Below are 56,489 nucleotides of genomic sequence, written 5' to 3'. Positions count from 1 at the left end.
TTGAAGCCCTCGCAGTCCTCGTTCATGGCAAGCGTGGCCAGCCGCGTGGCCGAGCGCCAGTGACCGCCGACGATGGCCCGGGTCATGCCGGCATTGCCGAAGTGATTCACCCCGCGCGCGCCGCGGTCGCCCTGGCCGGCCGAATAGACCAGCGTCAGGTCTCGCGGCAGGCCGTCCTGCAGGAAGCGCGACTCCAGCGCCTCGGTCACGCCCTCGGCATGCCCAGCGCCCACGAAGCCTGCGCTGGCCACGGTCCAGCCGCTCTGGACAAGCTCGGCCGCCTGCCGGGTGGTGATCACCTTCATTGCTGTCTCCTGGTTCTTCTTGTGTCGTGGTTTCTACTGACCCACGATTCCCGAACAAATGTTCGCAAAACGCCTATCATACGGATCGGACGCCCGGACGCAAGTGTGCGCCGCATCCCGACAAACCCTGACTTTCCCCTTCATCTGGCCCTTTATCGGCCCTTCCCGACCCTCGCATGACGCGCTCCGACGCCACCGCTGCCAACGACGTTCCCCACGACGCCCCGAAAAAGGACGAGCTGCTCGATTCGCTCACCAAGGGGCTGGCGCTGCTGCGCCTGTACGCGAGCGGCGTGGAACGGCTGACCATGCAGGAAGTGGCCGAGCAACTTGACGTGACCCGCGCCGCCGCGCGCCGGCTGCTGCTGACGCTCGAGCACAACGGCTACCTGGCGCAGGACGGCCGTTACTTTGCGCTGACGCCCAAGGTGATGGACCTCGGCTATGCCTATTTTGCCTCGATGAACCTGCCGCAACTGGCCCGGCCCTATTTGCAGGCGCTCTGTGCCGAGGCGGGCGAAAGCTGCTCGATCGGCATGTTCGACCGCGACTCGGTGGTGCTGGTGGCGCGCGAGGAGCCGAGCCAGATGCTGCGCGTGGACATGGCCATCGGCCGCCGCATGCCCGCCTACGCCCACTCGCTGGGCCGCGTGCTGCTGGCGGGGCTGGACGACGCGGCGCTGGTGACCTATCTGGAATCCGCCGAACTGCGCAAGCTGACGCCGTTCACGATCGACTCGCGGGCGGCGCTGGCGCGCAAGCTCGAACAAGTTCGAGCGGATGGCTTCTGCACGCTGATCAGTGAACTGGTCGATGGCTTCGCCGGGATCTCCGTGCCGCTACGCGACCAGACCGGCAAGACCGTGGCCGGCCTGGGGCTCAGCATGGTGCTGGGCAGCCGCAACCAGGCCTATCTGGAATCGCACTACTTGCCCCCACTGCGCGCGGCGGCGGAGAAGATCGAGGCGATCCTGCGCGCCCGATAGGAAGCATCCGAAACCGGACCCCGGAATGAAAGAGCCCCGCAGGCCGGGGAGGTCGCGGGGCTGAAGTGGTAGCGGGGCAAGGATCCTGTTGCCCCGGGACTATCTTGCGCGAAGGTCCCTCCGCCGACATCACCCATTTGTGGGGAAATTGGTGGGGTATCGCACCTCCGAACGGGCGCACCTTCAGGCGTGTGGCCAATTGCGGAAAACGTCGAATTGCTCTAAGGCGGCGGTGAATGCCGCGAGCGACGGATGTTGCGCCGGCGTCACCCTTCCCGGCAGCAGCGTCTGGGTGAAGGTCCAGACCACAGCGGTGGTCACGTCCGCCTGGGTCAGCGTGCTGGCATCGGCCGGCACGGCGCAGGTTGAAATTTCCTGTTCCAGCAGCGCATAGGCGCGAGCGAGCTGCCCGTCCACGCGGTCCAGCCAGGGCTGGTGCTGCTTCTCGGCCGGGCGCAGGTTGTGCTCGTAGACATCCTGCACGGCCTTTTCGCACGCGGCCAGCGCCAGGCCGATGATGCGCAGCGCCCGCTGGCGCGCGCCCAGCTCAGACGGCATGAGACTGCGCCGTGCCACCGCTTCCGCGTAGTCGATGATCAGCGTGGAATCCATCAGCACGGTGCCGTCGTCGCAGACCAGCGAAGGCGCCTTGACCACCGGATTGATCGCCCGGAACTGCTCGAAGGTGCTGAACACCGATACTGATTCATGCCGGAACGGCACGTCGAGCAAGGCCAGCGAGATGGCCGCGCGCCGCACGTACGGGGAATCGAGCATACCGATCAGTCTCATGTTTCTGCGCTCCGTGGAAGGACAGTCATAGGGAAATTCCGATCCCCATATGATGCGTTGGGCACGTACGGATGCCAACGGTTTTGTGGGGCGCTGCTGAATTCCTGTCGACCTTTGTCGACATTGTCAATCGGGGCTTCAGCGGATCAGGTTGGCGACCGTTAAAGGCGTCATCGTCATCAACCTGGCCGTGCCATGTTCAACAAGCTCTCCATCCGCCTACGTCTCAACGCCGCGCTTGCCCTGCTTGGGACCCTGCTCACAGTCATCGGCATCATCGGCGCGGTGGGCATGCGCGATTCCCGCGCCGATATCCACGAGATCTACACCAACCAGCTGGCCTCCACGGCGCTGGTGGCCAAGTCCCAGCTCAACGCCGCCGTGATCCGCACCACACTGGATCGCGCCGTGTTCCACCCGGATGCCGCCGACGTGCCGGTCACCATCGAGAAGGCGCTGACCTATCGGCAGAAGTCCGAGGCCGCGTGGAGCAAATATCAGGCACTTCCGAAAACGGAAGAGGAAAAGCGCCTGACCGCCGAGGTGGAAGGCAAGCGGGCGACCTTCCTGCGCGATGGCGTGGAGCCCCTGATCGCCGCGCTGCGCGCCAACGACGCCGCCGGCGCCGACAAGGCGGTGATGGTGACGATTCCGCCGCTGTTCGTCGCACTGACCGCCGCCGTGGACGCCCTCGAGCGCAACCAGAGCGACCAGGCCAAGGCGATGTACGAGCACGCCACGGCCCGCGCGCAGCGCTTCCAATGGATGGTGGCCGGTGCCATCGGCCTGGGCATCATCGCCGCACTGGGTTGTGCGGTCGGCCTGCAACGCGCGATCTCGGCGCCGCTGGGCCGCATGCTTGAGAACTTCAGCGAAATTTCTCGGGGCAACCTGACCCAGACCATCCGCGTAACCAGCGAGGACGAGATGGGCGCCCTGACGCGCGGCCTGCAGGAGATGCAGCGCGGCCTGGTAAGCGCCATCCAGACCATGCGTGGCGGCAGCGATGCCATCGCCAGCGCCACGCAGCAGATTGCCGCCGGCAACCTCGACCTCTCGCAACGGACCGAGGAACAGGCGAGCGCGCTCGAGCAGACCGCCGCCAGCATGGAAGAACTGACGTCCATCGTGAAGCAGAACGCGGACAACGCGCGACAGGCCAATGCGCTGGCCACGCAGGCGTCCGACACCGCCTCGCGCGGCGGCGAGGACGTGCGCCGGGTGGTGGACACCATGCGCGATATCCAGCTCGCCTCGCGCAAAATTGGCGATATTACCGGAGTGATCGAAGGCATCGCCTTCCAGACCAACATCCTGGCGCTCAACGCCGCCGTGGAAGCGGCGCGCGCCGGTGAACAGGGCCGCGGCTTCGCCGTCGTGGCGGGCGAGGTGCGCGCGCTGGCGCAGCGCTCGGCTACCGCCGCCAAGGAAATCGTGCAGCTGATTAATGAAACGGTGAGCGAGGTCGAAGCCGGCACACGCCAGGTCGACCAGGCCGGCGCGACGATGAGCGACGTGGTCCAGGCCGTGCGCCGCGTGACGGACATCATGGGCGAGATCAGCGCGGCATCGACCGAACAGAGCGCCGGCATCGAGCAAGTCAGTCTGGCCGTGACCCAGATGGACCAGGTCACGCAGCAAAACGCCGCACTGGTGGAAGAAGCCGCCTCGGCGGCGCAGGCGCTGGAGGAACAGGCCGGGGTGCTGCGCACGACGGTGGCATCGTTCCGGCTGCCGGCCGCGGCGGGTTAAGGGTGGTTTGGCGGCTCGGCGGCGCGCTTTCGTAGATGTGCGATAGGCGCCGCATTTACGGCGTGATAGCGTCCGCGTTCTTTCCATTCACACCCAGAGCGCGATGACACTTTCCAGGCCGTTTAGCAATGTGAAGACGCTTCTCCTGATTGCCGCCGCCATGGCGCCAGCCGTGAGTTTTGGCTGCGGGGAGCAGGAGTTTCCGCCGTATGTTTATCCGTCGGTTGTGCCGGGCGGGAAAACGGCGGCCGATTTTGTACCGAAGGGATGGAAGGTGCTCGGCACTGCCGAAGGTGACCTCAATCACGACGGGAAGCCTGATTTGGCCATCGTCCTCCAAGGTACCGACAAGGCTTACCAATGGAAGAACGAGGGACTGGGCGAGCCAGAGGTAGACCAAAATCCGCGCATGCTGGTCATCGCCTTGGCGAACCCCGCTGGCGGTTTCCGAAAACTCACGCAGAACAACAACTTCATTCCCGTCCACGATAATCCAATGGCGGACGATCCGTTCGACAGCATCGATATTCAGCGCGGCCTGCTCAATGTCCAGTTCAGGATGTGGATGAGTGCGGGCAGCTGGAGCATGAGCACCACCCAATACAAGTTCCGCTACGAAGACGCGGCCATGCGCCTGATCGGCTATGAGTACTATCACCGCCACCGCGCCTCGGGGGCGGAAGACATCGTTAGCACGAATCTGCTGACAGGCATGCAGCGCGCAATCCGCAGCGATGGGGAATCCCAAAAGCCGAAGGAAACCTGGCAAAAGCTGAAAATCGGCAAAAAATGGACGCTGGATACGCTCCGCAGCGGGCCAACATTTGACGAGACGCCGGTGCCCTCGAACCCATAGCGCGCTGCATCCGCAATAAAAAAGGGGTTACGGCATCAACCGTAACCCCTTTTTTACTACCACGTAAGTTGGTGGGCCTCCCGTGAGTCGAACACGGCACCAACGGATTATGAGTCCGCTGCTCTAACCAGGCATGAGCTAGAGGCCCTTGGAGGGCTTAGTTGCCTTCCAGGAAGCTCTTCAGCTTGTCGGAGCGGCTCGGGTGGCGCAGCTTGCGCAGTGCCTTGGCCTCGATCTGGCGAATCCGTTCACGCGTCACGTCGAACTGCTTGCCCACTTCTTCCAGCGTGTGGTCCGTGCTCATTTCGATGCCGAAACGCATCCGCAGCACCTTGGCCTCGCGCGGCGTCAGGCTGTCCAGCACGTCCTTCACCACGTCGCGCATCGAACCATGCAGCGCGGCCTCGGCCGGCGCCAGCGTGTTCGTGTCTTCGATGAAGTCGCCCAGATGCGAGTCGTCGTCGTCACCGATCGGCGTTTCCATGGAGATCGGCTCCTTCGCGATCTTCATGATCTTGCGGATCTTGTCCTCCGGCATCTCCATCTTTTCGGCCAGCGTTGCCGGATCGGGCTCGTTGCCCGTTTCCTGCAGGATCTGACGCGAAATCCGGTTCATCTTGTTGATCGTTTCGATCATGTGCACCGGAATCCGGATCGTGCGTGCCTGATCCGCGATCGAACGCGTAATGGCCTGGCGGATCCACCACGTGGCGTACGTGGAGAACTTGTAGCCGCGACGGTATTCGAACTTGTCCACCGCCTTCATCAGGCCGATGTTGCCTTCCTGGATCAGATCCAGGAACTGCAGGCCACGGTTCGTGTACTTCTTGGCGATCGAGATCACCAGACGCAGGTTGGCCTCGGTCATCTCGCGCTTGGCCTCGCGGGCGCGCTTCTCGCCCTCGGACATCTTGCGGTTGACGTCCTTCAGCTCCTTCAGCGGCAGCACCACGCGCGCCTGCAGGTCGATCAGCTTCTGCTGCAGTTCGTGCACGGCCGGCACGTTACGCTCGACGATCGTGCTGTAGCCCTTGTGGTCGGCCACCACGGTCTCGATCCAGTCCAGGTTCGTCTCGTTGCCCGGGAAGCGGGCGACGAAGTCCGAGCGCGGCATGCCGCACTTGTCCACGACGATGTTCAGGATCGCGCGTTCGAGCTTGCGCACCTCATCCACCTGGCCACGCAGCGTGTCGCACAGGCGCTCCACGTTACGCGCGGTGAAGCGGATGCCCATCAGTTCGGCCTGGATCGCTTCCTGCGCCTTCACGTACGGTTTGGACTTGTAGCCTTCCTTCTCGAAGGCACGGCGCATCTTGTCGAACTGCTCGGCGATCACGCGGAATTTCTCCAGCGCGTTCTGCTTCAGTTCTTCCAGTTGACGTGCGGAAGCCGCGCCGCCAGCAGCGCTGTCGTCCTCGTCTTCCTCGTCGCCGTCGCTTTCCTCGTCGGACTCGACATCTTCCTCCTCGGCTGCCGCTGCGGCCGCAGCCGGGGCTGCTACCGCCACGTCGTCGGCGTTCGGGTCGATCAGGCCATCGACGAACTCGTCGATCTTGATCTCGTCGTTCGCCACGCGCTCGGCGTGCGCCAGGATCTCGGAAATCGTGACCGGGCAGGCCGAGATGGCCATGACCATGTCCTTCAGGCCCGCTTCGATCCGCTTGGCGATCTCGATTTCGCCCTCGCGCGTCAGCAGCTCCACCGTGCCCATTTCGCGCATGTACATGCGGACCGGGTCGGTGGTGCGGCCGAATTCGGAATCGACGGTCGAAAGTGCGGCTTCCGCCTCTTCCTCAGCCTCTTCCTCGCTCGTGGCGGACGGCGCGTTGTCGTTGAGCAGCAGCGTTTCTGCGTCCGGCGCCTGCTCGTAGACGGCGATGCCGATGTCGTTCAGCGTGGCGACCAGCGTGTCGATCGTTTCCGAATCGACCATGTCGTCCGGCAGGTGATCGTTGATTTCCGCGTAGGTCAGGTAGCCGCGCGACTTACCGAGCTTGATCAGCGCCTTGAGCTTCTGGCGGCGGACCTCGAGTTCCTCCTCGGTGCCCTGCTGGGTCGAGGCGAACTCCTTGAGCAGCGCCTTTTCCTTGGCCTTGCGGTCCTTGGCCTTCTGCTTCTCGGTCTTGGGCGCAGCGGTGGCGGCGGGTGCGGCGGCCGCTGGCGCGTCGTTTTCGTAAAACTCTTCAGTCACGTCTTCAGGGGTGCTGTCGTCTTGCTGCATCTCGGCCTTGGGCTTGCGGCCACGCTTCTTGGGCTCCGGCTTGACGGCCGGGGCAGCGGGAGGCTCGGATGCAACGGGTGCGGGAGTCGCGGCACGGGCCTTTGGCGCCACGGCGGCAGCGCCAGTCTTGGCGGCTCCGTTCCGGGTGCTGGCCGTCGTTGCCGCACGCTTGCTCTCGACTTCGGTATTCTGCTGTTTCGCCACGGTGATACTCTTGCCTTTCACGGGTGCAGAAGCGGCATGCATGCCGCTCGTATTGGCGCTATCGCCGCTCTCGCGTGCCGAAGTCGAGGGCTTTGTCTTTTCGGATATGCGATTCCTGGCGGAAGTGGTCCCTGCCGGTGCAGTTGCACCGTGCGCGGGCTTTGCTGGCGCAGACCGGGCTGTTGTCGTCCTGACTGTCGCGGTCGAAGTCTTCGCCGCCGTTGTATTCACGGACGCCTTGCCGCTCCCTGATTGGGGAGCTTTGGAGGGCGCCTTATCGGCTACCCTTTCGGTTGCTTTGGCCTTTGCCATTGGCACGCTCACTTTCGCCAGTACTGGAGAGAGATTTCGCAATCCAAACCGGGCATTGTAGCACGTCACCAACACCCGGCTTCCACTCAGGTAAGGTTTTCACCTGAAAAATCAAGGCTTAAGCACCGGACAAGCGCCAGATATCCCCGTCTGGACACCTACCGTTGTGCACTCAAGCCCCCATTTCACCTTTCCACTGCATCCTGTTCAACACCCTGCCAGCTCAGGCTCCATCGGCCGTGGCGGGCCGCAAGCCAAGCTGGCGGCGCCGCTGCACCTCGGCCACCAGCCAGACCATGCGGGTTTTTTCCGCGTCGCTGGCCCCACCGGCCGAAACTGCCTTTTGGAGCGCTTCCAACTCGCGCTGCAGGGGTTCCGCCAATAATTTGTGGATGGCGCCGTCGAATTCCATCGTCGCCGGCTCTTCCTCGATTTCTTCCTTGAGCACCGCCGTCCGGGCTCCCGCGTAGACCTCGGCATAGGGCGTTTGCGCCAGATGCTCGCTGAATGCCGCGAAGTTCACCGCCCCCTGGAGGCCATCACAGGCATCCACCAAGTGAGCGAGTACTTCGGCCTCCGGCCTTGTACTGTCTAGCAGCAGCGCCCGCGTATCGGCATCGAGACGCCCAGCGAGCGACGGATAGCTCATCAGCAACTGAATCACGCGCTGCTCCAGCCCGGTCGGCGCCTGACGGCGCGCGCGCGGCCTGGGCTGGGCGAAACGCCCCACCCGCGACGAATCGCTGCCCAATCCGCACACGGCCTCGATCTCGGCAGGTGTCGTACCGGTAGCATCGGCAAGTTCGCGCACGATCTGTAGGCGCAATCCGCCGGCCGGCATCGACTGGAGCAGCGGCTTGGCCTCGTACTGGGCACGGGCGCGGCCCTCGGGCTGGCGCAGGTCCTGTTCCTCGGTGACCACCTGGAGCAGGAAGCGCGACAGCGGCATCGCGGTCTGCACTTGCCGGGCGAAGGCATCGGTGCCCTCTTCCCGTACATAGCTGTCAGGATCGTGTTCTGACGGTAAAAACAGGAAACGGATCGTCTTGTTGTCGGCAACGTGCGGCAAACACGCTTCCAACGCCCGCCTCGCCGCGCGCCGGCCCGCAGAGTCGCCATCGAACGAGAACACCACTGCGTCGGTCTGGCGCAACAGCTTCTGCACGTGCACGGTCGTGCACGCGGTGCCAAGCGTGGCCACGGCATTGGCGAAGCCCAACTGGGCCAACGCCACCACATCCATATAGCCTTCCACCACCAACACGTAGCCATTTTCGCGGATGGCGTGCCGGGCCTCGAACAAGCCGTACAGCTCCGTTCCCTTGCTGAAGAGCGGCGTTTCCGGGGAGTTCAGGTATTTTGGCTCACCCTGACCCATCACCCGGCCCCCAAAGCCGATCACATTCCCCTTGGTGTTGCGGATGGGGAACATGATGCGGTCGCGGAAGCGGTCATAGCGGCGCGGCTTGCCGTCGGCATCGCGCTTCTCGCTCGACTCGATCAGCAACCCGCCCTCGACCAACGGGGCAGCCACATTGTCGTCCCGGTAGCTGCCGAAGACGGCTTCCAGGCCCTGCCAGTCGTCCGGCGCGTAGCCCAGGCCAAAATTCGCCGCGATCTCGCCGGTCAGGCCCCGCCCCTTGAGGTACTGGATGGCCTGCGGCGCCCCGCGCAGTTGCTTGCGATAGAACTCGGTGGCGCGCGTCATGGCATCGGACAACGCCACGGTCTTGGCCTGCTGCTCGGCACGCTGGGCCGGCGGCAGGCGGTCGCGCTCCTCGGGCACCGTCACCCCCACGGACTGCGCCAGCTCGCGCACCGCATCGGGATAGGACTGGCCCGAATACTCCATCAGGAAGCCGATGGCCGAGCCATGTGCGCCGCAGCCAAAGCAGTGATAGAACTGCTTCGTCGGCGACACCGTGAACGACGGGGATTTCTCGTTATGGAACGGGCAGAGGCCCATGAAATTGGCGCCGCCCTTCTTCAGCTGCACATACTTGCCCACCACATCGACAATGTCGACACGGTTGAGCAGGTCCTGAATAAAGGATTGCGGAATCACCCGACTGACCGTCCTGATGGAGGGCGGCCTGCCGCGTTGGCGACCGCTTTTCTGTGAATGCGTGACCGGAACGTCGCCCGGTGGCTATCGAATCATTGTAGTGCAGATGCAACGTGGCGCCCGAAAAACCGGGCTTTCATCGCCAAGCCCCGTCAACCTGACGGCTTCTTCGCCCAACGCCACACCAACATCCAAAATTTGCCGATTGCCAGTCGATCACTTGCCCGTCAGCGCCGCCTTGACCAGCGCCGAGACGGCCGTCATGTCGGCGCGGCCTGCCAGGCGCGCCTTGACCAAGCCCATGACCTTGCCCATGTCCTGCGGACCGGCCGCGCCGGACTCGGTCACGGCCTTCTGGACTTCGGCAGCCACTTCGGCCTCGGACAGCTGGGCCGGCATATAGGCGGTCAGCACTTCCACCTCGGCCTTCTCCTTGTCGGCGAGGTCGGTACGGCCGGCCTGCTCGAACTGCGAGATGGAGTCCTTGCGCTGCTTGAGCATCTTGTCCACGACGGCGGTGATGCCGGCGTCATCCAGCTCCACACGATCATCTACCTCGCGCTGCTTGATAGCGGCCATGAGCAGGCGGATGGTGCCGAGCCGCTCGGATTCACGGGCGCGCATGGCGGCCTTCATGTCGTCGTTGATGCGGGCTTTGAGGGACATGGCAGATTTCCGAAAGAATGGATGGACAGCAACCAGGCGCGCGCCAGCGCGGCGTCGCCCGGACCGATAATTGGACCTTAACGCAAAAACCCGCCGGAGCCATGCCCGCAGCGGGTTCGGAGCTGACGCAAGGCGCGATCAGTAGAGCTTCTTGGGCAGCGTCTGGCTGCGGATGCGCTTGTAATGGCGCTTCACCGCGGCGTCCCGCTTACGCTTGCGCTCGGCGGTCGGCTTCTCGTAAAACTCTCGCGCGCGCAGTTCGGTAATCAGCCCGTTCTTCTCGATGGTGCGCTTGAAGCGGCGCATCGCGACTTCGAACGGTTCATTTTCTTTGAGGCGAATCGTCGTCATTTGGCCAAAAAGGAAAGAAGAGACTGCCGGCTGCCAGCCCTTGCCAGCGTGATGAGAGCGCCGATTGTAGCGCAAGGCCTGTGACGCTGCACGCGCATCGGCCCCGCCTGGACGGACCGTGCCGGCTACGCCACAGCGCTCGCGCCACGTGATGCTTCCGCCACTGCTTCGCCGGCCGCGACGGCCGATGCCCAGGCCCACTGGAAGTTGTAGCCGCCCAGCCAGCCGGTCACGTCGACCACCTCGCCGATGAAGTAGAGCCCGTCCACCTCGCGCGCCATCATCGTGGCGGAGGACAGCCCGCGCGTGTCCACGCCGCCGATCGTCACTTCGGCCTTCTTGTAGCCCTCGGTGCCCGAGGGCACCAGTTGCCAGCGGTTCAGCGCGTCGCCAAGCTGGCGCAGCGCCTTGTCCGGCAGGTCCGCCACCGGCTGGGCGCCCGGCAGGCCGGCCGCCGCGCACCATGCGTCGGCCAGCCGCGACGGCAGGCGTTCGCCGAGCAGGTTCGCCAGATGCTTGCGGCTGCCCTTTTTATGTCCGATCAGCCAGTCGGCGGCATCCTCGCCATCGAACAGATCGATCTCGATCGGCGTGCCGGGGCGCCAGAAGCTGGAAATCTGCAGCACGGCCGGGCCGGACAGCCCGCGGTGCGTCCACAGCAGATCTTCCTTGAACGCGCCGGCCGCCTTGCCGCTGCCGGTGCTGATGTCGACTTCCATCGACACTCCCGCAAGCGGCACGAAGGGCTGCCACGCCTGACCATCGAACGTAAGCGGCACCAGGGCGGGCCGCGTATCGATCATCTTGAGCCCGAACTGGCGGGCGATGCGATAGCCAAAATCGGTGGCGCCGATCTTCGGGATCGACAAACCACCCGTCGCCACGACCACCGCACCGGCGCGGACCGTGCCCTGCGTGGTCAGCAGCAGATAGTCATCGCCTTCGCGGCGAATCTCATCGATGGTGCAGCCGGTGCGCCAGTGCACGCTGCCCGCGTCACATTCGGCGCGCAGCATCTGGATCACGTCCTCGGCGCTGTTATTACAGAACAGCTGGCCGCGATGTTTCTCATGCCAGCCGATGTCATACCGGCGCATCAGCGCCAGGAAGTCCTGCGGGGTGTAGCGCGCCAGCGCCGACCGGCAGAAATGCGGGTTCGATGACAGGTAGTTGGCCGGGCCGGCCTGGAGATTGGTGAAATTGCAGCGGCCACCGCCCGAGATGCGAATTTTCTCAGCGAGCCGCGTCGCGTGGTCGATCAGCACCACACGCGCCCCGCGCTGCCCGGCCACGGCGGCACACATCATGCCGGCCGCACCCGCGCCCAGCACTGCCACGTCGAACCGCTCGGCCTTGCCCTTCATCGCCCCTGTTGTCATACCTGCCTTTCAAGAAGCGTGGATTGTAGCGAAAAGCCGCGCCGGCGCACCGCCTGCCGCTGTGCTACCCTGCTGTCCTTCCCTATTTATGCGCACTTGCCGGCACGATCGACGCCAATTCAGCGTTTATCGCACTGGCCGTTCCTGTTTTCCATGCTCGTCCTCGGTATCGAATCCTCCTGCGATGAAACCGGGCTGGCCCTCTATGACACCGAGGCCGGCCTGCTCGCGCACGCGCTGCATTCGCAGATCGCCATGCACCGCGAATACGGCGGCGTGGTGCCCGAACTGGCCTCGCGCGACCATATCCGCCGCGTGCTGCCCCTGCTGCGCCAGGTGCTGGACGACGCCGGCCGCACGCGCCAGGACATCGACGCCATCGCCTACACCCAGGGGCCGGGGCTCGCCGGCGCGCTGCTGGTGGGGGCTTCCGTCGCCAACGCACTCGGATTCGCGCTGAACGTGCCCATGGTGGGCGTCCATCATCTGGAAGGCCACCTGCTCTCGCCGCTGCTGACCGACGCACCGCCGCCCTTCCCGTTCATCGCGCTGCTGGTCTCGGGCGGCCATACGCAGTTGATGGAGGTCAAGGGCGTGGGCGACTACACGCTGCTGGGCGAGACCCTCGACGATGCCGCCGGCGAAGCCTTTGACAAGACCGCCAAGCTGCTCGGCCTCGGCTATCCGGGTGGCCCGGAAGTGTCGCGGATGGCCGCGTTCGGCTCGCCGGGCGCGTTCGACCTGCCCCGGCCGATGCTCCATTCGGGCAATCTCGATTTCTCGTTCGCGGGGCTCAAGACCGCCGTATTGACACAAACCCGCAAGCTTTCGAATCCGTGCGAGCAGGATCGTGCCAACCTCGCGCGCGCCTTTGTCGATGCCATCGTCGACGTGCTTTCGGCCAAGTCGTTCGCCGCGCTCAAGCAGACCGGGCACAAGCGCCTGGTGGTGGCCGGCGGCGTGGGCGCCAACCAGCAACTGCGCGAGCGCCTGAACGAGATGGGCCGCCGCCGCAAGGTGGACGTCTACTACCCCGACCTCGCCTTCTGCACCGATAACGGTGCGATGATCGCGTTTGCCGGCGCCATGCGGCTCCAGGCGGCGCCGCAGGTGGCCCGTCACGGCTACGACTACGGCGTCACGCCGCGCTGGGATCTGGCCGACATCCGCCTGCCCGCCTGAGGCCTAAGGTCGAGGGAATCCTCCAGGTCCGATCGGCAGCCGGCTACGGCCAGCATGAAGGTGGCGGAGGTGCTGGCAGGCACGCCGGCGGTGAACCTCCTCTGATCCGCCGTGCAACGAGTAAAAAAGCCACCCGAGGGTGGCTTTTTTCTTGGCGACGACGCGCTCAGGCGGGCTGCCGCTTGTCGTGCTCGATCACGGCGTAGGCGCTGTGATTGTGGATGGACTCGAAATTCTCCGCTTCCAGCGTGTACGCGACGATCCGCGCATCGGCGTTGAGCCGCATCGCGATGTCTCGCACGAGGTCTTCGACGAACTTCGGGTTCTCGTAGGCGCGCTCGGTCACGAACTTCTCGTCCGGGCGCTTGAGCAGACCCCACAGTTCGCACGACGCCTCTTCCTCGGCCATGCGCACCAGCGCTTCCACGGGCAGGTCGCCGACCAGTTCCACGCGCATCGTGATATGCGAGCGCTGGTTGTGCGCGCCGTACTGCGAGATCTTCTTCGAGCACGGGCACAGGCTGGTCACCGGCACCAGCGCGGTCAACCACAGGCGCGATTGGCCGTCGCGGACCTCACCCGTCAGCGTGACCGCGTAGTCCATCAGCGATTCCACGCCGGACACCGGCGCGGTCTTCGAGATGAAATACGGGAACGTGACCTCGATGCGGCCGGCGTCGGCTTCCAGGCGCACCAGCATGTCGTCCAGCAGCGTGCGGAACGCGGCCAGGTCGAGCGGGGCGCGGTGGTCCTCCAGCAGCGCCACGAAGCGCGACATATGCGTGCCCTTCTGGTCCGCCGGCAGGCGTACATCGAGATCGAAGGTGCCCACGGTGGCCACTACGCCGGCCGGGGTCTTCAGCGAGAGCGGATAGCGCACGCCCTTGACGCCCACGCGCTGGATCACGATCTGGCGGGTGTCCACGCTCGACTGCACGTCGGGCATGACGAAGGCGGGATTGATGTCGTTCATCTACGGTTTCCTTTACGGTCGCGGCGGTCATCCCCCGCGCAACGAGTGTGAAAAAAGAAGCCGGCGCGGGATGGGCCGCGCCGGCTTTTACTGCCTGGAACTGCCGTGCGGATCAGGCCACGCGCGGCGTGGCGACCTTGACGGGCGCCTCGGCGATGGCGAAACGCTCGCGCACCGAACGCTCGATGCCGGCGGCGTCGAGGCCGCACTGCGACAGCAGGAACGCCGGATCGCCATGATCGATGAACTTGTCGGGCAGGCCCAGCACCAGCACCGGAATGTCGATGCCAGCCTCGGCCAGCGCCTCCAGGACCGCGCTGCCAGCGCCGCCCATCGTGCTGCCCTCCTCCACAGTCACGAGGTAGTCGTGGTTCGCGGCCAGCGACTTCACCAGCTCCACGTCCAGCGGCTTGACGAAGCGCATGTTGGCCACGGAGGCGTCCAGTGCCTCGGCCGCGCCCAGTGCCGGGTGCAGCATCGAGCCGAACGCCAGGAACGCCACGCGCTGGCCCGCGCGGGCATGGCCCTCGCGGCGCATCTCGCCCTTGCCTACCGGCAGCGCGGTCAGCGCGGCCTCGGTAGCCACGCCGGCGCCGGCGCCGCGCGGATAGCGCACGGCGGTCGGGCAATCCTGCTGGAACGCCGTGGTCAGCAACTGGCGGCACTCGTTCTCATCGGCCGGCGTCATCACCATCATGTTGGGGATGCAGCGCAGGTAGGCGATGTCGTAGGCACCGGCGTGCGTGGCGCCATCGGCGCCCACCAGGCCGGCGCGGTCCAGCGCGAACACCACGGGCAGGTTCTGCAGCGCCACGTCGTGGATCAGCTGGTCATAGCCGCGTTGCAGGAAGGTCGAGTAGATCGCCACGACCGGCTTCAGTCCCTCGCAGGCCAGGCCACCGGCAAAGGTCACCGCGTGCTGCTCGGCGATGCCCACGTCGTAGTAGCGGTCCGGGAAGCGCTTCTCGAACTCGACCATGCCCGAGCCCTCGCGCATGGCCGGCGTCACGCCGATCACACGCTTGTCGGCGGCGGCCATGTCGCACAGCCATTCGCCGAAAACCTGCGTGTAGGTCTTGCGCGACGGCTTGGCAGACGGGCGGATGCCCTCGGCCGGATTGAACTTGCCGGGGCCGTGATACAGGATCGGGTCGGCCTCGGCCAGCTTGTAGCCCTGGCCCTTCTTGGTCACCACGTGCAGGAACTGCGGGCCGTGGCCTTCCAGCGCGCGCTGGCGAATGTTCTGCAGCGTCGGCACCAGCGAGTTCAGGTCGTGACCATCGATCGGGCCGATGTAGTCGAAGCCGAATTCCTCGAACAGCGTGGCCGGCACGACCATGCCCTTGGCATGTTCTTCCAGCCGTTTTGCGAATTCCAGCACCGGCGGGGCCACCGACAGCACGCGCTCGATGCCCTTCTTGGTGGCCGCGTAGAACTGGCCGGAGAGCAGGCGCGCGAGGTGGCGGTTCAGCATGCCCACCGGCGGCGAGATCGACATGTCGTTGTCGTTCAGCACCACCAGCAGCGGCAGGTCCTTGTAGACGCCGGCGTTGTTCATCGCTTCGAAGGCCATGCCGGCGGTCATCGCGCCGTCGCCGATCACGGCGATGCCGACGCGCTTCTCGCCCTTGGTGCGGGCGCCCAGGGCCATGCCCAGCGCGGCCGAGATCGAGGTGGACGAGTGGGCGGTGCCAAAGGTGTCGAACTCGCTCTCCGCGCGGCGCGGGAAGCCCGAGATGCCACCGTACTGGCGCAGCGTGGACATGCGGTCGCGGCGGCCGGTCAGGATCTTGTGAGGGTAGCTCTGATGGCCCACGTCCCAGACCACGCGGTCGGACGGGGTATCGAACACATAGTGGAGCGCAATGGTCAGCTCCACCGTGCCGAGGTTGGACGACAGGTGCCCGCCGGTCTGGGAGACCGATTCCAGCACATAGGCGCGCAGTTCGTCAGCCAGCGTGTCGAGCTGGCGTCGATCCAGCTTGCGCAGGTCTGCGGGTTCGTCGATTTTGTTGAGCAGCGTGTAGGTCATGATGTCCGTTCGGCCGCCGGATTCTCTATGTCCGGCTTGTCAGTTCAATTGGAGCGCAGCACGATCAGGTCGGCCAGTTCGGCCAGCCGGCCTGCCCGGGTGCCGAATCCCGCCAATGCCTCGTGGGCATCGGTGCGCAACTGGGCAGCCAGCGCGCGCGCGGCATCGAGGCCCATCAGCGACACATAGGTCGGCTTGTCATTGGCGGCGTCCTTGCCGGCGGTCTTGCCGAGGGTTGCCGTATCGGCCGTGACGTCCAGAATATCGTCAACCACCTGGAACGCCAATCCCACGGCAGCCGCGTAGCGGTCCAGCGCGGCCAGGCCGGCGGGATCGATACTTCCGCACAACGCTCCCATGCGCACACTCGCGCGCAGCAGGGCGCCGGTCTTCATCCGGTGCATGGCTTCCAGCGCGTCGCGCGACATCGCCAAGCCCACGTTCTGCAGGTCGATGGCCTGCCCGCCGGCCATGCCGACCGAGCCCGAGGCCACGGCCAGCTCGTCCACCAGCTTCAGGCGCGCTTCGGGCGCCAGCGCCGGGGTGCGGGCCAGCAGGATGAACGCCTGGGTCTGCAATGCGTCACCCACGAGCAGCGCGGTGGCCTCGTCATAGGCCTTGTGCACTGTGGGGCGCCCGCGCCGCAGGTCGTCATCGTCCATGCAGGGCATGTCGTCGTGGACCAGCGAGTAAGCGTGGATCATCTCCACCGCGCAGGCCGCCGCGTCACATGCCTCGGGTGTGGCACCGGCCACTTCACCGGCCGCGTGTACCAGCAGCGGGCGTACCCGCTTGCCACCGCCGAGGACAGCATAGCGCATGGCCTCGTGCAAGGTGTGTGGAATTGTGTCCGTGGACGGCAGTGCCGAGTCCAGGGCGGCCTCGGTCCGGGCGCCCTGCGCCCGCATCCAGGTAGCGAAATCGCTCATTCGAAATCTGTGCCGTTGCTGTTGTTATCGGGACGGGACTCGCCAGCCAGCGGCTTCAGCGCGTCGCCTTCCAGTACTTTGACCTGCTGCGCCACCCGCTCCAGGCTCTGCTGGCAGTAGCGCACCAGTTCGGCACCGCGACGGTACGCGGTGAAAGAGGCCTCGAGGGGCAGTTCGCCGCTTTCCATGCTGGCCACTAGGGTTTCCAGCTCCGCCATGGCGGCCTCGTAAGAGGCTGGCTGCGCGCCGGCTGCGGGCGCGTCGTCAGGCTGGACCGGTGTGGTCGTGGGTTTTGGCATGTCGGGCCTTGTTCAGGGGAATTAGGGATTTTACGCCAATCCCGGACTTGGCCGCAGATACGTATCGTCAACGTGGCGTACACGCACGAAATGTTATCTATCGATCACTCCGTTTCATGGAAGTGACTTGTGCGCTATGGTCGTCATTCCGAATGCGATCCAAAGGGCACCTCCATGACGACCCGGGTCGACTTTTTCGCTAAAAAGGCAAAATAATCAGACCCTTAACTTTTCGGCTCGGGTACAATTCCGCCCTCGTCAGCGAGATCGGCGACGCCGTGCCAAGGGCCGCCCGTTGCCAGCTTTTGCGTGTCTTTGTGGTAACGCCGCTCCCGCCCTGTGCCCGCCTGCACCGAACTCAGTTTCGGCCAGTCCCGCCGGGGAACCGGACCGCGCCCGGCTCGTCTGACAGGGTTTCCCAAATCGATTTCTCATATTTCGATGGTTGGGTTGTTCACTGCTTTCGCCTGTTACTAGGGAGTGGGGATAATGTCCAATCTCAGCACCGCGCTCAAGCTGGCGCCGGCTGATTCGCAGTTGCCCGTGGATGTCTACTTTGACGAGGCGCTGCATCAACAAGAACTGGAACTGCTGTTCAAGAAGGGCCCGGGATACGTCGGCCATACGCTGATGGTCCCGGAGACGGGCGATTTCCACACGCTCGCCGCCGAGGACGAGGGCCGCATGCTGGTCCGCAATCCGGAAGGTATCGAGCTGCTGTCGAATGTCTGCCGCCACCGCCAGGCCATCATGCTGAACGGCCGCGGCAACGCCAAGAACATCGTCTGCCCGCTCCATCGCTGGACCTACGACCTCAAGGGTGACCTGCTCGGCGCGCCGCATTTCGCGCAGCAGCCGTGCGTCCACCTGAACCGGTCGCCGCTCCAGAACTGGAACGGCCTGCTGTTCGAGGGCGCCCGCGACGTGCGCGCGGACCTCGCGCGCATGGGGGTGGCCGAGGACCTGAACTTCGACGGCTACATGCTCGACCACGTGGAAGTGCACGAGTGCGACTACAACTGGAAGACCTTCATCGAGGTCTATCTGGAGGACTACCACGTCGTGCCGTTCCACCCGGGACTGGGCAGCTTTGTCTCGTGCGACGACCTGACCTGGGAGTTCGGCGAATGGCACAGCGTGCAGACCGTGGGCCTGCACCAGGGCCTGAAGCGGCCGGGTAGCCCGACGTACCAAAAGTGGCACGACGCGGTGTTGCGCTTCAACAACGGCAAGCTGCCCAAGCACGGCGCGATCTGGCTGACTTACTACCCCAACGTGATGGTGGAGTGGTACCCCAACGTGCTGGTCATCTCGACGCTGCATCCGGTGGGTCCGCGCAAGACCCGCAATGTGGTGGAGTTCTACTACCCCGAGGAAATCGCGCTGTTCGAGCGCGAGTTCGTCGAGGCCGAGCGCGCCGCCTATATGGAGACGTGCATCGAGGACGACGAGATCGCCGAGCGCATGGACGCCGGCCGCCAGGCGCTGATGAAGCGCGGCGTCAGCGAGACCGGTCCGTACCAGTCGCCGATGGAAGACGGCATGCAGCACTTCCACGAATGGTATCGGGGAGCCATGCAGTACACCGGCTGAGGCGCCGGCGGGCCACCACCGTGGTCGGTTATCGCCCGCTATTCGCCCAAGCCCTGTAGCCAGCCAGAAACGGACCGTGCAAACGGTCCGTTTTGCGTTGGAGTGGCCATCTGGCCACTGTTAGAATCGGGGTTTTCCCGCGCTGCGCCGGCCACCACGAAGCCCGGCCGGCCGCCGTTCCACCTCTTTCGCCCCCCGCCATGCAATCGCTCTGGATGCTGTTCGCCGCCTTCGCCTTTTCCTTGATGGGGGTGGGCGTCAAGCTGGCATCCGAGTTCTACACCACAGGCGAGATCGTCTTCTACCGCAGCATCATCGGCGTGACGATCATGTGGATCATGCTGCGCTCGCAAGGCATCTCCGTGCGCACACCGCACATGGCCACGCACATCAAGCGCAGCCTGTTCGGCGTGACCGCCCTGCTGCTCTGGTTCACCTCGATCACGCTGCTGCCGCTGGCCACGGCCATGACGCTGAACTACATGTCGCCGGTCTGGATCGCCCTGATCCTGGGCGCCAGCGCGGCGCTGGCCGGCACGGCGGGCGGCGCGGACCGCAAGCTGATCGGCGCAATCCTGCTGTCGTTCGCCGGGGTGCTGTGCCTGCTGCAGCCGTCGGTCGGCAAGGACCAGCTGACCGGCGGCCTCATCGGACTGATCTCTGGCGTGTTCACGGCGCTGGCCTATGTGGAGGTGCGCCAGCTCGGCCAGCTCGGCGAGCCCGAGGGCCGCATCGTCTTCTACTTCTCGAGCGTGGGCATGGTCTGCGGGCTGGTCTGGATGCTCTACTCGGGCGTCAGCCACCACACCTGGCACGGCGCCGGCCTGCTGCTCGCCATCGGCATCCTGGCCACGCTGGGCCAAACCTCGATGACACGCGCCTACAAGCGCGGCAACACCCTGCTGACCGCCAACCTCCAATACGCCGGCATCGTGTTCTCCAGCCTCTGGGGCATCCTGGTCTGGGACGACAAGCTCAACTGGATCTCCTGGCTCGGCATGGTGCTGATCATCGCCAGCGGCATCGCCACCACCCTCACCCGCGCCCGTGACACCGACAAGCACCCGACCCCGGCCACGCCAGTGAAATCGGCGGAGGCGGAAGTCCATCCCGAGGTGTAGCAGAACGCCGAAAGGCCGACCCGCCTTGATGCGGGTCAGATCCGTCGGATGATGAATGGATAGAGTCTCCCGTCTGAACGCGACGACGGAGCCTTGCCATGCAGCAGCGCAGTTTTGTGTTGAACGACCAGCCGATGAGTGCCTTCCGTGCAGGAAGTGCCGAGTTTCCTGCCTTTTCTGGCCTAGCTCCCCACATCAACAAGCGAACGAGCATCTGTATTCCGGACCATGGCCCCATTCCACCAGGCACGTACTACATCCTTGATCGTGAATCTGGCGGTCGACTGGGGTGGTTTTACGAATGGTACGAACGCCAAACGGATTGGTTCGCGCTGTACGCCGACGATGGCCGCATGGACGATTGGACGTTCTGCAATGAAGTTCGTCGAGGCAACTTCAGATTGCACCCAAAAGGTAGACGTGGCATCAGCAAGGGCTTCATCACGATCGATCGTGCTAATGACTTTCACGTCCTACGTCATTTGCTGACGGCCTCGAACAAACGTTTGATCCCGAGAACAACGCTCCTCGCTTACGGGAAAGTGGTCGTCAGATGAGTCGGCTCCGCAATGCAGTCCTGCTGGTGATCTGGCTGGTCGTCGCCACGCATATCCATGGGCTCGTATGGAGCCGCTATCCCGACTATTTCCCTGAATACCCTGAGTCAGTGGGCCGTTTCATCGACTGGCTGACAAGGGACTATCAGCCAAGGGGCATCGAGTCGTTGACGACCTACTACTACCTGATCCTCTCGTTCCCGCCGGTGGCCGTCCTGACGGCACTTGGCCTGTTCCTCCGGCGCAAGCTCCGCCGACGCGCGAAACCGCACTGATCGATCCCCCGGTGTAGCATGGAGGCCATCGCCAAACCCCATGCTCACCGCAATGCCGACTCCACTGATCACCGCCACCGAGCTGAACCAACTGCTTAGTCAGGGCACCCACGATGTCGTGCTGTTCGACTGCTCGTTCGATCTCGCCGACCCGGCCGCCGGGCGCGAGGCCTATCACCAGGGGCACCTGCCGGGGGCCTACTACCTCCATCTCGATAACGAACTGTCCGGGCCCAAGACCGGCTTCAACGGCCGGCATCCGCTGCCCGATGCGGAGTTGTTCGCCGCGCGGCTACGGGCGCTTGGCGTGAACGATGGTTCGCTGGTCGTGGCCTATGACGCCCAGGGCGGCATGTTCGCGGCCCGGCTCTGGTGGCTGATGCGCTGGATTGGCCATGGGGCCGTGACGGTGCTCGATGGCGGGAAGAATGCCTGGGTGGCGGCTGGGCTGCCGCTCGAGCGCGGGGCAACCCCGGAGCCCGATACGGACACTGATAACGGCACTGGCGGCGACCTGTCGCGCAAGGCGTCGCTGGTCCCGACCGTCGATGCCGAGGCGCTGCTGGCCAATCTCGCCAGCCCCGCGCGGCTGGTCGTGGATGCCCGCGCCGCCGACCGCTTCCGCGGCGAGAACGAGACGCTCGACCCGGTCGGCGGCCATATTCCCGGTGCGGTGAATCGCTTCTTCAAGGACAACCTCGCCGCGGACGGCCATTTCAAGCCGGCGGAGACGCTGCGTGCGGAGTTCGGCCAGGTGTTTGCCGGCAAGGCGCCGGCCGATACGGTGATGCAGTGCGGCTCCGGCGTGACCGCCTGCCACAACCTGCTGGCGATGGAAGTGGCCGGGCTGACCGGCGCGGCGCTCTATCCGGGGTCGTGGAGCGAGTGGTGCGCCGACCCGAAGCGGCCGGTGGCGACTGGGGCCTGAATCCCCAGGCGCGAAGCGGCGTCAGCGCGACGCCGCCTCCGTCTTCGCCCCACGGTGGTGGTCGTGTTCCTCGCGCACGCCGTTCGTGATGAACACGATCGCCGCGATGCCCGCCGCCACCAGCACCACCTGCACCGCCGATTCCTTGAGGCGCGGCCGGCGCTGCATCTGCGGCATCAGGTCGCTCACGGCGATGTAGACGAAGCTGCTCGATGCAATCACGAGCACGTACGGAATCCAGCCGCTCAGCTGGTCCAGCAGGAAATATCCCACCACGCCGCCGACCACGGCCGCCAGGCTCGACAACAGGTTGAATGCAAAGGCGCGCGCCTTCGAGAACCCCGCGTTGAGCAGCACGATGAAATCGCCGACTTCCTGCGGAATCTCATGCGCGGCAATCGCCAGCGCCGTCACCACGCCGATCTTGGGATCGGCCAGGAAGGCAGCGGCAATCACGATGCCATCGGCAAAGTTGTGGAAGGTGTCGCCGACGAGGATGGTCAGGCCGCTGCGGCCCGCTTCCTCGCGGTCGTGGCCGTGATGATGGTGGTGCCCATCGCCCTCATGGTGGTGCGAGTGGCGCAGCAGCGAGATCTTCTCCAGCAGGAAGAAGCCCAGCAGGCCAGCCAGTAATGTGCCGAACAGCGCACGCGGGTCTGCGCCGGACTCGAACGCCTCGGGCAGCGAGTGAAGCAGCGCCGTGGCCAGCAGCACCCCTACCGAGAAGCTCACCATGCGGTCGACCACGCGCGAGGCCACGGTCAGCGACAGCAGCGCCGCCCCGAGAATGCTCCCGACGCCCGAAATGGTCGCCGCCAGCAGGATGTACAGAAGCGTGGAATGGATGATGGGCTCCCGGCGCCCGGTATGCGACGGTCAGGCCGCCCGCATACCGATTAACGCAACAAGGTTGCAAAAACTGGAAAGCCGCATTGTACGTATGTCCGCACCGACTTTGCAATGTCCGCAATGGTCCGACTCAGCGTGGGGTCAATCGCCCTCCCCCGGCTCAGGCGACCTTGTTCGCCTTCAGCCAGGCCAGGCAGCGCTGCCAGCCATCCTTGGCGGCGGCTTCCACGTAGCTGGATCGGTAATCGGCATTGAAGGCATGGCCGGCCTCGGGATAGACCACGAAGGTCGAGGCCTTCGCATTGGCATCGGGCGATGCTGCCAGCGCGGCCTTCATCTTCGCGACGTGCTCCTGCGTGATGCCGGTGTCCTTGCCGCCGTACAGTCCCAGCACGGGCGCGTGGAGCTGGTTGACGCTCTCCAGCGCGCTGCGCGGCTTGAGCGGCGTCGGCTCACCCACCAGTTGGCCGTACCAGGCCACGCCGGCCTTCACCCGGGGGCTGTGGGCGGTGTAGAGCCATGTGACGCGTCCACCCCAGCAGAAACCGGTGATGCCGAGCCGGTTCAGGTCGCCGCCATGGGCCCCGGCCCAGGTGCTGGCGGCGTCCAGGTCGCCCATGACCTGCGCGTCCGGCACCTTGGCGATGACGTTGGTCTGCAATTCCTGGATCGTGCCGAAGCTGCCCGGATCGCCCTGCCGCGCGAACAGTTCCGGCGCGATGGCCAGGTAGCCGAGCTTGGCGAAGCGTCGGCAAATGTCTGCAATGTGTTCATGCACCCCGAAGATCTCGCTGATCACGAGCACCACGGGCAGGTTGGTCTTGCCTTCGGGCTGGGCGCGGTAGGCGGGCATGTTGAAGCCGCCGGACGGGATGGTCACTTCGCCGGCGGTCAGGCCATTGAAGTCGGTCTTGATGGTTTCGGCCGCCACCGGCAGGGCCGCCGCCGCAAAGGCGGAGCCCAGCGCGGTCTTGACGAAACGCCGGCGATCGAACGTCTGGCCGGGGACGAGGCTTTCCACTTCAGGCTGCAGCATGGGGCGGGCTCCTTGGGTTCGCTGGCGTGACGCATACGATGCTCACGCAACGCCAGCGATTCTAAGCGCACTTTGCCGCCCCGTGCGCCCCCTCCCCTCAGTGCCTCAGTGCAGCTTTACGCGCGGGCTGGTCTTGCTGCGCAGCCAGTGCGTCACCGTATCGAGCCCCATGCCGATGGCGCCGTGGAGCGCCAGCACGTGCATCCGGTACAGCGAGGTGTACATGAAGCGTGCCATCAGCCCCTCGATAAACATCGACCCACCAATCAGCCCACCCATCAGGCTGCCGACCGCGCTGAAGTGCCCCAGGGACACCAGCGAGCCGAAGTCCTTGAACCCGAACTTCGGCAGCGGCTTGCCGTCCATGCGTGCGCGGATCGCGTCATAGAGGAAGGTGGCCTGCTGGTGCGCCGCCTGCGCGCGCGGCGGCACGGCGGTCTGCTTCTCCGGCCACGGGCAGCTGGCGCAGTCGCCGAACGCGAAGATGTCCGGATCGGCCTCGGTTTGCAGCGTGGGACCGACCACGATCTGGCCCTGCTTGCTGACCGGCAGCCCGAGCGTGCGGAGGACACCCGGCGCGGTGATGCCGGCCGCCCAGACCGTCAGGTCGGCGTCGATGCGCTTGTCGCTGGCGGTGAGCACGGCGTCGTCGGTGACCTGCGTCACGCGCTCGGCGGTCAGCACGTCCACGTCGAGCTTGCGCAGCAGCTTGGTGGTCTCGGCGGAAACGCGCTCGGACAGCGCCGGCAGGATGCGCGGGCCGGCTTCGATCACGTGGATGCGCACGTCGCGGCGCGGGTCCAACTGGTGCAGGCCGTAGGCGTTGAGCACGTGCGCGGTGTTGCGCAGCTCGGCGGACAGTTCCACGCCCGTGGCGCCGGCGCCGATGATCGCCACGTCCACGCGCGGCCGGCCGTCCTCGCCGGTGCGGCCCCGCCCGTTCTGGGCGCGCACGCACGCGGCAATCAGCTTGCGGCGGAAGCGCTCCGCCTGCTCGACGGTATCAAGCGCGATCGCATGCTCGGCCGCGCCGGGCACGTTGAAGAAGTGCGTGACGCAGCCGATGGCCAGGACCAGCGTGTCATAGGGGAGTTCGCGTGCGGGCAGCAGCTCCGTGCCATCCAGATCGACGCACGCGGCCACCTGGATGACCTTGCGCGCCCGATCGACGCCCGTCAGTTCGCCCTGCTGGAACTCGAAGTGGTGCCACCGCGCCTGCGCGACGTACTCGAGCTGGTGGGTGTTGGGATCCATGCTGCCGGCGGCGACTTCGTGCAGCAGCGGCTTCCAGATGTGCGTGGGCGAGCGGTCCACCAGCACCACCTGGGCCTGGCCGCGTTTGCCCAGCTTGTCGCCGAGCCGGGTCACGAGTTCGAGCCCGCCGGCCCCGCCGCCAACGACGATGATCCGATGGGTGGATGCCTGCGTCGCGCGCAGCGCGTCGCGCTGGGCGTTGGGCGATGGGGTGGGCGATGGGGTGGGCGATGGATTGGGCGATGTCTCGCCCCGTGTATCGGCTTGCGTACCGATGTGTGCCGCCGTGCCTGCCGCTACTTCGCTACCGGTTGTACTGCCATCCGTGGTGCTCATGGTCTACCCGATCTTCTCTATTTGGAAACCGGTGTCGACCCGCGTCGGCGAGGATTATGTTGTCGTTGTGGCGTCGCGCGGATCATGTTCGTTGCTGCCAGTTTGCTGCACGGCAATAGAACTGGCAAGCCTCCACGCGATGATGTCGCGCATTCACCGCAACGCCTCTCCTGTACGCATCCGCATGCAGGAGAGGCGTCACCTTCAATGCGCCTCTTCCCAGTTGCTGCCGCTGCCCACTTCGGCCACCAATGGCACGCGCAGCGTCGCCACGGAGCACATCAGCTCGGGCAGGCGCGTCTTCACCAGCTCGAGTTCGGCCTGCGGCACTTCGAGGACCAGTTCATCGTGCACCTGCATGATCTGGCGCGTGCCGAGGTTGTCGCGCTCGAGCCAGTCCTGCACGGCGATCATCGACAGCTTGATCAGGTCCGCCGCCGTGCCCTGCATCGGCGCGTTGATGGCGGCGCGCTCGGCGCCCTGGCGGCGCGGGCCGTTGCCGCCGTTGATGTCGGGCAGCCAGAGGCGGCGGCCAAACACCGTTTCCACGTAGCCCTGCTCGCGCGCGGTCTGGCGCGTCTCTTCCATGTAGTGGGCCACGCCCGGGTAGCGCATGAAGTAGCGGTCGATGTAGTGCTTGGCCGCTTCGCGCTCGATGCCGAGGTTGCTGGCCAGCCCGAACGCGCTCATGCCGTAGATCAGACCGAAGTTGATGACCTTGGCGTAGCGGCGCTGCTCGCTGGACACCGCCTCGCGCTCCACGCCGAAGATCTCGGCCGCCGTGGCGCGGTGGATGTCCTCGCCGTTGGCGAACGCGCGCAGCAGGTTCTCGTCGCCCGAGATATGGGCCATGATGCGCAGCTCGATCTGCGAGTAGTCGGCGGAGACGATCACGTTGCCCGGCGCGGCGATGAACGCCTCGCGGATGCGCCGGCCTTCCTCGGTCCGCACCGGGATGTTCTGCAGGTTCGGCTCGGTCGAGGCCAGCCGGCCCGTCACGGCCGTGGCCTGGCCGTAGCTCGTGTGCACGCGTCCGGTCTGCGGGTTGACCATCTTCGGCAGCTTGTCCGTGTAGGTGGACTTGAGCTTCGACAGACCCCGATAGTCGAGCAGCAGCTTGGGCAGCGGATAGTCCTCCGCCAGCTTCTGCAGCACCTCTTCGTCCGTGGACGGCGCCCCGCTGGCGGTCTTCTTGACCACCGGCAGCTTCATCTGCGTGAACAGGATTTCGCCGATCTGCTTCGGCGAACCGAGGTTGAACGGCTGGCCAGCGGCCTCGAAGGCGGCTTTTTCCAGTTCCATCATGCGCTGGCCGAGTTCGGCGCTCTGCGCGCCAAGCCGCGCGGCATCGATCAGCACGCCATTGCGCTCGATCTTCTGAAGCACCACCGAGACCGGGATCTCGATATTCTCGTACACGTACTTGAGCCCGTCTGCCGCGTCCAGCTGCGGATGCATCTTGCGATGGAGGCGCAGCGTCACGTCGGCATCCTCGGCCGCGTACTCGGTGGCGCGCTGGAGGTCGATCTGGTCGAAGCCGATCTGGCTGGCGCCCTTGCCGCAGACTTCCTCGTAGGTCAGCGTCTTCAGGTTCAGCAACCGCTCGGCCAGGCTGTCCATGCCGTGATTGCGGTGCGAGGCCAGCACGTAGCTTTCCAGCATCGTGTCCTGGGCGATGCCGCGCAGCTTGACGCCGTGGTTGGCGAAGACGTGCGAGTCGTACTTCAGGTGCTGGCCTAGCTTCGGCCGCGCCGGGTCTTCCAGCCACGGGCGCAGGCGCTCCAGCACGTAGTCGCGCGAGAGCTGGCCGTGGTTATCCATGCCGGCCACGTCCGGGCCGCGATGGGCGACCGGGATGTAGGCGGCCTCGCCGGGCTCCACCGACAGCGACAGGCCCACCAACTGGGCCTGCATCGGGTCGAGCGAGGTGGTTTCCGTGTCGATGGCGGTCAGCGGCGCGTCGACGATCCGGGCGATCCAGGCGTCGAGTGCAGCCTCGGTGGTCACGGTCTCGTAGCGGATCTCGGCCGGGGTGGTGTCGGGTGCCGGCAGGTCGGTCGACACATCGGCCGGGCCATCGAACAGCCCGCCCTGCGGCGAAGGCGCCGGCGCGGCGCCGGCACGCGACGAGCGGGCGGCGGCACGGGCGTTCGGCAGCGATTCTCCCGTGGCCTCGCGCAGCCAGGTCTTGAAACCATAGCGCGAGAAGAAGGCGATCAGCTTCTCGTTGTCCTCGCCCAGTTCGCGCAGCGCGTGGAAGTCCGCCACGGCGTCGCTGAGGTCGCAGTCGGTCTTGACCGTGACCAGCTCCCGGGCGCGCGGCAGCCAGTCGAGCGTGTTGCGCAGGTTCTCGCCCACCACGCCCTTGATGCCATCGGCACCGGCCATGATGGTGTCGAGCGTGCCGTATTCGGCAAGCCATTTCACGGCGGTCTTCGGACCCACCTTGGGCACGCCGGGCACGTTGTCCACCGCATCGCCAATCAGCGAGAGATAGTCGACGATCCGCTCCGGCGGCACGCCGAACTTGGCCACCACACCGGGCGGATCGAGCACTTCGCCGCTCATGGTGTTGACCAGCGTGACGTGGTCGTTCACCAGTTGCGCGAGGTCCTTGTCGCCCGTGGATACCACGGTACGCACGCCCTGTGCCGTGGCCTGGCAGGCCAGTGTGCCGATCACGTCGTCGGCCTCCACGCCTTCCACCACCACGATCGGCCAGCCCAGCGCGCGCACGGCCTCGTGGATCGGCTCGATCTGCCTGGCCAGATCCTCGGGCATGGACGGGCGATGTTCCTTATATGCGGGGTATAGCGCATCCCGGAACGTCTTGCCCTTGGCGTCGAACACGCAAGCGATATACTCTGCCGGGAAGTCGTTGCGCAGCTTGCGCAACATGTTGATCATGCCGTAGATTGCCCCTGTAGGCAGCCCTTCGCCATTCCTCAGGTCCGGCAGAGCGTGATACGCGCGATACAAGTAGCTCGATCCATCGACGAGCAAAAGCGTTTTTTGACTATCCGACATTCCCATGGACTCTAAATTGACTGGCGCCCCTGCTGGTGGCGCAGCGACCGGCCCCCTGGCCGATACGGACGTTTCCGACATCTCCGGCGATACCGTGAACCCGCCGCCCGAGAAGGCCTCGGCGCATGCCGCCGCCATCGCCGCGAAAGCCGATGCCGCGGCGGCGGGCAAATCGCCCGAAGCCCAGGATGCAGCTGCCGCGGCGGCAGCTGCGCGTGCCAACCCACGCAAGATGATTCCGAGCCTGCGCGCGCTGGCGGATGAAGACCGCGCCACCGCGAAGAAGGCGCGTGCCTCGTGGCAAATGTTCACGATTATGGCAGAGTTCATCGAGGCGACCGAGTACCTCTCGGAGATCCGCCCGGCGGTCTCGATCTACGGCAGCGCGCGCCTGCGCGAGGACTCGCCGTACTACCAGAAGACCATCGAGATTGCCCGGCTGTTCTCGGACGCCGGCTTCGCGGTGATCTCCGGCGGCGGCCCCGGCATCATGGAAGCGGCGAACAAGGGCGCGCACGCCGGCAAGTCCGCCAGCGTCGGCCTGAACATCGAGCTTCCGCACGAGCAGCAGGGCAATCCGTACCAGGACATCGCCATGCGCTTCCGCCACTTCTTCACGCGCAAGGTCACCTTCGTGAAGAATTCGGACGCCTTCATCGTCATGCCCGGCGGCTTCGGCACGCTGGACGAGCTGGCCGAGGTGCTCACGCTGGTGCAGACCGGCAAGTCGCGCTCGGTGCCGGTGGTGATGTACGGCAGCCGGTTCTGGAAGGGCCTGCTGGACTGGTTCCGCTTCACGCTGCTGCCGATGGGCCTGATCGCCGAGCACGACCTCGACCTGATGAAGATCGTGGACGAGCCCCAGGAAGTGCTGGAGGCGGTCTATGACTATTACGAGAAGCGCGGCGGCGATCACCCGATTCCGCCTAAGGAAGAAATGTTCTATCTGTAAGGCATTGGCGGCGTCCCCGGCCAGCCAGGGGGCGCAGGCAGCACGTGCCGGGGTGCCCCGGGGGTCACGAGAGCGGCCCGTGGGCGGCAGGAATTGCTAGAATGGAAGCCTGTCAGTCTGCCAGGTCCGGCGCCGCCGGGCCGCAGACTCAATCCGCGTGGCGGGGCCTGCCGGCCCGCACGCACAGGAGCCCCAGATGACCTCCCCCTCGCACCCGGCTGCCGTGCTCGCCGCGACCGTGCTGGCACTCGTGCCGGCCCTGGCCGCCGCACAGGGCAACGCGGAAAGCAGTGCGCTGACACAACAAGAACTGAACCAGATCAACAATCAGCCGATCGCGCCCGCGTCGAAAAGCCAGCTCAACCAGCCGCGCGAGCCGAGTTTCGTGCTGCGTGAGCGCGATGGGACCCAGGTGACCGAGTACCGGAACAAGGGGCAGGCCACCGATATCCAGGTACGCTCCGGCGTGGGCACGAAGTACGAGATGAGCAAGCCGGAAGACAGCTCGCCCAAGATTCGTGACCATGACGTGAACCGCGTGCCGTCGGTCAACCTGAAGTTCTGAGCGTCTCAACGACCCTTTTCACCCACGACCCGGCCGGACGGCAACGCCCGACCGGATCGCGCCGGCCCTCCGGCAGTCATGCCGCGGCGGCGGACGGTTTTTGTCCAGACCGGCCTGCCGCGCCCGATTCGCACCAATAAAACAGTATGGCCGTATTCACCACGGTCTCGCAGGACGAGATCGCCCGCTGGCTGCTTGACTACGACCTTGGCGAAGTCCGCGCGTTGCGCGGCATTGCTTCCGGGATCGAGAACAGCAATTTCTTTCTGACCATGGAGCAGGATGGCGTCACGCGCGAGTACGTGCTGACCATCTTCGAGCGGCTGACCTTCGCGCAGCTGCCGTATTACCTGCACCTGATGGACCATCTGGCCCGACACGGCATCAGCGTGCCGGCGCCCGTGGCCGCGCGCGACGGGGAAATCCTGCGCGCGCTCAAGGGCAAGCCGGCGACCATCGTCACGCGGCTCTCCGGGGCGTCGCAACTGTCCCCGCAGGCCAGCCACTGCGCCGAGGTGGGCACCATGCTGGCCCGCATGCACCTGGCCGGGCAGGACTATCCGCGCCAGCAGCCCAACCTGCGCAGCCTGGCCTGGTGGCGCCAGACCGAGCCCGAGATCCTGCCGTTCCTCGACCCGGCCCAGCGCCAGTTGCTGGCCGGCGAGATCGCCCACCAGACCGCGTTCTTCGGCAGCGCCGACTACGCCGCGCTGGCCGGCGGCCCGTGCCACTGCGACCTGTTCCGCGACAACGTCCTGTTCGACACCGACGCCAGCGGCGCGCCGCAACTCGGCGGTTTCTTCGATTTCTACTTCGCCGGCAACGACAAGTGGCTGTTCGACCTGGCCGTGACCGTGAACGACTGGTGTATCGACCTGCCCACCGGCGCGCTGGACGTTGACCGGGCGCAGGCCATGCTGCGGGCTTATCATGCGGTGAGGCCGCTCACGGCGACCGAGGCCGCGCATTGGCAGGACATGCTCCGTGCGGGCGCGCTGCGCTTCTGGGTATCGCGTCTGTGGGACTTTTTCCTGCCGCGCGAGGCCGACATGCTCCAGCCGCACGATCCGACCCACTTCGAACGCATCCTGCGCCGCCGTCTCGACGACGCCGCACCGCTCCCCTGGATCTGATTCGCCATGCAACTACTGGAAGTTCCCGCCAAGGAAGGCTACGTCTGGTTCCGCCAGGGTATCTGGCTGTTCCGCAAGAACCCGCTCGCGTTCCTGATGCTGCTGTTCATCTACCTGATTGCCGCGCAGCTCGCGATCTTCGTGCCGCTGTTCGGCATCATCGCGCTGCTGGTGGTCACGCCGGGCATCAACGTGGGGGTGATGACGGCCTGCCGCGATGTCATCCAGAGCAAGCGCGTGCTACCGACCGTGCTGCTGGCCGGGTTCCGCAGCAATGGCAAGCAGGCCATGCGGCATCTGTTCGTGCTGGGCGGCATCTACGCGGCGATGGTGTTCCTGCTGAGCCTGATCGCCACGTCGCTGGTTGATATCGGCGCGCTGGCGCAGGTGGTGCTGAAGGGCGAGGAGCCCACGCCGGACGCGATGCGCCAGCTCTACCTGGCCATGCTGACCGGGGCAGCGCTCTACACGCCGATCGCGATGCTGTTCTGGTTCGCGCCGATGCTGACTGCCTGGCACGGCGTGCCGCCGGTGAAGGCGCTGTTCTTCAGCTGGACGGCCTGCTGGCGCAACCGGGGCGCGTTCTTCGCCTACGCCGGCCTGTTCGCCGTCCTGATCGTGGCGCTGCCGCTGTTCCTGGAGGTAATCTTCGCCGCGATCGGCGCGGAGACGGTGCTGTCGTTCCTGGTCACGCCGTACTCGCTGCTGATGCTGGCGATCCTGTACTGCTCTTTCTACGCCACCTATCGCGGCTGCTTCAACATCGTGCCGGCCGAGGCCACCGACACCCAGAACGTCAATCCATGACGTATTAGGCACTTGGCCGGGGCTACCCCCGGCCAGGGCCCGGCTTTAGTCGATGGTGTCGAGCTTGGCCACCGCCAGCGCCAGCCACTTGGCGCCGTGGCGCTTGAAGTTGATATTGGCGCGCGCATCGGCGCCCTCGCCTTCCAGCGCCGTGATCTTGCCTTCCCCGAACTTGTTGTGGAACACGTTCTGGCCGACCCGGAAGCCGGTGTCGGCCGCGCGCTTTTCCTCGGCGTAGTTCTTGCCGGTGTCCATGCCGCCCGTGGGCCGGGTGCCGCTGTAGGGCACGTCCTCGGGCTTCTTGAACCAGTCGCGGCCCCAGCCGCTTTCCCGCTCCCCGCCGCCCTGGCGGTTGCGGCCATAGCCGCCACCACCGCCGCCGCCACCGTATGCACCGTAGGCCTGTGCCGGCGGCGTGATCCACTTCAGCGACGCCTCGGGCAACTCCTCGAAGAAGCGCGAGCGGATGTGATATCGCATCTGGCCGTGCAGCACGCGGCTCTGGGCGAAGGACATATAGAGCCGCTCGCGCGCCCGGGTAATCGCCACGTACATCAGGCGGCGCTCCTCCTCGAGCCCATCGGCCTCCATCGCGCTGTTCTCGTGCGGGAACAGGCCCTCTTCCAGCCCGGTAATGAACACCACGTTGAATTCGAGGCCCTTGGCCGCGTGCACGGTCATCATCTGCACCGCGTCCTGGCCAGCCTGGGCCTGGTTGTCGCCGGCCTCCAGCGAGGCATGGGTCAGGAAGGCCACGAGCGGCGTCATCACCACCGGCAACTGCTCGGGATCGAGCACTTGGAGCACCTGGTCGCCATCGGCCAGCACTGGCGCGGCGTCGCCGATCCGGTTGGCGGGCAGCACGCTGGCCAGCGCGTCGAGCCCATAGCCCTCTTCCACCACGAAAGCCTGCGCGGCGGTGACCAGTTCCTGCAAGTTCTCGATGCGGTCCTGCCCTTCCTTCTCGTTCTGGAAGTGCTGGATCAGGCCGCTGGTGTTGATCACATACTCCACCGTCTCCGGCAGCGTCATGCGCCGCGTCTCGGCCCGCATCTGCTCGATCAGGCGGATAAACGCGCCCATCGTGCTGCCCGCCTTGCCCGGCACGTAGGCCACGGCCTCGGAGAGCGAGACGTTGTACTGGCGCGCGGCGTCCTGGAGCAGCTCCAGCGAACGCGCCCCGATGCCGCGCGTCGGGAAGTTGACCACCCGCCCGAACGCCGCGTCGTTGCGCGGGTTTTCGATCAACTGCAGATAAGCGAGCGCATGCTTCACTTCGGCCCGTTCGAAGAAGCGCAGGCCGCCATACACCCGATAGGCGATGCCGGACGAGAACAGCGCGTGCTCGATCACCCGCGACTGCGCATTGCTGCGATACAGGATGGCGATCTCGGAGCGCGACATCCCCTGGGCGATCTGGTCGCGGATCTCCTCGACGATCCACGAGGCCTCCTGCCCGTCCGAGCCGGCCTGGAACACCCGCACCAGCTCGCCGTGGCCCGCGTCCGTGCGCAGGTTCTTGCCCAGCCGCCGCGCGTTGTGGGCGATCAGGTGGTTGGCCGAATCGAGGATGTGGCCATGCGAGCGGTAGTTCTGCTCCAGCTTGATCAGGTGGCGCACGCGGAATTCGCTCTCGAAGTCGCGCATATTGCCGACGTTGGCACCCCGAAACGCGTAGATGCTCTGGTCGTCATCGCCCACGGCGAACACGGCCGCCGCGCTACCCGTGCCGTAACCGGCCAGCAGCTTGAGCCACTGGTACTGGAGCACGTTGGTGTCCTGGAACTCGTCCACCAGCACGTGGCGGAAGCGGTGCTGGTAGTGCTGGCGGATGGCGTCGTTGTAGCGCAGCAGTTCGTAGCAGCGCAGTAGCAACTCGGCGAAATCGACCACGCCTTCGCGCTGGCACTGCTCGTCGTAGGCGGCGTACAGGTCGACGAAACGACGGTTGAAATCGTCGTTCGCCTCCACGTCGCGGGGGCGCAGCCCCTGCTCCTTGGCGTTGTTGATGAAGTACTGGACGTTCTTGGCCGGATACTTCTCGTCATCGACATTCAGCGATTTCAGCAGCCGCTTGAGCGCGGAAAGCTGGTCCTGGGTGTCCAGGATCGAGAAGGTCTGCGGCAGCCCGGCGTCCTTGAAGTGCGCGCGCAGCATCCGGTTGCAGAGCCCGTGGAAGGTGCCGATCCACATGCCGCGCGTGTTGATGGGCAGCATGGACGACAGGCGGGTCTGCATCTCCTTGGCCGCCTTATTGGTAAATGTCACGGCCAGCACGCCGGCCGGCGACACCCGGCCGTTCTGGATCAGCCAGGCGATGCGGGTGGTCAGCACGCGGGTCTTGCCGCTGCCCGCCCCCGCCAGGATCAGGGCCGGTTCATCGGGCAACGTGACGGCGGCGAGTTGTTCGGCGTTGAGATTGGCAAGCAGGCTGGACATCGGGGAAGGGGCCTTTTGGCCGCGTGGGGCCGGGGAATGGCGGCAATTATACCGGGGGGACCGGGGCCGCCAGCGGCACCCGGCAGCCGTCGGCGTCGGCAAATGCGCACCGGCACCCCCGCCTCCCCTATAATTTGACGTTTTCCCGGCCCGACGCCGTGGCGCGCCGACTGGTTTCGATGGATTTCGATCAGTCCGCCCACCGCCCAGCCCCGACCCGCATACCTCGACATCCCCAGCATGACCGCCCAAGACCAGTCCCTTGCCAAGAGCTTCGAACCCGCCGCCATCGAGGAGAAGTGGGGCCCCGAATGGGAGCGCCGCGGCATCGCCCAGCCCACGATGGACGCCAATCGTCCCGATTTCGCCATCCAGCTGCCGCCGCCCAATGTGACCGGCACGCTGCACATGGGCCACGCGTTCAACCAGACCATCATGGACGGCCTGACGCGCCACGCGCGCATGCGCGGCGCCAATACGCTGTGGGTGCCGGGTACCGATCACGCGGGTATCGCCACGCAGATCGTGGTGGAGCGCCAGTTGGAAGCCCAGGGCGTGTCGCGCCATGACCTCGGCCGCGAGAAGTTCGTCGAGAAGGTCTGGGAGTGGAAGGAGGAGTCGGGCTCCACCATCACGCGCCAGGTGCGCCGCATGGGGGCGTCGATCGACTGGACGCGCGAGTACTTCACGATGTCGCCCGAGATGTCGCAGGCCGTGACCGAGGTATTCGTCCGCCTGTTCGAACAGGGCCTGATCTATCGCGGCAAGCGCCTGGTCAACTGGGACCCGGTGCTGGGCACGGCCGTGTCCGACCTCGAAGTGGACAGCGTGGAGGAGGAAGGCTCGCTCTGGCACATCCACTACCCGCTGGCCGAGCCGGACGCCGTGCACGGCCTGACGCACCTGACCGTGGCCACCACGCGCCCGGAAACCATGCTCGGCGACACCGCCGTGATGGTCCACCCCGAGGACGAGCGCTACGCGCACCTGATCGGCAAGTTCGTGCACCTGCCGCTGACCGATCGCCAGATCCCCGTCATTGCCGATGAATACGTCGACCGCGCCTTCGGCACGGGCGTGGTCAAGGTCACGCCGGGCCATGACTTCAACGACTACGCGGTGGGCCAGCGCCACAACCTGCCGCAGCTCTCGATCCTGACGCTGGACGCCAAGATCGTCGCCGACGCGCCGGCCGCCTACGCCGGCATGGACCGCTTCGAGGCCCGCGACAAGATGGTGGCCGACCTGAAGGAACAGGGCCTGCTGGGCGAGGTCAAGAAGCACAAGCTGATGGTGCCGCGCAGCGAGCGCACCAGCAGCGTGATCGAGCCGATGCTGACCGACCAGTGGTTCGTCGCCATGAGCAAGCCGGCCCCCGAGGGCACGTTCTATCCGGGTCGCTCGATCGCCGAAGTGGCGCTGGACGCCGTGCAGAGCGGCGAGATCAAGCTGGTGCCCGAGAACTGGAACAGCACGTACAACCAGTGGCTGGCCAACATCCAGGACTGGTGTATCAGCCGCCAGCTCTGGTGGGGCCATCAGATCCCGGCCTGGTACGACGACGCCGGCAACTGCTTCGTCGCCCGCACCGAGGAAGACGCCCGCGCCAAGGCGCAGGCGGCCGGCAGCACCGGCCCGCTGCGCCGCGAGGAAGACGTGCTCGACACGTGGTTCTCGTCCGCGCTAGTGCCGTTCTCGTCACTCGGCTGGCCCGAGCAGACGCCGGAACTGGAGCACTTCCTGCCGTCGTCGGTGCTGGTCACGGGCTACGACATCATCTTCTTCTGGGTGGCGCGCATGGTCATGATGACCAAGCACTTCACCGGCCAGGTGCCGTTCCACACCGTGTACGTGCACGGCCTGGTGCGTGACTCCGAAGGCAAGAAGATGAGCAAGTCCGAGGGCAACACCCTCGACCCGGTGGACCTGATCGACGGCATCGAGCTGGCCCCGCTGCTCAAGAAGCGCACCACGGGCCTGCGCCGCCCGAAGGACGCGCCGCGCATCGAATCGAAGACGAAGAAGGAGTTCCCGGACGGCATTCCCGCGTTCGGCGCGGACGCCCTGCGCTTCACCTTCGCCTCGCTGGCCACGCTGGGCCGGAATATCAACTTCGACACGGGCCGTTGCGAGGGCTATCGCAACTTCTGCAACAAGCTCTGGAACGCCACCCGCTTCGTGCTGATGAACACCGAGGGCCATGATTGCGGCATGGGCCCGTGCAGCAACGACTGCGGCCCGGACGGCTACCTGCACTTCTCGCAGGCAGACCGCTGGATCGTCTCGCTGCTCCAGCGCGTGGAAGGTGAAGTCGAAAAGGGCTTCGACGAATACCGTTTCGACAATATCGCCAGCGCAATCTACAAGTTCGTCTGGGACGAGTATTGCGACTGGTACCTGGAACTCGCCAAGGTGCAGATCCAGACCGGCACCGAGGCCCAGCAACGCGCCACGCGCCGCACGCTGCTGCGCGTGCTGGAGACGGTACTGCGCCTGGCGCACCCGATCATCCCGTTCATTACCGAGGAACTCTGGCAGAAGGTGGCCCCGCTGGCCGGCCGCGCCAAGGGTGACGGCAGCGAGACCATCGCGCTGCAGGCCTACCCGCTGCCGGCCGCCGCCAAGATCGACGAAGCCGCCGAAGCCTGGGTGGCCCAGCTCAAGGCCGTGGTGGACGCCTGCCGCAACCTGCGGGGCGAGATGAACATCTCGCCGGCCCAGCGCATTCCGCTCTACACGCACGGCGACAGCACCTTCCTGAACGCCGCGGCAGCGCAAATCCAGGCGCTGGCGAAACTTTCCGAGGTGAAGGTGTTCGAAGACGAGGTCGCCCTCCAGAAGGAAGGCGCAGGGGCGCCGGTGGCCATCGTCGGCGGCAATCACCTGCTGCTGAAGATCGAGATCGACGTCGCAGCCGAGCGCGTGCGCCTGGGCAAGGAGATCGACCGGATCAGCAATGAAATCGGCAAATGCCGGGGCAAGCTGACCAACGAAGCCTTCGTGGCCAAGGCGCCGCCCGCGGTTGTGGCGCAGGAAACACAGCGTTTGTCGGATTTCGAACAGACGCTGGCCAAGCTCCAGGATCAACTACAGCGTCTGCCCGCCTGACGGGTTCGCCACTTCTGCGCCACCGGCACGAAAGTTGCGACTCGACTGGTATCCGGCCTCGTTCATGTGTAACGACATGTGACTGTTACGTCAGCGTCGGACGAAGCCGGACAGACGGCGCCCTCCCTGTACGGCACGGTGTTACACCGGATTGAAAAGGAAAGCTGAAATGGAAAACCGCGTCACCAAGGCCGTCTTTCCGGTCGCTGGGCTAGGTACCCGATTCCTCCCCGCGACCAAGGCGAGTCCCAAGGAAATGCTGCCAGTGGTGGACAAACCGCTGATCCAGTACGCCGTGGAAGAAGCCATGGCCGCCGGCATCACGGAAATGATCTTTGTCACGGGCCGCTCCAAGCGCGCCATCGAGGACCATTTCGACAAGGCGTACGAACTGGAAATGGAGCTGGAGGCCAAGAACAAGCAGGCCCTGCTCGATGTGGTGCGTTCGATCAAGCCTGCGCACGTGGAGTGCTACTACGTGCGCCAGCCCGAGGCCCTGGGCCTGGGCCACGCCGTGCTGTGCGCGGCCAAGCTGGTCGGCGACACGCCGTTCGCGGTCATGCTGGCGGACGACTTGCTCGACGGCGACGTGCCGATCATGAAGCAGATGGTCGACGTCTATAACCACTACAACTGCTCGGTCCTGGGCGTGGAAGAGATCGCGCCGGAACAAAGCCGCTCCTACGGCGTGGTGGAAGGCCGCGAATGGGACGAGCGCGTGATCAAGATGTCCGGCATCGTCGAGAAGCCGGCCCCCGAGGACGCCCCGTCGAACCTTGGCGTGGTGGGCCGCTACATCCTCACGCCGCGCATCTTCGACCACATCCGTGAACTGAAGCCGGGTGCCGGCGGCGAGTACCAACTGACCGATGCCATCCAGTCGATGCTCGACCAGGAACAGGTGCTGGCCTACCGCTACAACGGCGTGCGCTACGACTGCGGCAGCAAGCTCGGCTACCTGAAGGCCACTGTCGAGTTCGCCCTGAAGCACCCGGAAGTGCGCGACGAGTTCAGCGCCTATCTGGCCCAGCGCGGATAAGCGTTCCGCCCCGGCATGAAAAAGCCGCCTCGATCGAGGCGGCTTTTTTTATGGCCGGGGGCCAGGCGGTCTTAGCGGCGCTTCATGTAGAACACGAACACCTTGTCCACCTCGGCGTGCGACAGCAGCTCGTTGCCGGTCTGCTTGGCGAAGGCCTGGAAGTCGCGCGTGGCGCCCGGGTCGGTGGCCAGCACCTTGAGCACGTCGCCGCTGGCCATGTCCGCCAGCGCCTTCTTGGTCCGCAGGATCGGCAGCGGGCAGTTCAGGCCGCGCGCGTCCACTTCTTTCTGGAAGTCCATTCCTCTCATCCCACTTATTTTTGGTCGATGCCGTATTGTAACGAAGCGGCGACAAGGCTGAAGTCCGTCGGCCGGCGCGGGTCGGGGATGTCCTCGCCCGAGGCGCGGTCGAAGAAGCGCACGGGCAGCCCGCGCCGCTCCAGGAAATCGGCCACGGCAAAGCCGGTGCCGGCGTTCCAGATCCGCATCTTCTCGGGCGCCACGAGCTTGTATTCGGCCAGTTCCTCGGACAGTTCGATGCGCCCCGTCGCCTTCACGTGATAGGCGATAATCAGCTCGTTCTTGCGCATGAACTCGTAGACGCCGATCAGCGACGCGGATTCCGTGTCGAGATTGGTCTCCTCCTTGAGTTCGCGCGCCACGCCCAGCTCGGGCGTCTCGTCGCGCTCCATGAAGCCGGTGACCAGCGCGAACATCCCCTCCGGCCATACCGCGTTGCGCGCCAGCAGCAGCTTGTCCTCGTACTCGACCACCGCCGCCAGCACCGGCAGCGGGTTGTTCCAGTGCACGAAGCCGCAGCCGTCCTGCACGCAGGCATGACGATAGCGGCCGGACATCGGCAAGTGCTCCAGCGGCGCCCCGCATTGGGGGCAGAAACGGTACGGTTGCATCGGAGGGGGCTCCAGGGGTTCAGAGGGCGCAGGCCGCGCGGATATCGGCGGCGAACGCTTCCACGGTCTCGGGTTGCAGGTCCCACGAACACATCAGCCGGCAACCGCCCGCGCCGATGAAGGTGTAGAACAGCCAGCCCTTGGCGCGCAAGGCCTCGATGGCCGGCAGCGGCAGTTCGGCGAAGACCGCGTTCGATTCGGTCGGGAACATGATGCGCACGCCGGGAATGTCGACGATGCGCTGGTGCAACAGTTGCGCCATCGCGTTGGCATGGCGGGCGTTGGACAGCCAGACATCGTTCTCGAGCATGCCCAGCCACGGCGCGGAAATGAAGCGCATCTTCGAGGCCAACTGCCCGGCCTGCTTCACCCGGTAGGCGAAGTCCTCGGCCAGGCGGCGGTCGAAGAACACCACGGCCTCGCCCACCGGCAGGCCGTTCTTGGTGCCGCCGAAGCACAGCACATCCACGCCAGCCCGCCAGGTGATCTCGGACGGATGCACGCCCAGCGCCGCCACCGCATTGGCGAAGCGCGCGCCGTCCATGTGCACGCGCAGTTGCCGCCGCTTGGCGATGGCCGCAATGGCGCGCACCTCCTCCACCGTGTAGACCGTGCCGACTTCCGTCGACTGCGTGAGCGAGACCACGCGCGGCTTCGGATAGTGGATGTCGGTGCGCCGCGTGACCAGCGCCTCCACCGCATCGGCGGTCAGCTTGCCGTTGACGCCGGGCGCCGTGAGCAGCTTGGAGCCGTTCGAGAAGAACTCCGGCCCGCCGCACTCGTCCGTCTCGATGTGCGCCAGTTCATGGCAGATCACCGAGTGGTACGACTGGCACAGCGACGACAGCGCCAGCGAGTTGGCCGCCGTCCCGTTGAAGACGAAGAAGACCTCGCAGTCGGTCTGGAACAGGTTGCGGATGCGGTCGCAGACCTGCTGGGTCCAGGAATCGTCGCCATAGGCCTTCTCGTGGCCGCTGGCGTTGGCCTCGAGGAAGTATTTCAGCGATTCCGGGCAGAAGCCGGCGTAGTTGTCGGAGGCGAAGTGCTGCATGGGCGGGTCTTTACTTCTTGTCGATCCAGAGCGCGCCGCCGGTGGCCCAGTTCTCGCGCTTGATATCGGTGATGATGATGTCCACTGCCGACACCGAGCAGCCCAGCGTCTCGCAGGTGACGCGCGTCACTTCCTCGACAAACTTGCGCTTTTGCTCGACCGTGCGGCCTTCGAACATCTCGACGTGAAACGTGGGCATGCTGCTGACTCCGTTTTTAGGGATTTTGCGAGACTCAGTCTCGGTAAGAGGGATCGATTCTATCGAGTTTGCGCAGCAGCGAGGGCCATTCCATCTCGCCCTCGACGGCGCCGTTGTCGTACAGCTGCATCGAAGTGCGCTCGGCCACGTCAGCCGGCGGCTGCACTGTGGCGCGGCCCGCCTGCGCGCCGAGCTGGATCTCGCAGGCCTTGATCAGGGTGGCCATCAGCACGTAGGCCTCGGCCACGGTGCGGCCCACCGTCAGCGTACCGTGGTTGCGCAGCAGCATGGCCGGGTGCTGGCCCAGCGACACCGTGAGCCGGGCCCCTTCGGCCGGGGTGAACGCCAGGCCCTCGTAGTCGTGATAGCCGATGCGGCCGTGGAAGCGCATGGCGTGCTGCGACAGCGGCAGCAGTCCGTCCGCCTGCGCCGAGACCGCGATGCCGGCGGTGTTGTGCAGGTGCATGACGCAGTGCGCATCGGCCCGCGCGGCGTGCACGGCGGCGTGGAGGGCGAAGCCGGTCACGTTGACCGGGTGCACGGTCTCGCCGACCACCTCGCCCCGGCCATTGATCTTGACGAGGTCCGACGCGCGAATCTCGTCGAACGCGAAGCCGAACGGGTTGATCAGGAAGTGGTCCGGCTCACCGGGCACGGTGGCCGAGATATGGGTGTAGATCAGGTCGTCCCAGCGCTCCAGCGCGGCCAGCCGGTAGGCGGCGGCGAGGTCGGTGCGCACGCGCGCCTCCTCGGCGCTGACGGGAACGGCCGGGCCCGCGGCACGCGCGGGCTGCAAGGCAAAAGACATGGGGACATTCGCTCCGCGGCCGCCCTGCTGCGAGGCGTGCTCCAGACACGTGCGGGTTCAGTCCCGGTCGAGTAGGCGGCGCAGGCGTAACTGTAGCGCAGTCAGCGCGGGGCGGCAGCGTCCCGCAACGGCATGGCGCGGACCATCCAGCCGAGGATGCCCGCCCCCACCAGCAGCGCGGCGGCGGCGGTGGCCAGGGATGCCGCAAAGCCGCCCGTGCGCGCCACCAGCGTGGTGGCCAGCGGCGGGCCGGCGATCTGCCCGAGCGCGTAGGCGGCCGTCATCAGCCCGATCAGCTTCGGGGCGGCGCTGCCCCACAGCCGGCGCGCCTCGCGCATCAGGAACGACACCAGCGCCGTGAACGGCAGGCCGACGAGCAGGCTGCTCAGCGCGAAGCCCGGCACGGTCGGCCAGAATGCCGCCACGGCCACGCCAACCGCCTGCACCGCGTACAGGATCATCGCCAGCCGGCGGTTGTCGTGATGCATGCCCACGCGCGTGGCCAGGAAGGCGCCAATGGCCACGCCAGCGCCCAGGATCGGCCAGAACAGGTCCGCCCAGACCGCGCCGGGCATGGCCTGGCGGGCGATCACGGGCAGGAAGGTCGCGGTGATGATGTAGCCGAAGCCGGCGAGGCCGTAGGCCACGGTCAGGGCCCAGGTTTCGAGGTCCAGCCGGGGTGTCGGGGCGACTGCCTCCGCATGCCCTGCACTCCCCGGCTGTCCGGCCCGCGCCTGCAGGGCCGGCGGCGGCGCGCCGAACACGCGCCAGACCGGCGCCAGCAACAACGCGCCGAGCACCGTGAAGGCGATCCAGCCCCAGTTCGCCAGCCAGTGCGCGCCGACCATGCCGAACGCCGACAGCCCGGTCACGACGATCCCCACGCCGGGACCGCAGAACATCAGCCCGCCCAGCGTGGGATGGCCCAGTTCGGCCAGTCGCTGCATGCACCACGCGGTGGCGTAGACCATCACCAGCGCGCTGGCGATGCCCGCAATCGTGCGCCATGCCAGCCACGCGGGCATGCCGCCCGGCAGCGCCATGGCCAGCGTGAGCACCACGGTGAGCACCAGCGACACGCGCACCATCCGCACGGGATCGGGGCGGATGAACAGGCACAGCAGCGCCCCCAGCAGGTAGCCGATGTAGTTCAGCGTGGCCAGCGCCCCGCCCTCGGCCAGCGTGACGGTGCCGTCATGCAACATCATCGGCAGCAGCGGCGTGAAGGCGAACCGACCGATGCCCATCGCCAGCGCCAGCGACACGAAGCCAGCCATGGCCACCGCCCAGGGTCCGGCAGTTTGCGGGGCCGCGCGGGCGGCGGAGACATCGGTATTCACGAGAGACATGATCGGGGGGCGGGTTCGGCTGGCGGCCAGCGGGATTCCTGACTATCCTAGTCGCATTCATCCATCACATAAAATGAATTATTGAGATAGCATCAATCTCAATTCAAGAAGGAAGCCGATCATGGATCTCGCCGCACTCGAAATCTTCCGCACCGTGGTGGAGGCCGGAGGCATCACACGCGCCGCCACGCGGCTGCACCGCGTGCAGTCGAACGTGACCACGCGCATCCGGCAACTGGAGCAGTCGCTCGGCGTGGAGCTGTTCCTGCGCGACGGCAAGCGCATGGTGCTCACCCCGGCCGGGCAGACGCTGTTCGACTACGCGCGGCGCATCCTGCAACTGTCCGACGAGGCTCGCCACGCAGTGCAGCCGGCGCGGCCGCACGGGCGGCTGCGGGTGGCGTCGATGGAAAGCACGGCGGCCAGCCGGCTGCCGACGGTACTGGCGCGCTATCACCAGGCGTGGCCGGACGTCGAACTGGAACTCGTGACGCTGCCAACCCGACAGGCGCTGGACGCCCTGCGCCGCTTCGAGGTCGATTGCGCCTTCGTCGCCGAGCCGCTCGGCGATGCCGAACTGGTCACCCGGCCCGCCTTTACCGAGGAACTGGTGATCATCGCCAGCGCGCAGCATGCGCCGATCCACTCCGCCGCCGACCTGGAGCGCCACACGCTGCTCGCGTTCGAGGCCGGCTGCAACTACCGCACGCGCTTCGAGCAGTGGTGCAATCGCGACGGCCACGCGGCGGGGCGGGTGATCCAACTGGGCTCCTACCATGCCATCGTCGCCTGCGCGGCGGCCGGTATCGGCGTGGCGATCATGCCGCGCTCGGTGCTGACGCTATACCGCGACCTGCCGCAGATCAGCATCCACCCGCTCGGCGACGAAGGGGACGTGACCACCGTGCTGGCGTGGCATCCGGCGATGGGCAGCGCGGCGCTGGCAGCGCTGGCCGACATGCTGCCGGGTGTATCGGACATCACGCAAAAGGCTGCCTGACCCCTTCCGCTTCGGATTCCTTGCCCGCGCTGCGGCGTGCAAGATGTGGCCGGTCGCCTACACTGAAAGTGGCGCTGCCACGGCATACTCGCGGGCCGCGCCCCGCCATGACATTCGTCTTCGCGCCGCTACGATCTTTGGTTTGCCGGATGGCGATGGGGCTGGCCATGCTCCTCGCCCTGCCCGCGATGGTCTACGCCCAAGGCGCTTCAACGCCCGCCGCCAAGGCTGGCGTGGCCCCCGTCTATGTCATCCCGATCAAGGGCGCCATCGGGCCAGCCAGCGCCAGCTTCGCCACGCGCGGCATGGCGCAGGCGCAGAAGCAGAACGCGCAGTTGATCGTGCTGGAGATGGACACGCCCGGCGGGCTCGACGTGGCCATGCGCGACATCATCCAGGCCATCCTCGCCTCCCCGGTGCCGGTAGCGACCTTTGTCTACCCGGGCGGCGCGCGGGCCGCGAGCGCCGGCACTTACATCCTCTATGCCAGCCACATCGCCGCCATGGCGCCCGGGACCAATGTGGGCGCGGCGAGTCCGGTTGCCATCGGTGTCGGCGGCCCGAAGCCGGGTGCCTCGCCCGGATCTTCCCCCGCCAGTGCACCAGCCAGCGCGCCCGGCACCGAAGACACCATGGCACGCAAGCAGATGCACGATGCCTCCGCCTACCTGCGCGGGCTGGCCCAGCTGCGCCAGCGCAACGCCGACTGGGCCGAGCGCGCGGTGCGCGAGGCCGTGAGCCTCTCCGCCGACGAGGCAGTGGCCCAGCACGTGGCCGACCTCGTCGCGCCGGACCTGCCAGCACTGCTGCGGCAGGTCGATGGCAAGCGCCTGCAGGCGGCCGGCGTATCGCGCGTGCTGCACACCAACGATGCGCCCATCGTCACGGTCACGCCGGACTGGCGAGCGCGGCTGCTCGCCGTCATCACCGAACCCAGCGTGGCGCTGATCCTGATGATGATCGGCATCTACGCGCTGATGTTCGAGTTCTCCACGCCGGGCATGGTCGTGCCGGGCATCGTCGGCGCCATCTGCCTGCTGATCGGCCTGTTTGCGCTGCAAATGCTGCCCGTCAACTATGCGGGGCTGGCGCTGATCGCGCTGGGCATCGGCTGCATGGTGGCCGAATTCTTCCTGCCGACGTTCGGCGCGCTCGGGGTGGGCGGCATCGTCGCCTTCGCGTTTGGCGCGGTCATGCTGATCGATACCGACGTGCCCGGCTTCGGCGTGCCGCTCACGGTGATCGCGGCGCTGGCCGGGGTGTCGGCGCTGTTCCTGGTCGGCATGTCCGCGATGCTGATGCGCTCGCGCAAGCGCCCCGTGGTCAGCGGCGCGGACACGCTGGTCGGCAGCCTGGCCACGGTCATCGACGATACGCCCGCCGACGGCTGGGCGATGGTGCACGGCGAACATTGGCGAATTCATGGCGACGGCCCGCTCGCGCGCGGCCAGCGGGTACGCGTGACCGGGCGGCGCGGGCTGGTACTGGAAGTCGTGGCCGACATGGCCGCATCCCTGGAACACAACGGAGCGTGATATGGCATTCGGATTCAGTTTTGGTGGGCTGATCTTCCTGCTGGCATTGCTCGTGGTGGCCGCGATCCGCGTGCTGCGCGAATACGAACGCGGGGTTGTCTTCATGCTCGGGCGATTCTGGGGCGTCAAGGGGCCCGGGCTGGTGCTGCTCATCCCCGGCATACAGCAGATGGTCCGCGTGGACCTGCGCACGGTCGTCTTCGACGTGCCACCACAGGACGTGATCTCTCACGACAATGTGTCGGTCAAGGTCAACGCGGTGGTCTATTTCCGGGTCGTGGACCCCGAGCGGGCCATCATCCAGGTGGCCAACTTCCTCGAGGCCACCAGCCAGCTCTCCCAGACCACGCTGCGGTCCGTGCTCGGCAAACATGAACTGGACGAAATGTTAGCCGAGCGCGAGAAGCTCAACCTCGACATCCAGAAGGTGCTCGACGCCCAGACCGACGCGTGGGGCATCAAGGTGTCCAATGTCGAGATCAAGCATGTGGATTTGAACGAGACCATGATCCGGGCCATCGCCCGCCAGGCGGAGGCCGAGCGAGAGCGGCGGGCCAAGATCATCCACGCGGAAGGGGAATTGCAGGCTTCGGTGAAACTGCTGGAGGCGGCACAGATGCTGGCGCAGCAGCCTGAGGCCATGCAACTGCGGTATCTCCAGACGCTGACGCAGATTGCTGGGGATAAGAGTTCTACTATTGTGTTTCCGTTGCCGATGGATTTGGTTAGGGGGTTGATGAAGTAGGTTTTGGGTTTGGTTCTGTGGTGTTGGCTGTTGAGCGCAACAAAAACAAAAAGGGCGCCCCAAACCCCAGAGCGCCCTTCTCAACAGCTAGTAAATCCCTCAAACCTTACCAGCCACCCACTCCTTCACCCCTGCCAGCGCCGCCGGCAGATTCGCCGGCTCCGTCCCCCCAGCCTGCGCCATATCCGGCCGGCCGCCGCCCTTGCCGCCCACCTGCTGGGCCACAAAGTTCACCAGCTCCCCAGCCTTGACCTTGCCCGTCGCATCGGCGGTCACACCAGCAATCAGCGAAACCTTCCCATCCGACACTGCCCCCAGCACGATGGCCGCGCTCTTGAGCTTGTCCTTGAGCTTGTCCATGGTCTCGCGCAGCGTCTTCACGTCGGCGCCGTCGAGTTGGGCGGCCAGCACCTTCAGGCCGTTGATGTCGATGGCCTGCTCGGCGAGTTCGTCGCCTTGCGATGCCGCGAGCTTGCTCTTGAGCTTCTCGAGTTCCTTCTCGAGCGCCCGCACCTGCTCCTGCACCTGGCCGATACGCGGCACCAGTTCCGACGGCTGCGCGCGCAGCGCGGCGGCGGCTTCGTTCAGGCGGGCGTCGAGCGACTGCAGGTAATGCAGCGCGTTGTCGCCGGTAATCGCTTCCACGCGGCGAATCCCGGCTGCCACGCCCGCTTCCACCACGATCTTGAACAAGCCGATGTCGCCGGTGCGCGTCACGTGCGTGCCGCCGCAGAGTTCCTTCGAGGTGCCGATCGACAGCACGCGCACATCGTCCGCGTACTTCTCGCCGAACAGCGCCATCGCGCCGCTCTTCACCGCGTCGTCGAACGGCATGATCTCGGCATGCGTCGGCGCGTTGGCCAAAATCTCGGCGTTGACGATTTCCTCGACCTGACGGATCTCGGCGTCGCTCAGCGGCGCGTTGTGCGAGAAGTCGAAACGCGTCTTGTCGGCATCGACCAGCGAGCCCTTCTGCTGCACGTGGGTGCCCAGCACCTCGCGCAGCGCCTTGTGCATCAGGTGGGTCGCCGAGTGGTTACGTACCGTGCGTGCACGGCGGACGGCATCGACCTGCGCCGCCACGGTGTCACCCACCTTCAGCGGGCCGTTGGTCAGCGTGCCCTGATGGCCGAACACATCGGCCTGCACCTTGGTCGTGTCGGCCACGTTGAACACGGCCGCACCCGCCACCAGCGTGCCCTGGTCGCCCGCCTGGCCGCCGGACTCCGCGTAGAACGGGGTGTTGTCCAGCACCACCACGCCGGTTTGGCCCGGCTGCATGGTGTCGACGGACGCGCCGTCGACGTACAGCGCCGTCACGCGGGCGCGTTCGAAGCCCAGTTCGTCATAGCCGTGGAACACGGTCTTGTCGCCCGTGTACTCCAGGCCGGCGGCCATCTTGAACTTGCCGGCCGCACGGGCCTGCTCGCGCTGGCGGTTCATGGCGGCGTCGAACGCGGGTTCGTCCACCGCAATCTCCTGCTCGCGCGCCACGTCCTGCGTCAGGTCGAGCGGGAAGCCGAAGGTATCGTGCAGCTTGAACGCCAGTTCGCCGTCAAGCACCTTGCCGCCCTTGGCCTTGAGGTCGGCCACGGCGGTGTCGAGAATGGTCATGCCGTTCTCGATGGTCTCGAAGAAGCGCTCTTCCTCGGCCCTCAGCACTTCCACCACGCGCGACTGCGCCTCGGCCAGCTCCGGATAGGCCTCGCCCATCTGCGCCACCAGGTCCGGCACCAGCTTGTGGAAGAACGGCGTCTTCTGGCCCAGCTTGTAGCCGTGGCGGATCGCGCGGCGCACGATGCGGCGCAGCACGTAGCCGCGGCCTTCGTTGCCCGGGATCACGCCGTCGACGATCAGGAACGAGCACGCGCGGATATGGTCGGCAATCACCTTCAGCGAGTTCTGGTTCAGGTCGTCCAGATGGGTCTCGCGCGCGGCGGCCTTGATCAGCGCCTGGAACAGGTCGATCTCGTAGTTGCTGTGCACGTGCTGGAGCACGGCGGCAATCCGCTCGAGGCCCATGCCGGTGTCCACGCACGGCTTGGGCAGCGGCGTCATGTTGCCCTGCTCGTCGCGGTTGAACTGCATGAACACGAGGTTCCAGATCTCGATGTAGCGGTCGCCGTCTTCCTCGGGCGATCCCGGGGGGCCGCCCCAGACATCGGCGCCGTGGTCATAGAAGATTTCCGAGCACGGGCCGCACGGGCCGGTGTCGGCCATCTGCCAGAAGTTGTCCGAGGCGTAGCGCGCGCCCTTGTTGTCGCCGATGCGCACGATGCGCTCGGCCGGCACGCCGACTTCCTTGGCCCAGATGTCGTAGGCCTCGTCGTCCTCGGCGTAGACCGTGACCCAGAGCTTCTCGGCCGGCAGCTGGTAGGTCTTGGTCAGCAGTTCCCAGGCGTACTGGATGGCTTCGCGCTTGAAGTAGTCGCCGAACGAGAAATTGCCCAGCATCTCGAAGAACGTGTGGTGACGTGCCGTATAGCCCACATTTTCGAGGTCGTTGTGCTTGCCGCCGGCGCGCACGGAGCGCTGGGACGATGTAGCGCGCGAGTAGGGACGCTTATCGGTGCCCAGGAACACGTCCTTGAACTGCACCATGCCCGAATTGGTGAACAGCAGCGTCGGGTCGTTCGCCGGCACGAGGCTGGACGAGCGGACCACGGAATGGCCCTTCGACTCGAAGTACTGCAGGAACTTGCTGCGAATGTCGGAGACTTTCATGTTGTATCGGGCGCATCCCGCATCGTGGCAGGGCGCAGTCAGTCAGGTTGGATTTGCAAACCGTTGATTATACGGGGCAAGCCCCCTCCCGGGGCATTCTCGCGGGCGGCCGCCCGGCGGCGCGCACCGGGCGGGCTGGCGATGGCCGAATATCGCCCACCGTTGGCCTGGCGCCGCCCCGTGCGGGTGCATCGGCGCGGCGGGCCGGTGGTAGAGTGCTCCCCCACTATATCTACCGAGCCGCCACTGCCATGGGAGCCTTGAGCCATCTCCGCGTCCTCGACCTGACCCGCGTCCTCGCCGGGCCATGGTGCGCCCAGAACCTCGCCGACTTCGGCGCCGACGTGATCAAGATCGAGCGCCCCGGCGCAGGTGACGATACGCGCACATGGGGTCCGCCCTGGCTCAAGACCGAGGATGGCCGGGACACGGCCGAAGCCGCCTACTACCTGGCCGCCAACCGCAACAAGCGCTCGGTAACCTGCGACATCAGCACGCCCGAGGGCCAGCAGCTGGTGCGCGACCTCGCCGCCCAGAGCGACGTGGTGCTCGAGAACTACAAGGTCGGCCAACTCAAGAAGTATGGCCTCGACTACGAATCGCTCAAGGCGGTGAAGCCGGACATCATCTATTGCTCGGTCACCGGCTTCGGCCAGACCGGCCCGTACGCCCAGCGTCCCGGCTACGACTTCATCATCCAGGGCATGGGCGGCTTCATGAGCCTGACCGGCGAGCGGGACGACCTGCCCGGCGGCGGCCCGCAGAAGGCCGGCGTGGCCATTTCGGACCTGATGACCGGCCAGTACGCCACCATCGCCGTGCTGGCTGCCCTGGCCCACCGCGACCGGACCGGCGAGGGCCAGTACATCGACATGGCGCTGCTGGACGTGCAGGTGTCGATGCTGGCAAACATGAATACCAACTACCTCGCCAGCGGCGAGGCGCCGCGCCGCTGGGGCAACGCCCACCCGAACATCGTGCCCTACCAGACCTTCCAGGCCGCCGACGGCTGGATCATCGTCGCGGTAGGCAACGACGGGCAGTTCCGCAAGTTCGTGACGGCCGGCGGCCGGCCGGAACTGGCCGACGACCCGCGCTTCGCCACCAACCCGCAGCGCGTGGCGCACCGGGACGTGCTGGTGCCGATCCTGGCCGAGATGATCCTGCCGCGCACCCGCGAACAGTGGATCCTGGATCTGGAGCGCGCCGGCGTGCCCTGCGGCCCGATCAACACGCTCGACGAGGTCTTCGAGAACGAGCAGGTGCTGGCGCGCGGCCTGCGCGTCGATTTGCCGCACCCGACGGCCGGCGAGGTCAAGCTGGTGGGCAGCCCCATGAAGATGAGCGCCACGCCGCCCGAGGCGCTGCGCCATCCCCCGTTGCTCGGAGAGCACACGGAGGTGGTGCTGGGCGAGACACTCGGCTACAGTGCGGAGCACATCGCCGCACTGCGCGCGAAGGGCGTGGTCTGACCCCAATTCACCCCGACTCGGGAGCCACGCCGGCCGCAGCCGAAGGCGAGATTTTCTGTTTGCGTCCCCTGACTAATTAGGAGCATGCATGCTGACTGATGCCTTCCTGGCGTTTTTCCATTTTCTGGCGATCTTCCTCCTGGTCACGCTGCTGGCGGCCGAGGCCGTGGTGCTGCGCCCCGGGATGACGCCGGCCATCGTGCGCCGGCTGTCGCTGTACGACCTGCTCTACTTCCTGTCGGCCATGGTGGTGCTCGCCACCGGCCTGCTGCGGCTGTTCTACGGCGCCAAGGGCGTGGATTTCTACCTGCACAACCCGTGGTTCCACGCCAAGATGACCGTGTTCGTGCTGATTGCCCTGTGCTCGCTGCCGCCGACGCTCGCCATCGCACGCTGGCGCAAGCAGGCGCGCAAGCTGCCCGATTTCGTGCCGATGCCGGACGAGATCAAGCGCGCCCGCCGCTGGGTCATGATCGAGGCCCATGTGTTCATCCTGCTGCCGCTCTGCGCCGTGATGATGGCGCGCGGCATCGGCGCGCGCTGACCTTTTCATCGATCCGTTGAAGACTCCTGAGATGCTGAAGACCCTGCTGACGGCCACGAAGATGGCCGCCTCCGCCGCCACGCTGGCGGCGGCCACCCTGGCCACGCCGGCCCATGCCGCTGCCCCGGCCCCGGCAAACTGGCCGACCAAGCCGATCAAGTTCGTGGTGCCCTACCCCGCCGGCGGCCCGCTGGACACCGTGGCGCGCGCCATCGGCGAACGGCTCCGCGAAAGCCTGGGCCAGCCGGTCGTCGTCGAGAACAAACCCGGCGCGGGCGGCAACCTCGGCGCGGACTACGTCGCCAAGCAGCCGGCCGACGGCTACACCATCGTCATGGGCGCCGTGGCCACGCACGCCATCAATCCCACGCTGTTCGCCAAGATGCCGTACGACCCGGTGAAGGACTTCGCGCCGATCACGCTGGTCGCCGACGTGCCGAACGTGCTGGTCATGCACCCGGGCAAGGCCGCCGAGCTGCATATCAATACGGTGCGTGACCTCGTGGAGTACGCGCGCAAGCATCCGGGCAAGCTCGACTACGCCTCGGGCGGCAACGGCAGCGCCGGCCACCTGTCGGGCGAACTGTTCAAGAGCATGGCCCGCGTCAGCATGGTCCATATCCCGTACAACGGGGCGTCGCCGGCGCAGCTGTCGGTGCTGTCGGGCCAGACCGACCTGATCTTCGACAACCTCGCCTCGGCATCGGCCAATATCAAGGCCGGCAAGCTCAAGGCCTTCGCCGTGACCACGCCGGCCCGCGCCGCCGCGTTCCCGGAACTGCCGACCATCGCCGAAGCCGGCAAGGGCCTCGGGCTGGAAGGGTTCGACATCTCGACGTGGTTCGGCGTCCTGGCCCCGGCCGGCACCCCGCGCGAGATCGTCGACCGCCTCAACCACGACATCGTGGCCATCCTCAAGACCGACGATATGAAAGCCCGCCTGGCCCGCATCGGCGCCCAGCCGGCCCCCACCACCCCCGAGCAGTTCGGCGCCCTGATCCAGCGCGAACTGAAGAAGTACGGGCAGGTGGTGAAGGTGTCGGGGGCGAAGGTGGATTGAGGGGCGGACGACCCGTCAAGGCGCCTTGCGCCGTAACTGCCACATCTTGTCCTTGATCGTGTCCTCGGTGGCCGGGCCGCGTGGCAGGAGCAGGCCGACCTGGACGATCTTCGGGCCTTCCATGCGGGTCACGGTCAGGCGGAGGCCGGCGATTTCCAGGGCGTCGCCTTCCACGGGGGGCGAGGGGAATACCGCCAGCATCGCGTCTTCCAGGGACCGGGCCGCCTCGTCGGCGGTCAGGGGGCGGGTGGCGTAGAGGGCGGCCACGTCGCGCAGCAGGGCATCGCCGGACAGCAGGAAATCGTGCGAGAGCTGCGCCCAGGCCGGGGCGCGCGCCGCGCTCTGGAACAGCCGCGACAGCAGCGGCACCGACCCGCCGGGGGCCAGTACCGAAACGGCATCGCCCGCGCGCAGCACCACCTGCTCCAGCGGCACCAGCGCGCCGTCGCGCGCCACGGTCATCAGGCGGCTGCGCGGAGGGAGTTCGAGCTGGTCGGCGCGGAGGTCCACCACCGGCGCGTTGGCCGCCACGGAGAACTGCATCAATTCCAGCGCCGGCGAGCGGGTGCCCTGCAGGCGCTCCCGCGAGACCGGGTCGTTGTACGCCGGCCGCAGCACCCGGGCCAGCCGCGCCGCCAGCGCCACTGTCGTGCCCTGGCACAGCAGGCTGAACAGCACCACGGCGAATGCCACCCGGAATAGCAGCCCCGAGTCCTCCATGCCCTTCAGCAGCGGGAACAGCGACAGTACGATCGGCACCGCGCCGCGCAGGCCCATCCACGCCAGGAACCCCTTCTCGCGCCCATTGAAGCGGAACGGCAGCAGCGCGATCCACACCGCCACGGGCCGCGCCACCACCATCAGGAACAGCGCCACGGCGCCCGCCGGCAGCGCCACCTCCCAGATCCGGCTCGGCGTGACCAGCAGGCCGAGCAGCAGGAACATCACCGATTGCGCCAGCCACGCCATGCCGTCCATGGCGCGCATGGTGTCGTCGGTCACGGCCCGTTCGCGATTGCCGACGATCATCCCGGTCAGGTAGACCGCCAGGAAGCCGCTGCCGTGCGCCGACTGGACCAGCGCGAAGACCATGCAGCCGGCCGCACAGACCAGGATGGCCTGGAGGCCCTCGGCCACATGGATGCGCTCCATCACCCGCGCCACGCCCAGGCCCAGCACCACGCCGAGCACCCCACCCACGCCGAACTGCACCACCAGCCGCCACGCCAGCGCGCTGGCGGTCAGGCCGTCCGGCGCCGTGATCCATTCGATCAGCGTCAGGGTCAGGAAAATCGCCATGGGGTCATTGATGCCCGACTCGATCTCCAGCACGCTCGCCACCCGCTCCTTGAGCCGGATGCCGCTGCCGTTGAGCAGCGAGAACACCGCCGCGGCGTCCGTGGAGCCGACGATGGCGCCGAGCAGCAGGCCGAGCTTCCAGTCGATGCCGAGCATCCACGCCGCGAACAGCCCGACCAGCACCGCCGTAATCCCCACCCCAACCGTCGCCAGTGACAGCGATGGCCGCAACGCCACGCGGAAGGTGGCGAAGCGCGTGCGCAGGCCCCCGTCGAGCAGGATCACGGCCAGCGCGATATTGCCCACCAGGAAGCTGAGCCAGGTATTGGCGAAGCGGATGCCGCCGGGCCCGTCCACGCCGGCCAGCATGCCGACCGCCAGGAACACCAGCAGGAACGGCACGCCGAAGCGCGCCGAGAACACGCCGAGCAGGATGCCCAGCGTCATCACCACGGCGCCGATCAGGATGGCATGGTCGATACTTTCCAATCGATTCCTTTCATTGCGCCACGCTGGGCCGGGGGAGTGCGACCGATGATAGCGCACGCCCCTCCGCCGCCCTCCCGCCGCCCCGCCCGGTACCGGCGGCGGCACCTCGCCGCGACACCCCTTCCGCGCAATTTCCCTTGCCTTGTCAACGACTTACGTTCGGCTTTCGGACAACTTTCGCCTGACTTTCAGACGTCTGCGTAGGGAGATACCCTGAAGTTGACCCTGATTGCAGACATATGAAAGGTAGCTGAAAGGATGCGCTTTTAACTTCCACCCTGCTCGTGACGGGGTTGGGGGGAGCTGTCCCTTCGGGACGGTGCGCAACATGCGTACACCAATCACCGCACGCGGATTTCAAGCTTTATATCGAGGAGAATCATTTTGCGCATACGTAGCCAAAAGGACTTTGCCTCCGGCCTGATGTTTGTCCTGGTCGGATTCGGCTTTTCCTTCGTCGCCCGTGGCTATTCCATGGGAACGGCCGCCAAGATGGGACCGGGATACTTCCCGTTCTGGCTCGGCATCGTGCTCGCCATACTTGGCGCGCTAGTCCTGTGGGGATCGTTGTCGTCCAAGGGCGAGGAAGACCAGCTGGCCCGCTGGGATATCAAGAGCCTGCTGTGGATCCTGGGTGCCGTGGTGTTGTTCGGCCTGCTGCTCAAGCCGCTTGGCATGGTGCTGTCGGTGCTCGTACTGGTGCTGGTCTCCTCGATGGCCAGCCATGAATTCAGCTGGAAGGGAGCTATCCTCAACTCGATCATCCTCGTGGTGATCAGCCTGGGCGCCTTCGTGTACGGCATCAACCTGCAGATGCCGGTGTGGCCGGCTTTCCTGGCGAACTGAGGAGACGGCCGAAATGGAACTGTTGACCAACCTTGGTCTGGGCTTCTCCACCGCCCTGACCTTCCAGAACCTGGCATACGCCTTCGCGGGCTGTATTCTCGGGACCCTGATCGGCGTGCTGCCGGGCCTCGGGCCCCTGGCCACGATCGCCATGCTGCTGCCGGTGACCTACACGCTGCCCCCGGTGGCGGCGCTGATCATGCTGGCCGGTATCTACTACGGCGCCCAGTACGGTGGCTCCACCACGGCAATTCTGGTGAACCTGCCGGGTGAATCGTCGTCGGTGGTGACCACCATCGATGGCTATCAGATGGCGAGGCGAGGCAGGGCCGGGGTGGCGCTGGCCACAGCGGGTATCGGCTCGTTCTTCGCCGGCTGCGTGGCCACGCTGATCCTGGCTGCTTTCGCGGCCCCGCTGTCGGAACTGGCGTTCAAGTTCGGTCCCGCCGAATACTTCTCGCTGATGGTGCTCGGCCTGATCGGTGCCGTGGTACTGGCTTCGGGCTCGCTGGTAAAGGCCATCTCGATGATCGTGCTGGGCCTGCTGCTGGGCCTGGTCGGTACCGACGTGAACTCGGGCGCGGCGCGCTTCTCGTTCGACGTCCCCGAGCTGACCGACGGCCTGAACTTCGTGTCGGTGGCCATGGGTGTGTTCGGTTTCGCGGAAATCATCGCGAACCTGGAGCAGAAGGAACACCGCGAGACGTTCACGGATCATGTGACCAACCTGTTCCCGACCAAGGAAGACTTCAAGCGCATGATCCCGGCCATCCTGCGTGGCACGGCCCTGGGTTCGGCGCTGGGTATCCTCCCGGGCGGCGGTGCGGCACTGGCCTCGTTCGCGGCCTACTCGCTCGAGAAGAAGACCTCGAAGTACGCGCATGAGTTCGGCAAGGGCGCCATCGAAGGCGTGGCGGGTCCGGAATCGGCCAACAACGCCGCGGCACAGACCTCCTTCATCCCGCTGCTGACGCTGGGCATTCCGCCCAACGCCGTGATGGCGCTGATGGTGGGCGCGATGACCATCCACAACATCCAGCCCGGCCCGCAGGTCATGACCAGCAACCCGGCGCTGTTCTGGGGCCTGATCGCCTCGATGTGGATCGGCAACTTCATCCTGATCATCCTGAACCTGCCGATGATCGGTATCTGGGTCAAGCTGCTCAAGGTGCCGTACCGCTTCCTGTACCCGGCCATCCTGACGTTCTGCTGCATCGGCGTGTACTCGGTCCAGAACACCACGTTCGACGTGTTCCAGACCGCGGCCTTCGGCGTGATCGGCTACCTGTTCATCAAGCTCAAGTGCGAACCGGCGCCGCTGCTGCTCGGCTTCGTGCTCGGACCGATGATGGAAGAGAACTTCCGCCGCTCGCTGCTGCTGTCGCGTGGTGACTTCACCGTGTTCGTGACGCGCCCGCTGTCGATGGGCCTGCTGATCGCCGCGGCGATCCTGGTGGCGATCGTGGCGATGCCGTCGATCAAGTCCAAGCGCGAAGAAGCGTTCCAGGAAGAATAAGGCTTACCCTGGCCGGGGGTACCGGCCACACAACGCAAGCTCAGGGCGCCTTATGGCGCCCTTTTTTTATGCGCTTTCTTCCTGAAACGCCAATGGCCATGCGGCATGCGCGATGGTCATTGTTGGCGGCAATGGCAATGGTGCGATTGGTGTCGGAACGTACATAAGGTGCCCCGGCGTCCCGGCAACATGCGCGTGTATTCCCTCCCTTACATGCGCCCAGAGGACTTGCCATGATGCGTACCGCAAGCCATCGACCGCACGGGTTGTCCCACGGGTCTGCCACGACGCCCGCCGGGATGGTCACCGCCTTGGTCATTGTGTTTTTCTTCAGCCTCGCCATGCTGCTGTCCAGCGGACGGCTGGCTAGCGGCGACGCGGGCGAGCAATACCGTTCAGCGCAGTTGCTGGCGGCCACGGGGCAGCTCGGCAGTCCGGTCAATCCGCCCCTGCTGACGTACTGGAACAAGGGCCCTGACGGGCTCTACTACGAACCCCACGACGTGGGCGCGCTGCTGCTGATGATGCCCGGCGCCCTGATCGACGAGGCGCTCGACGATATCGACTCCTACCACCTGGTACGCGACCGCTACGTTGGCCGCACGTATGGCAAGCTGAT

General features: G+C 66.1%; 49 protein-coding genes and 1 tRNA gene (2 of these 50 running past the window's edge). 25 read left to right on the top strand and 25 right to left on the bottom strand.

Features of this window, described 5'->3' with window-relative positions; genetic code table 11:
• A protein-coding gene (locus AC1EJR_RS03370) for an acyl CoA:acetate/3-ketoacid CoA transferase (protein WP_441644033.1) crosses the window boundary here: on the bottom strand, positions 1 to 305 show its 5' portion. Its footprint begins 1,339 nt before the window's first position; the window shows 305 of its 1,644 coding nt (coding positions 1-305); the start codon lies at positions 303 to 305; its stop codon lies beyond the left edge, outside the window.
• Positions 306 to 481: 176 nt separating this feature from the next.
• Here AC1EJR_RS03370 and AC1EJR_RS03365 point away from each other — a divergent pair, with 176 nt between their 5' ends.
• Positions 482 to 1,291 (top strand): IclR family transcriptional regulator domain-containing protein, encoded by an 810-nt coding sequence (locus tag AC1EJR_RS03365; protein WP_441590574.1) that lies wholly within the window; start codon positions 482 to 484, stop codon positions 1,289 to 1,291.
• A 183-nt stretch (positions 1,292 to 1,474) separates the two neighbouring features.
• Here the strand turns inward: AC1EJR_RS03365 and AC1EJR_RS03360 are convergent, their stop codons facing one another.
• Positions 1,475 to 2,083 (bottom strand): glutathione S-transferase, encoded by a 609-nt coding sequence (locus AC1EJR_RS03360; RefSeq protein WP_441590575.1) that lies wholly within the window; start codon positions 2,081 to 2,083, stop codon positions 1,475 to 1,477.
• Positions 2,084 to 2,278: 195 nt separating this feature from the next.
• Between AC1EJR_RS03360 and AC1EJR_RS03355 the strand changes: the two genes are divergently transcribed.
• Both AC1EJR_RS03355 and AC1EJR_RS03350 read left to right on the top strand, forming a co-directional pair.
• Positions 2,279 to 3,835 carry a methyl-accepting chemotaxis protein gene (locus AC1EJR_RS03355; protein WP_477112849.1) on the top strand — a complete coding sequence of 519 codons (1,557 nt, stop codon included), beginning with the start codon at positions 2,279 to 2,281 and terminating at the stop codon, positions 3,833 to 3,835.
• Between the two features lie 130 nt (positions 3,836 to 3,965).
• Positions 3,966 to 4,691, top strand: coding sequence for a hypothetical protein (locus AC1EJR_RS03350; RefSeq protein WP_477146869.1), 726 nt, complete (start codon positions 3,966 to 3,968; stop codon positions 4,689 to 4,691).
• 69 nt (positions 4,692 to 4,760) lie between these two features.
• On the opposite strand, the gene AC1EJR_RS03345 is transcribed toward AC1EJR_RS03350, so the two are convergent.
• A tRNA-Ile gene (locus tag AC1EJR_RS03345) sits at positions 4,761 to 4,839 on the bottom strand.
• A 9-nt stretch (positions 4,840 to 4,848) separates the two neighbouring features.
• The gene (gene rpoD / locus AC1EJR_RS03340) at positions 4,849 to 7,158 is read right to left on the bottom strand and encodes an RNA polymerase sigma factor RpoD (protein ID WP_255370670.1); all 2,310 of its coding nucleotides are present in this window, start codon (positions 7,156 to 7,158) and stop codon (positions 4,849 to 4,851) included.
• On the opposite strand from rpoD, the gene AC1EJR_RS03335 reads away from it, so the two are divergent.
• On the top strand, positions 7,157 to 7,489 hold the full coding sequence (locus tag AC1EJR_RS03335; RefSeq protein ID WP_255370671.1) for a hypothetical protein: 333 nt from the start codon (positions 7,157 to 7,159) through the stop codon (positions 7,487 to 7,489). The genes rpoD and AC1EJR_RS03335 overlap by 2 nt on opposite strands.
• A gap of 162 nt (positions 7,490 to 7,651) precedes the next feature.
• Here the strand turns inward: AC1EJR_RS03335 and dnaG are convergent, their stop codons facing one another.
• From dnaG to AC1EJR_RS03315, 4 genes are all read right to left on the bottom strand, one after another.
• A complete protein-coding gene (gene dnaG / locus AC1EJR_RS03330; RefSeq protein WP_092290344.1) occupies positions 7,652 to 9,493 on the bottom strand; it encodes a DNA primase in 1,842 nt (613 codons plus the stop codon).
• Between the two features lie 216 nt (positions 9,494 to 9,709).
• The gene (locus AC1EJR_RS03325) at positions 9,710 to 10,159 is read right to left on the bottom strand and encodes a GatB/YqeY domain-containing protein (RefSeq protein ID WP_092290346.1); all 450 of its coding nucleotides are present in this window, start codon (positions 10,157 to 10,159) and stop codon (positions 9,710 to 9,712) included.
• Between the two features lie 138 nt (positions 10,160 to 10,297).
• On the bottom strand, positions 10,298 to 10,510 hold the full coding sequence (rpsU, locus tag AC1EJR_RS03320) for a 30S ribosomal protein S21 (protein ID WP_092290348.1): 213 nt from the start codon (positions 10,508 to 10,510) through the stop codon (positions 10,298 to 10,300).
• A 125-nt stretch (positions 10,511 to 10,635) separates the two neighbouring features.
• On the bottom strand, positions 10,636 to 11,889 hold the full coding sequence (locus tag AC1EJR_RS03315; protein ID WP_441644030.1) for a BaiN/RdsA family NAD(P)/FAD-dependent oxidoreductase: 1,254 nt from the start codon (positions 11,887 to 11,889) through the stop codon (positions 10,636 to 10,638).
• A 153-nt stretch (positions 11,890 to 12,042) separates the two neighbouring features.
• Between AC1EJR_RS03315 and tsaD the strand changes: the two genes are divergently transcribed.
• Entirely contained in the window at positions 12,043 to 13,071 is a 1,029-nt protein-coding gene (gene tsaD, locus AC1EJR_RS03310) for a tRNA (adenosine(37)-N6)-threonylcarbamoyltransferase complex transferase subunit TsaD (RefSeq protein ID WP_092290352.1), read from the top strand.
• 166 nt (positions 13,072 to 13,237) lie between these two features.
• On the opposite strand, the gene folE2 is transcribed toward tsaD, so the two are convergent.
• The 4 genes from folE2 to AC1EJR_RS03290 all read right to left on the bottom strand — a co-directional run bounded on the left by folE2 (position 13,238) and on the right by AC1EJR_RS03290 (position 17,304).
• Entirely contained in the window at positions 13,238 to 14,044 is an 807-nt protein-coding gene (gene folE2 / locus AC1EJR_RS03305; RefSeq protein WP_092290354.1) for a GTP cyclohydrolase FolE2, read from the bottom strand.
• Positions 14,045 to 14,156: 112 nt separating this feature from the next.
• On the bottom strand, positions 14,157 to 16,076 hold the full coding sequence (gene dxs, locus AC1EJR_RS03300; protein WP_092290356.1) for a 1-deoxy-D-xylulose-5-phosphate synthase: 1,920 nt from the start codon (positions 16,074 to 16,076) through the stop codon (positions 14,157 to 14,159).
• A gap of 44 nt (positions 16,077 to 16,120) precedes the next feature.
• Positions 16,121 to 17,005 (bottom strand): polyprenyl synthetase family protein, encoded by an 885-nt coding sequence (locus tag AC1EJR_RS03295; RefSeq protein ID WP_092290358.1) that lies wholly within the window; start codon positions 17,003 to 17,005, stop codon positions 16,121 to 16,123.
• On the bottom strand, positions 17,002 to 17,304 hold the full coding sequence (locus tag AC1EJR_RS03290) for an exodeoxyribonuclease VII small subunit (protein WP_092290360.1): 303 nt from the start codon (positions 17,302 to 17,304) through the stop codon (positions 17,002 to 17,004). The genes AC1EJR_RS03295 and AC1EJR_RS03290 overlap by 4 nt, the downstream gene beginning before the upstream one ends.
• Before the next feature lie 489 nt (positions 17,305 to 17,793).
• Between AC1EJR_RS03290 and AC1EJR_RS03285 the strand changes: the two genes are divergently transcribed.
• The 5 genes from AC1EJR_RS03285 to AC1EJR_RS03265 all read left to right on the top strand — a co-directional run bounded on the left by AC1EJR_RS03285 (position 17,794) and on the right by AC1EJR_RS03265 (position 21,778).
• The gene (locus AC1EJR_RS03285; protein ID WP_092290362.1) at positions 17,794 to 18,897 is read left to right on the top strand and encodes an aromatic ring-hydroxylating oxygenase subunit alpha; all 1,104 of its coding nucleotides are present in this window, start codon (positions 17,794 to 17,796) and stop codon (positions 18,895 to 18,897) included.
• Between the two features lie 200 nt (positions 18,898 to 19,097).
• Positions 19,098 to 20,018, top strand: a complete 921-nt coding sequence (locus tag AC1EJR_RS03280; protein ID WP_092290365.1) for a DMT family transporter — start codon at positions 19,098 to 19,100, stop codon at positions 20,016 to 20,018.
• Between the two features lie 98 nt (positions 20,019 to 20,116).
• Complete coding sequence (locus AC1EJR_RS03275; protein ID WP_441644029.1) at positions 20,117 to 20,575, top strand: DUF2778 domain-containing protein; 459 nt, start codon at positions 20,117 to 20,119, stop codon at positions 20,573 to 20,575.
• Positions 20,572 to 20,850: a hypothetical protein gene (locus AC1EJR_RS03270; protein ID WP_092290369.1), complete on the top strand. Its 279-nt coding sequence runs from the start codon at positions 20,572 to 20,574 to the stop codon at positions 20,848 to 20,850. The genes AC1EJR_RS03275 and AC1EJR_RS03270 overlap by 4 nt, the downstream gene beginning before the upstream one ends.
• 52 nt (positions 20,851 to 20,902) lie before the next feature.
• Complete coding sequence (locus AC1EJR_RS03265) at positions 20,903 to 21,778, top strand: sulfurtransferase (protein ID WP_441644028.1); 876 nt, start codon at positions 20,903 to 20,905, stop codon at positions 21,776 to 21,778.
• A 21-nt stretch (positions 21,779 to 21,799) separates the two neighbouring features.
• Here the strand turns inward: AC1EJR_RS03265 and AC1EJR_RS03260 are convergent, their stop codons facing one another.
• The 4 genes from AC1EJR_RS03260 to polA all read right to left on the bottom strand — a co-directional run bounded on the left by AC1EJR_RS03260 (position 21,800) and on the right by polA (position 28,280).
• Entirely contained in the window at positions 21,800 to 22,609 is an 810-nt protein-coding gene (locus tag AC1EJR_RS03260; protein WP_255370686.1) for a ZIP family metal transporter, read from the bottom strand.
• A gap of 178 nt (positions 22,610 to 22,787) precedes the next feature.
• The gene (locus AC1EJR_RS03255) at positions 22,788 to 23,663 is read right to left on the bottom strand and encodes a dienelactone hydrolase family protein (RefSeq protein WP_441590578.1); all 876 of its coding nucleotides are present in this window, start codon (positions 23,661 to 23,663) and stop codon (positions 22,788 to 22,790) included.
• 105 nt (positions 23,664 to 23,768) lie between these two features.
• A complete protein-coding gene (locus AC1EJR_RS03250) occupies positions 23,769 to 25,253 on the bottom strand; it encodes an NAD(P)/FAD-dependent oxidoreductase (protein WP_477112846.1) in 1,485 nt (494 codons plus the stop codon).
• A gap of 204 nt (positions 25,254 to 25,457) precedes the next feature.
• The gene (gene polA, locus AC1EJR_RS03245; RefSeq protein ID WP_092290378.1) at positions 25,458 to 28,280 is read right to left on the bottom strand and encodes a DNA polymerase I; all 2,823 of its coding nucleotides are present in this window, start codon (positions 28,278 to 28,280) and stop codon (positions 25,458 to 25,460) included.
• 4 nt (positions 28,281 to 28,284) lie between these two features.
• On the opposite strand from polA, the gene AC1EJR_RS03240 reads away from it, so the two are divergent.
• The 4 genes from AC1EJR_RS03240 (at position 28,285) to AC1EJR_RS03225 (ending at position 31,737) form a co-directional block, all read left to right on the top strand.
• Positions 28,285 to 29,232 carry an LOG family protein gene (locus AC1EJR_RS03240; RefSeq protein ID WP_441590580.1) on the top strand — a complete coding sequence of 316 codons (948 nt, stop codon included), beginning with the start codon at positions 28,285 to 28,287 and terminating at the stop codon, positions 29,230 to 29,232.
• 196 nt (positions 29,233 to 29,428) lie between these two features.
• Positions 29,429 to 29,797, top strand: coding sequence for a DUF2782 domain-containing protein (locus AC1EJR_RS03235; protein WP_092290380.1), 369 nt, complete (start codon positions 29,429 to 29,431; stop codon positions 29,795 to 29,797).
• A 146-nt stretch (positions 29,798 to 29,943) separates the two neighbouring features.
• The gene (locus AC1EJR_RS03230) at positions 29,944 to 30,930 is read left to right on the top strand and encodes a homoserine kinase (RefSeq protein ID WP_092290382.1); all 987 of its coding nucleotides are present in this window, start codon (positions 29,944 to 29,946) and stop codon (positions 30,928 to 30,930) included.
• Positions 30,931 to 30,936: 6 nt separating this feature from the next.
• Positions 30,937 to 31,737 (top strand): BPSS1780 family membrane protein, encoded by an 801-nt coding sequence (locus AC1EJR_RS03225; RefSeq protein WP_092290384.1) that lies wholly within the window; start codon positions 30,937 to 30,939, stop codon positions 31,735 to 31,737.
• A 45-nt stretch (positions 31,738 to 31,782) separates the two neighbouring features.
• Here the strand turns inward: AC1EJR_RS03225 and AC1EJR_RS03220 are convergent, their stop codons facing one another.
• Complete coding sequence (locus AC1EJR_RS03220) at positions 31,783 to 34,176, bottom strand: UvrD-helicase domain-containing protein (protein WP_092290386.1); 2,394 nt, start codon at positions 34,174 to 34,176, stop codon at positions 31,783 to 31,785.
• A 240-nt stretch (positions 34,177 to 34,416) separates the two neighbouring features.
• Here AC1EJR_RS03220 and AC1EJR_RS03215 point away from each other — a divergent pair, with 240 nt between their 5' ends.
• Together AC1EJR_RS03215 and galU are read left to right on the top strand one after the other, a co-directional pair.
• Complete coding sequence (locus AC1EJR_RS03215; protein WP_092290388.1) at positions 34,417 to 37,284, top strand: valine--tRNA ligase; 2,868 nt, start codon at positions 34,417 to 34,419, stop codon at positions 37,282 to 37,284.
• A 169-nt stretch (positions 37,285 to 37,453) separates the two neighbouring features.
• Complete coding sequence (gene galU / locus AC1EJR_RS03210) at positions 37,454 to 38,323, top strand: UTP--glucose-1-phosphate uridylyltransferase GalU (RefSeq protein ID WP_092290390.1); 870 nt, start codon at positions 37,454 to 37,456, stop codon at positions 38,321 to 38,323.
• A gap of 71 nt (positions 38,324 to 38,394) precedes the next feature.
• Here the strand turns inward: galU and AC1EJR_RS03205 are convergent, their stop codons facing one another.
• The 6 genes from AC1EJR_RS03205 to AC1EJR_RS03180 form a co-directional block, all read right to left on the bottom strand.
• Positions 38,395 to 38,622, bottom strand: coding sequence for a sulfurtransferase TusA family protein (locus AC1EJR_RS03205; RefSeq protein ID WP_092134760.1), 228 nt, complete (start codon positions 38,620 to 38,622; stop codon positions 38,395 to 38,397).
• 14 nt (positions 38,623 to 38,636) lie between these two features.
• Positions 38,637 to 39,233: an NUDIX domain-containing protein gene (locus AC1EJR_RS03200; RefSeq protein ID WP_092290392.1), complete on the bottom strand. Its 597-nt coding sequence runs from the start codon at positions 39,231 to 39,233 to the stop codon at positions 38,637 to 38,639.
• A gap of 19 nt (positions 39,234 to 39,252) precedes the next feature.
• The gene (locus tag AC1EJR_RS03195; protein WP_092290394.1) at positions 39,253 to 40,284 is read right to left on the bottom strand and encodes a threonine aldolase family protein; all 1,032 of its coding nucleotides are present in this window, start codon (positions 40,282 to 40,284) and stop codon (positions 39,253 to 39,255) included.
• A gap of 10 nt (positions 40,285 to 40,294) precedes the next feature.
• Positions 40,295 to 40,483 (bottom strand): 4-oxalocrotonate tautomerase, encoded by a 189-nt coding sequence (locus tag AC1EJR_RS03190; RefSeq protein WP_092290396.1) that lies wholly within the window; start codon positions 40,481 to 40,483, stop codon positions 40,295 to 40,297.
• 34 nt (positions 40,484 to 40,517) lie between these two features.
• A complete protein-coding gene (locus AC1EJR_RS03185; protein ID WP_477112844.1) occupies positions 40,518 to 41,291 on the bottom strand; it encodes a class II aldolase/adducin family protein in 774 nt (257 codons plus the stop codon).
• Positions 41,292 to 41,392: 101 nt separating this feature from the next.
• Positions 41,393 to 42,640, bottom strand: a complete 1,248-nt coding sequence (locus AC1EJR_RS03180; RefSeq protein WP_477112843.1) for a YbfB/YjiJ family MFS transporter — start codon at positions 42,638 to 42,640, stop codon at positions 41,393 to 41,395.
• A gap of 121 nt (positions 42,641 to 42,761) precedes the next feature.
• Here AC1EJR_RS03180 and AC1EJR_RS03175 point away from each other — a divergent pair, with 121 nt between their 5' ends.
• The 3 genes from AC1EJR_RS03175 (at position 42,762) to AC1EJR_RS03165 (ending at position 45,920) form a co-directional block, all read left to right on the top strand.
• Positions 42,762 to 43,640: a LysR family transcriptional regulator gene (locus AC1EJR_RS03175; RefSeq protein WP_092290402.1), complete on the top strand. Its 879-nt coding sequence runs from the start codon at positions 42,762 to 42,764 to the stop codon at positions 43,638 to 43,640.
• Between the two features lie 107 nt (positions 43,641 to 43,747).
• On the top strand, positions 43,748 to 45,175 hold the full coding sequence (locus AC1EJR_RS03170) for an NfeD family protein (RefSeq protein WP_477112842.1): 1,428 nt from the start codon (positions 43,748 to 43,750) through the stop codon (positions 45,173 to 45,175).
• Between the two features lies 1 nt (position 45,176).
• Positions 45,177 to 45,920 (top strand): slipin family protein, encoded by a 744-nt coding sequence (locus AC1EJR_RS03165; RefSeq protein ID WP_092290406.1) that lies wholly within the window; start codon positions 45,177 to 45,179, stop codon positions 45,918 to 45,920.
• 99 nt (positions 45,921 to 46,019) lie between these two features.
• Here AC1EJR_RS03165 and alaS read toward each other — a convergent pair whose 3' ends face one another.
• Positions 46,020 to 48,644, bottom strand: a complete 2,625-nt coding sequence (gene alaS, locus AC1EJR_RS03160; protein ID WP_477112841.1) for an alanine--tRNA ligase — start codon at positions 48,642 to 48,644, stop codon at positions 46,020 to 46,022.
• Positions 48,645 to 48,895: 251 nt separating this feature from the next.
• Between alaS and AC1EJR_RS03155 the strand changes: the two genes are divergently transcribed.
• The 3 genes from AC1EJR_RS03155 (at position 48,896) to AC1EJR_RS03145 (ending at position 51,720) form a co-directional block, all read left to right on the top strand.
• A complete protein-coding gene (locus AC1EJR_RS03155) occupies positions 48,896 to 50,116 on the top strand; it encodes a CaiB/BaiF CoA transferase family protein (RefSeq protein ID WP_092290410.1) in 1,221 nt (406 codons plus the stop codon).
• Between the two features lie 88 nt (positions 50,117 to 50,204).
• Positions 50,205 to 50,660, top strand: a complete 456-nt coding sequence (locus AC1EJR_RS03150) for a DUF2214 family protein (protein ID WP_092290412.1) — start codon at positions 50,205 to 50,207, stop codon at positions 50,658 to 50,660.
• 31 nt (positions 50,661 to 50,691) lie between these two features.
• Positions 50,692 to 51,720 (top strand): tripartite tricarboxylate transporter substrate binding protein, encoded by a 1,029-nt coding sequence (locus AC1EJR_RS03145; RefSeq protein ID WP_092290414.1) that lies wholly within the window; start codon positions 50,692 to 50,694, stop codon positions 51,718 to 51,720.
• A 15-nt stretch (positions 51,721 to 51,735) separates the two neighbouring features.
• Here the strand turns inward: AC1EJR_RS03145 and AC1EJR_RS03140 are convergent, their stop codons facing one another.
• The gene (locus tag AC1EJR_RS03140; RefSeq protein ID WP_092290416.1) at positions 51,736 to 53,508 is read right to left on the bottom strand and encodes a potassium/proton antiporter; all 1,773 of its coding nucleotides are present in this window, start codon (positions 53,506 to 53,508) and stop codon (positions 51,736 to 51,738) included.
• A gap of 384 nt (positions 53,509 to 53,892) precedes the next feature.
• On the opposite strand from AC1EJR_RS03140, the gene AC1EJR_RS03135 reads away from it, so the two are divergent.
• The 3 genes from AC1EJR_RS03135 to AC1EJR_RS03125 form a co-directional block, all read left to right on the top strand.
• Positions 53,893 to 54,354 carry a tripartite tricarboxylate transporter TctB family protein gene (locus tag AC1EJR_RS03135; RefSeq protein WP_092290418.1) on the top strand — a complete coding sequence of 154 codons (462 nt, stop codon included), beginning with the start codon at positions 53,893 to 53,895 and terminating at the stop codon, positions 54,352 to 54,354.
• Positions 54,355 to 54,367: 13 nt separating this feature from the next.
• Positions 54,368 to 55,870 carry a tripartite tricarboxylate transporter permease gene (locus AC1EJR_RS03130; RefSeq protein ID WP_441590591.1) on the top strand — a complete coding sequence of 501 codons (1,503 nt, stop codon included), beginning with the start codon at positions 54,368 to 54,370 and terminating at the stop codon, positions 55,868 to 55,870.
• Between the two features lie 233 nt (positions 55,871 to 56,103).
• On the top strand, positions 56,104 to 56,489 hold the 5' portion of the coding sequence (locus AC1EJR_RS03125) for a hypothetical protein (RefSeq protein WP_218160493.1). Its footprint extends 1,252 nt past the window's final position; only the first 386 of its 1,638 coding nucleotides appear in the window; the start codon lies at positions 56,104 to 56,106; the stop codon falls past the right edge of the window.

The organism is Cupriavidus sp. 05T42, assembly GCF_056396345.1.
Note: the sequence above shows the minus strand (reverse complement) of the source record. Positions and strands in the feature narration are given on the sequence as shown.

Bases quoted from the DNA above. Each gene is read 5' to 3' on its own strand.
- dxs (WP_092290356.1), bottom strand. From the start codon at position 16,076: ATGACCTACACGCTGCTCAACAAAATCGACGAACCCGCAGACCTGCGC.
- AC1EJR_RS03220 (WP_092290386.1), bottom strand. From the start codon at position 34,176: ATGTCCAGCCTGCTTGCCAATCTCAACGCCGAACAACTCGCCGCCGTC.
- AC1EJR_RS03230 (WP_092290382.1), top strand. From the start codon at position 29,944: ATGGCCGTATTCACCACGGTCTCGCAGGACGAGATCGCCCGCTGGCTG.
- AC1EJR_RS03295 (WP_092290358.1), bottom strand. From the start codon at position 17,005: ATGAGCGATTTCGCTACCTGGATGCGGGCGCAGGGCGCCCGGACCGAG.
- tsaD (WP_092290352.1), top strand. From the start codon at position 12,043: ATGCTCGTCCTCGGTATCGAATCCTCCTGCGATGAAACCGGGCTGGCC.
- AC1EJR_RS03235 (WP_092290380.1), top strand. From the start codon at position 29,429: ATGACCTCCCCCTCGCACCCGGCTGCCGTGCTCGCCGCGACCGTGCTG.
- AC1EJR_RS03130 (WP_441590591.1), top strand. From the start codon at position 54,368: ATGGAACTGTTGACCAACCTTGGTCTGGGCTTCTCCACCGCCCTGACC.
- AC1EJR_RS03360 (WP_441590575.1), bottom strand. From the start codon at position 2,083: ATGAGACTGATCGGTATGCTCGATTCCCCGTACGTGCGGCGCGCGGCC.
- AC1EJR_RS03275 (WP_441644029.1), top strand. From the start codon at position 20,117: ATGCAGCAGCGCAGTTTTGTGTTGAACGACCAGCCGATGAGTGCCTTC.
- AC1EJR_RS03185 (WP_477112844.1), bottom strand. From the start codon at position 41,291: ATGTCTTTTGCCTTGCAGCCCGCGCGTGCCGCGGGCCCGGCCGTTCCC.
- polA (WP_092290378.1), bottom strand. From the start codon at position 28,280: ATGTCGGATAGTCAAAAAACGCTTTTGCTCGTCGATGGATCGAGCTAC.
- AC1EJR_RS03255 (WP_441590578.1), bottom strand. From the start codon at position 23,663: ATGCTGCAGCCTGAAGTGGAAAGCCTCGTCCCCGGCCAGACGTTCGAT.
- AC1EJR_RS03280 (WP_092290365.1), top strand. From the start codon at position 19,098: ATGCAATCGCTCTGGATGCTGTTCGCCGCCTTCGCCTTTTCCTTGATG.
- galU (WP_092290390.1), top strand. From the start codon at position 37,454: ATGGAAAACCGCGTCACCAAGGCCGTCTTTCCGGTCGCTGGGCTAGGT.
- AC1EJR_RS03315 (WP_441644030.1), bottom strand. From the start codon at position 11,889: ATGACAACAGGGGCGATGAAGGGCAAGGCCGAGCGGTTCGACGTGGCA.
- rpoD (WP_255370670.1), bottom strand. From the start codon at position 7,158: ATGCATGCCGCTTCTGCACCCGTGAAAGGCAAGAGTATCACCGTGGCG.
- alaS (WP_477112841.1), bottom strand. From the start codon at position 48,644: ATGAAAGTCTCCGACATTCGCAGCAAGTTCCTGCAGTACTTCGAGTCG.
- AC1EJR_RS03285 (WP_092290362.1), top strand. From the start codon at position 17,794: ATGTCCAATCTCAGCACCGCGCTCAAGCTGGCGCCGGCTGATTCGCAG.
- AC1EJR_RS03270 (WP_092290369.1), top strand. From the start codon at position 20,572: ATGAGTCGGCTCCGCAATGCAGTCCTGCTGGTGATCTGGCTGGTCGTC.
- folE2 (WP_092290354.1), bottom strand. From the start codon at position 14,044: ATGAACGACATCAATCCCGCCTTCGTCATGCCCGACGTGCAGTCGAGC.
- AC1EJR_RS03195 (WP_092290394.1), bottom strand. From the start codon at position 40,284: ATGCAGCACTTCGCCTCCGACAACTACGCCGGCTTCTGCCCGGAATCG.
- AC1EJR_RS03225 (WP_092290384.1), top strand. From the start codon at position 30,937: ATGCAACTACTGGAAGTTCCCGCCAAGGAAGGCTACGTCTGGTTCCGC.
- AC1EJR_RS03325 (WP_092290346.1), bottom strand. From the start codon at position 10,159: ATGTCCCTCAAAGCCCGCATCAACGACGACATGAAGGCCGCCATGCGC.
- AC1EJR_RS03150 (WP_092290412.1), top strand. From the start codon at position 50,205: ATGCTGACTGATGCCTTCCTGGCGTTTTTCCATTTTCTGGCGATCTTC.
- AC1EJR_RS03165 (WP_092290406.1), top strand. From the start codon at position 45,177: ATGGCATTCGGATTCAGTTTTGGTGGGCTGATCTTCCTGCTGGCATTG.
- AC1EJR_RS03175 (WP_092290402.1), top strand. From the start codon at position 42,762: ATGGATCTCGCCGCACTCGAAATCTTCCGCACCGTGGTGGAGGCCGGA.
- AC1EJR_RS03170 (WP_477112842.1), top strand. From the start codon at position 43,748: ATGACATTCGTCTTCGCGCCGCTACGATCTTTGGTTTGCCGGATGGCG.
- AC1EJR_RS03200 (WP_092290392.1), bottom strand. From the start codon at position 39,233: ATGCAACCGTACCGTTTCTGCCCCCAATGCGGGGCGCCGCTGGAGCAC.
- AC1EJR_RS03265 (WP_441644028.1), top strand. From the start codon at position 20,903: ATGCCGACTCCACTGATCACCGCCACCGAGCTGAACCAACTGCTTAGT.
- AC1EJR_RS03240 (WP_441590580.1), top strand. From the start codon at position 28,285: ATGGACTCTAAATTGACTGGCGCCCCTGCTGGTGGCGCAGCGACCGGC.
- AC1EJR_RS03290 (WP_092290360.1), bottom strand. From the start codon at position 17,304: ATGCCAAAACCCACGACCACACCGGTCCAGCCTGACGACGCGCCCGCA.
- AC1EJR_RS03335 (WP_255370671.1), top strand. From the start codon at position 7,157: ATGCCGCTCGTATTGGCGCTATCGCCGCTCTCGCGTGCCGAAGTCGAG.
- AC1EJR_RS03145 (WP_092290414.1), top strand. From the start codon at position 50,692: ATGCTGAAGACCCTGCTGACGGCCACGAAGATGGCCGCCTCCGCCGCC.
- AC1EJR_RS03205 (WP_092134760.1), bottom strand. From the start codon at position 38,622: ATGGACTTCCAGAAAGAAGTGGACGCGCGCGGCCTGAACTGCCCGCTG.
- AC1EJR_RS03155 (WP_092290410.1), top strand. From the start codon at position 48,896: ATGGGAGCCTTGAGCCATCTCCGCGTCCTCGACCTGACCCGCGTCCTC.
- AC1EJR_RS03190 (WP_092290396.1), bottom strand. From the start codon at position 40,483: ATGCCCACGTTTCACGTCGAGATGTTCGAAGGCCGCACGGTCGAGCAA.
- rpsU (WP_092290348.1), bottom strand. From the start codon at position 10,510: ATGACGACGATTCGCCTCAAAGAAAATGAACCGTTCGAAGTCGCGATG.
- AC1EJR_RS03250 (WP_477112846.1), bottom strand. From the start codon at position 25,253: ATGAGCACCACGGATGGCAGTACAACCGGTAGCGAAGTAGCGGCAGGC.
- AC1EJR_RS03215 (WP_092290388.1), top strand. From the start codon at position 34,417: ATGACCGCCCAAGACCAGTCCCTTGCCAAGAGCTTCGAACCCGCCGCC.
- AC1EJR_RS03365 (WP_441590574.1), top strand. From the start codon at position 482: ATGACGCGCTCCGACGCCACCGCTGCCAACGACGTTCCCCACGACGCC.
- AC1EJR_RS03355 (WP_477112849.1), top strand. From the start codon at position 2,279: ATGTTCAACAAGCTCTCCATCCGCCTACGTCTCAACGCCGCGCTTGCC.
- AC1EJR_RS03180 (WP_477112843.1), bottom strand. From the start codon at position 42,640: ATGTCTCTCGTGAATACCGATGTCTCCGCCGCCCGCGCGGCCCCGCAA.